The organism is Orrella sp. 11846 (assembly GCF_048820935.1).
GTDB lineage: Bacteria > Pseudomonadota > Gammaproteobacteria > Burkholderiales > Burkholderiaceae_B > Algicoccus.
Genome location: NZ_JBMERD010000009.1, coordinates 1 through 57,671, shown reverse-complemented (window position 1 = coordinate 57,671; position 57,671 = coordinate 1). Strand labels below are relative to the sequence as shown.

Annotated in this window: 48 protein-coding genes, 1 tRNA gene and 1 pseudogene (1 of these 50 running past the window's edge); 30 read left to right on the top strand and 20 right to left on the bottom strand. The window is 48.7% G+C overall.

Annotation, left to right across the window (positions count from 1 at the left end):
* Positions 1 to 1,588: the 3' portion of an ATP-dependent Clp protease ATP-binding subunit ClpA gene (clpA, locus tag ACOI06_RS09085; protein WP_420662239.1), read on the top strand. 743 nt of this gene lie to the left of the window's left edge; only the last 1,588 of its 2,331 coding nucleotides appear in the window; the start codon falls outside the window, past its left edge; its stop codon occupies positions 1,586 to 1,588.
* Between the two features lie 91 nt (positions 1,589 to 1,679).
* Here the strand turns inward: clpA and dut are convergent, their stop codons facing one another.
* The 6 genes from dut to ACOI06_RS09055 all read right to left on the bottom strand — a co-directional run bounded on the left by dut (position 1,680) and on the right by ACOI06_RS09055 (position 8,560).
* A complete protein-coding gene (gene dut / locus ACOI06_RS09080; RefSeq protein WP_420662237.1) occupies positions 1,680 to 2,138 on the bottom strand; it encodes a dUTP diphosphatase in 459 nt (152 codons plus the stop codon).
* Positions 2,139 to 2,278: 140 nt separating this feature from the next.
* Complete coding sequence (locus tag ACOI06_RS09075; RefSeq protein ID WP_420662234.1) at positions 2,279 to 2,890, bottom strand: DedA family protein; 612 nt, start codon at positions 2,888 to 2,890, stop codon at positions 2,279 to 2,281.
* Between the two features lie 86 nt (positions 2,891 to 2,976).
* A complete protein-coding gene (gene coaBC / locus ACOI06_RS09070) occupies positions 2,977 to 4,194 on the bottom strand; it encodes a bifunctional phosphopantothenoylcysteine decarboxylase/phosphopantothenate--cysteine ligase CoaBC (RefSeq protein WP_420662233.1) in 1,218 nt (405 codons plus the stop codon).
* Positions 4,195 to 4,271: 77 nt separating this feature from the next.
* Positions 4,272 to 4,757: a signal peptidase II gene (gene lspA / locus ACOI06_RS09065; protein WP_420662231.1), complete on the bottom strand. Its 486-nt coding sequence runs from the start codon at positions 4,755 to 4,757 to the stop codon at positions 4,272 to 4,274.
* Positions 4,750 to 7,608 (bottom strand): isoleucine--tRNA ligase, encoded by a 2,859-nt coding sequence (gene ileS / locus ACOI06_RS09060; RefSeq protein ID WP_420662230.1) that lies wholly within the window; start codon positions 7,606 to 7,608, stop codon positions 4,750 to 4,752. The genes lspA and ileS overlap by 8 nt, the downstream gene beginning before the upstream one ends.
* A complete protein-coding gene (locus ACOI06_RS09055; protein WP_420662229.1) occupies positions 7,598 to 8,560 on the bottom strand; it encodes a bifunctional riboflavin kinase/FAD synthetase in 963 nt (320 codons plus the stop codon). The genes ileS and ACOI06_RS09055 overlap by 11 nt, the downstream gene beginning before the upstream one ends.
* Before the next feature lie 52 nt (positions 8,561 to 8,612).
* Between ACOI06_RS09055 and purN the strand changes: the two genes are divergently transcribed.
* The 4 genes from purN (at position 8,613) to ACOI06_RS09035 (ending at position 14,356) form a co-directional block, all read left to right on the top strand.
* Positions 8,613 to 9,308, top strand: coding sequence for a phosphoribosylglycinamide formyltransferase (gene purN, locus ACOI06_RS09050; protein ID WP_420662228.1), 696 nt, complete (start codon positions 8,613 to 8,615; stop codon positions 9,306 to 9,308).
* Positions 9,309 to 9,404: 96 nt separating this feature from the next.
* A complete protein-coding gene (locus tag ACOI06_RS09045) occupies positions 9,405 to 10,763 on the top strand; it encodes an RsmB/NOP family class I SAM-dependent RNA methyltransferase (protein ID WP_420662227.1) in 1,359 nt (452 codons plus the stop codon).
* Positions 10,764 to 10,922: 159 nt separating this feature from the next.
* A complete protein-coding gene (locus ACOI06_RS09040; protein ID WP_420662321.1) occupies positions 10,923 to 12,128 on the top strand; it encodes a DesA family fatty acid desaturase in 1,206 nt (401 codons plus the stop codon).
* Positions 12,125 to 14,356, top strand: coding sequence for a UvrD-helicase domain-containing protein (locus tag ACOI06_RS09035; RefSeq protein WP_420662226.1), 2,232 nt, complete (start codon positions 12,125 to 12,127; stop codon positions 14,354 to 14,356). The genes ACOI06_RS09040 and ACOI06_RS09035 overlap by 4 nt, the downstream gene beginning before the upstream one ends.
* 97 nt (positions 14,357 to 14,453) lie before the next feature.
* Here ACOI06_RS09035 and ACOI06_RS09030 read toward each other — a convergent pair whose 3' ends face one another.
* The 5 genes from ACOI06_RS09030 to dapC all read right to left on the bottom strand — a co-directional run bounded on the left by ACOI06_RS09030 (position 14,454) and on the right by dapC (position 20,810).
* A complete protein-coding gene (locus ACOI06_RS09030) occupies positions 14,454 to 16,382 on the bottom strand; it encodes an ABC-F family ATP-binding cassette domain-containing protein (RefSeq protein WP_420662225.1) in 1,929 nt (642 codons plus the stop codon).
* 1 nt (position 16,383) lies between these two features.
* Positions 16,384 to 17,316: a 50S ribosomal protein L3 N(5)-glutamine methyltransferase gene (gene prmB / locus ACOI06_RS09025; protein WP_420662320.1), complete on the bottom strand. Its 933-nt coding sequence runs from the start codon at positions 17,314 to 17,316 to the stop codon at positions 16,384 to 16,386.
* Between the two features lie 2 nt (positions 17,317 to 17,318).
* Positions 17,319 to 18,476: a succinyl-diaminopimelate desuccinylase gene (dapE, locus tag ACOI06_RS09020; RefSeq protein ID WP_420662224.1), complete on the bottom strand. Its 1,158-nt coding sequence runs from the start codon at positions 18,474 to 18,476 to the stop codon at positions 17,319 to 17,321.
* 45 nt (positions 18,477 to 18,521) lie between these two features.
* Entirely contained in the window at positions 18,522 to 19,343 is an 822-nt protein-coding gene (gene dapD, locus ACOI06_RS09015) for a 2,3,4,5-tetrahydropyridine-2,6-dicarboxylate N-succinyltransferase (RefSeq protein WP_420662223.1), read from the bottom strand.
* A gap of 261 nt (positions 19,344 to 19,604) precedes the next feature.
* Positions 19,605 to 20,810, bottom strand: coding sequence for a succinyldiaminopimelate transaminase (dapC, locus tag ACOI06_RS09010; RefSeq protein ID WP_420662222.1), 1,206 nt, complete (start codon positions 20,808 to 20,810; stop codon positions 19,605 to 19,607).
* Positions 20,811 to 21,177: 367 nt separating this feature from the next.
* Between dapC and ACOI06_RS09005 the strand changes: the two genes are divergently transcribed.
* The 6 genes from ACOI06_RS09005 to ACOI06_RS08980 all read left to right on the top strand — a co-directional run bounded on the left by ACOI06_RS09005 (position 21,178) and on the right by ACOI06_RS08980 (position 27,812).
* Positions 21,178 to 21,264: transfer RNA gene (locus ACOI06_RS09005), tRNA-Leu, on the top strand.
* A 70-nt stretch (positions 21,265 to 21,334) separates the two neighbouring features.
* Positions 21,335 to 22,690 (top strand): trigger factor, encoded by a 1,356-nt coding sequence (gene tig, locus ACOI06_RS09000; RefSeq protein WP_420662221.1) that lies wholly within the window; start codon positions 21,335 to 21,337, stop codon positions 22,688 to 22,690.
* A 120-nt stretch (positions 22,691 to 22,810) separates the two neighbouring features.
* Entirely contained in the window at positions 22,811 to 23,473 is a 663-nt protein-coding gene (clpP, locus tag ACOI06_RS08995) for an ATP-dependent Clp endopeptidase proteolytic subunit ClpP (RefSeq protein WP_420662220.1), read from the top strand.
* Between the two features lie 25 nt (positions 23,474 to 23,498).
* Complete coding sequence (gene clpX / locus ACOI06_RS08990) at positions 23,499 to 24,803, top strand: ATP-dependent Clp protease ATP-binding subunit ClpX (protein WP_420662219.1); 1,305 nt, start codon at positions 23,499 to 23,501, stop codon at positions 24,801 to 24,803.
* Between the two features lie 130 nt (positions 24,804 to 24,933).
* Positions 24,934 to 27,396: an endopeptidase La gene (lon, locus tag ACOI06_RS08985; RefSeq protein WP_420662218.1), complete on the top strand. Its 2,463-nt coding sequence runs from the start codon at positions 24,934 to 24,936 to the stop codon at positions 27,394 to 27,396.
* 20 nt (positions 27,397 to 27,416) lie between these two features.
* Entirely contained in the window at positions 27,417 to 27,812 is a 396-nt protein-coding gene (locus ACOI06_RS08980) for an RNA-binding S4 domain-containing protein (RefSeq protein ID WP_420662216.1), read from the top strand.
* A gap of 54 nt (positions 27,813 to 27,866) precedes the next feature.
* Here ACOI06_RS08980 and lexA read toward each other — a convergent pair whose 3' ends face one another.
* Together lexA and ACOI06_RS08970 are read right to left on the bottom strand one after the other, a co-directional pair.
* Entirely contained in the window at positions 27,867 to 28,532 is a 666-nt protein-coding gene (gene lexA / locus ACOI06_RS08975; protein ID WP_420662215.1) for a transcriptional repressor LexA, read from the bottom strand.
* A gap of 142 nt (positions 28,533 to 28,674) precedes the next feature.
* Positions 28,675 to 29,883, bottom strand: coding sequence for an aromatic amino acid transaminase (locus ACOI06_RS08970; protein ID WP_420662214.1), 1,209 nt, complete (start codon positions 29,881 to 29,883; stop codon positions 28,675 to 28,677).
* A gap of 204 nt (positions 29,884 to 30,087) precedes the next feature.
* Here ACOI06_RS08970 and uvrB point away from each other — a divergent pair, with 204 nt between their 5' ends.
* The 11 genes from uvrB to ACOI06_RS08915 all read left to right on the top strand — a co-directional run bounded on the left by uvrB (position 30,088) and on the right by ACOI06_RS08915 (position 40,294).
* Positions 30,088 to 32,103 (top strand): excinuclease ABC subunit UvrB, encoded by a 2,016-nt coding sequence (gene uvrB / locus ACOI06_RS08965; protein WP_420662212.1) that lies wholly within the window; start codon positions 30,088 to 30,090, stop codon positions 32,101 to 32,103.
* A gap of 219 nt (positions 32,104 to 32,322) precedes the next feature.
* Positions 32,323 to 32,814: a low molecular weight protein-tyrosine-phosphatase gene (locus ACOI06_RS08960; RefSeq protein WP_420662210.1), complete on the top strand. Its 492-nt coding sequence runs from the start codon at positions 32,323 to 32,325 to the stop codon at positions 32,812 to 32,814.
* A 358-nt stretch (positions 32,815 to 33,172) separates the two neighbouring features.
* Positions 33,173 to 33,700, top strand: coding sequence for a Fe-S cluster assembly transcription factor (locus tag ACOI06_RS08955; protein WP_420662209.1), 528 nt, complete (start codon positions 33,173 to 33,175; stop codon positions 33,698 to 33,700).
* A gap of 39 nt (positions 33,701 to 33,739) precedes the next feature.
* The gene (locus ACOI06_RS08950) at positions 33,740 to 34,954 is read left to right on the top strand and encodes an IscS subfamily cysteine desulfurase (protein ID WP_420662208.1); all 1,215 of its coding nucleotides are present in this window, start codon (positions 33,740 to 33,742) and stop codon (positions 34,952 to 34,954) included.
* 31 nt (positions 34,955 to 34,985) lie between these two features.
* A complete protein-coding gene (iscU, locus tag ACOI06_RS08945; RefSeq protein ID WP_420662207.1) occupies positions 34,986 to 35,375 on the top strand; it encodes a Fe-S cluster assembly scaffold IscU in 390 nt (129 codons plus the stop codon).
* Positions 35,376 to 35,398: 23 nt separating this feature from the next.
* Positions 35,399 to 35,722 carry an iron-sulfur cluster assembly protein IscA gene (gene iscA / locus ACOI06_RS08940; protein WP_420662206.1) on the top strand — a complete coding sequence of 108 codons (324 nt, stop codon included), beginning with the start codon at positions 35,399 to 35,401 and terminating at the stop codon, positions 35,720 to 35,722.
* Positions 35,700 to 36,344, top strand: coding sequence for a Fe-S protein assembly co-chaperone HscB (hscB, locus tag ACOI06_RS08935; RefSeq protein WP_420662205.1), 645 nt, complete (start codon positions 35,700 to 35,702; stop codon positions 36,342 to 36,344). The genes iscA and hscB overlap by 23 nt, the downstream gene beginning before the upstream one ends.
* Positions 36,345 to 36,361: 17 nt before the next feature.
* The gene (gene hscA / locus ACOI06_RS08930; RefSeq protein WP_420662204.1) at positions 36,362 to 38,221 is read left to right on the top strand and encodes a Fe-S protein assembly chaperone HscA; all 1,860 of its coding nucleotides are present in this window, start codon (positions 36,362 to 36,364) and stop codon (positions 38,219 to 38,221) included.
* A gap of 10 nt (positions 38,222 to 38,231) precedes the next feature.
* Positions 38,232 to 38,570 carry an ISC system 2Fe-2S type ferredoxin gene (gene fdx, locus ACOI06_RS08925; protein WP_420662203.1) on the top strand — a complete coding sequence of 113 codons (339 nt, stop codon included), beginning with the start codon at positions 38,232 to 38,234 and terminating at the stop codon, positions 38,568 to 38,570.
* Positions 38,571 to 38,635: 65 nt separating this feature from the next.
* Positions 38,636 to 39,430 carry an HpcH/HpaI aldolase family protein gene (locus tag ACOI06_RS08920; protein WP_420662202.1) on the top strand — a complete coding sequence of 265 codons (795 nt, stop codon included), beginning with the start codon at positions 38,636 to 38,638 and terminating at the stop codon, positions 39,428 to 39,430.
* 63 nt (positions 39,431 to 39,493) lie between these two features.
* Positions 39,494 to 40,294, top strand: a complete 801-nt coding sequence (locus ACOI06_RS08915; RefSeq protein ID WP_420662201.1) for a hydroxypyruvate isomerase family protein — start codon at positions 39,494 to 39,496, stop codon at positions 40,292 to 40,294.
* A gap of 101 nt (positions 40,295 to 40,395) precedes the next feature.
* Here ACOI06_RS08915 and lysS read toward each other — a convergent pair whose 3' ends face one another.
* The 5 genes from lysS to ACOI06_RS08890 form a co-directional block, all read right to left on the bottom strand.
* Positions 40,396 to 41,907, bottom strand: coding sequence for a lysine--tRNA ligase (gene lysS / locus ACOI06_RS08910; RefSeq protein WP_420662200.1), 1,512 nt, complete (start codon positions 41,905 to 41,907; stop codon positions 40,396 to 40,398).
* 5 nt (positions 41,908 to 41,912) lie between these two features.
* Positions 41,913 to 42,665: an SDR family NAD(P)-dependent oxidoreductase gene (locus tag ACOI06_RS08905; protein WP_420662199.1), complete on the bottom strand. Its 753-nt coding sequence runs from the start codon at positions 42,663 to 42,665 to the stop codon at positions 41,913 to 41,915.
* Positions 42,666 to 42,675: 10 nt separating this feature from the next.
* Positions 42,676 to 43,780 (bottom strand): peptide chain release factor 2 gene (gene prfB, locus ACOI06_RS08900; protein WP_420662198.1). Its coding sequence is split into 2 segments (ribosomal slippage): positions 42,676 to 43,698 and positions 43,700 to 43,780, totalling 1,104 coding nucleotides; the frame shifts between segments, so codons are not numbered across the junction.
* 40 nt (positions 43,781 to 43,820) lie between these two features.
* Positions 43,821 to 45,545 (bottom strand): single-stranded-DNA-specific exonuclease RecJ, encoded by a 1,725-nt coding sequence (gene recJ, locus ACOI06_RS08895; RefSeq protein WP_420662319.1) that lies wholly within the window; start codon positions 45,543 to 45,545, stop codon positions 43,821 to 43,823.
* Positions 45,527 to 46,570: a hypothetical protein gene (locus tag ACOI06_RS08890; RefSeq protein WP_420662197.1), complete on the bottom strand. Its 1,044-nt coding sequence runs from the start codon at positions 46,568 to 46,570 to the stop codon at positions 45,527 to 45,529. The genes recJ and ACOI06_RS08890 overlap by 19 nt, the downstream gene beginning before the upstream one ends.
* A 214-nt stretch (positions 46,571 to 46,784) precedes the next feature.
* On the opposite strand from ACOI06_RS08890, the gene ACOI06_RS08885 reads away from it, so the two are divergent.
* The 8 genes and pseudogenes from ACOI06_RS08885 (at position 46,785) to dusA (ending at position 56,109) form a co-directional block, all read left to right on the top strand.
* A complete protein-coding gene (locus ACOI06_RS08885) occupies positions 46,785 to 48,062 on the top strand; it encodes a lipoprotein-releasing ABC transporter permease subunit (protein WP_420662196.1) in 1,278 nt (425 codons plus the stop codon).
* 16 nt (positions 48,063 to 48,078) lie between these two features.
* A complete protein-coding gene (locus ACOI06_RS08880) occupies positions 48,079 to 48,867 on the top strand; it encodes an ABC transporter ATP-binding protein (RefSeq protein WP_420662195.1) in 789 nt (262 codons plus the stop codon).
* Positions 48,842 to 49,666, top strand: coding sequence for a TatD family hydrolase (locus ACOI06_RS08875; RefSeq protein WP_420662194.1), 825 nt, complete (start codon positions 48,842 to 48,844; stop codon positions 49,664 to 49,666). Before ACOI06_RS08880 ends, ACOI06_RS08875 begins: the two co-directional genes overlap by 26 nt.
* Before the next feature lie 112 nt (positions 49,667 to 49,778).
* Positions 49,779 to 52,613, top strand: coding sequence for a ComEC/Rec2 family competence protein (locus ACOI06_RS08870; protein ID WP_420662193.1), 2,835 nt, complete (start codon positions 49,779 to 49,781; stop codon positions 52,611 to 52,613).
* Between the two features lie 39 nt (positions 52,614 to 52,652).
* The gene (locus ACOI06_RS08865) at positions 52,653 to 53,579 is read left to right on the top strand and encodes an alpha/beta fold hydrolase (RefSeq protein ID WP_420662192.1); all 927 of its coding nucleotides are present in this window, start codon (positions 52,653 to 52,655) and stop codon (positions 53,577 to 53,579) included.
* A 20-nt stretch (positions 53,580 to 53,599) separates the two neighbouring features.
* Positions 53,600 to 54,478, top strand: a complete 879-nt coding sequence (locus ACOI06_RS08860; RefSeq protein WP_420662191.1) for a PHP domain-containing protein — start codon at positions 53,600 to 53,602, stop codon at positions 54,476 to 54,478.
* A 60-nt stretch (positions 54,479 to 54,538) separates the two neighbouring features.
* Positions 54,539 to 55,012, top strand: a pseudogene (gene greB, locus ACOI06_RS08855) (transcription elongation factor GreB); the annotation flags it as partial.
* Between the two features lie 116 nt (positions 55,013 to 55,128).
* Positions 55,129 to 56,109: a tRNA dihydrouridine(20/20a) synthase DusA gene (gene dusA, locus ACOI06_RS08850; RefSeq protein WP_420662190.1), complete on the top strand. Its 981-nt coding sequence runs from the start codon at positions 55,129 to 55,131 to the stop codon at positions 56,107 to 56,109.
* Positions 56,110 to 56,267: 158 nt separating this feature from the next.
* Here dusA and ACOI06_RS08845 read toward each other — a convergent pair whose 3' ends face one another.
* Together ACOI06_RS08845 and ACOI06_RS08840 are read right to left on the bottom strand one after the other, a co-directional pair.
* Positions 56,268 to 56,966 (bottom strand): DUF4276 family protein, encoded by a 699-nt coding sequence (locus tag ACOI06_RS08845; RefSeq protein ID WP_420662187.1) that lies wholly within the window; start codon positions 56,964 to 56,966, stop codon positions 56,268 to 56,270.
* Positions 56,927 to 57,671: AAA family ATPase (locus ACOI06_RS08840; RefSeq protein WP_420662185.1), on the bottom strand; the 745-nt coding region annotated here is incomplete at its 5' end. The genes ACOI06_RS08840 and ACOI06_RS08845, both read right to left, overlap by 40 nt.

Here is a 57,671-nt window from a genome sequence, read left to right as displayed (position 1 = left end):
GCTACAAAAAGCGCAAGTCTATGCACTGGATATGGGCGCTTTGCTAGCAGGGACCAAATATCGTGGTGACTTTGAGCAACGGCTAAAAGCGATTTTGAAGCAAATCAAAGAGCACGATGATGCCATCCTCTTCATTGACGAGATTCATACGTTGATTGGTGCGGGCTCTGCTTCTGGCGGCACACTAGATGCATCGAACTTGCTCAAACCGGCATTGTCCTCCGGCCAGTTACGCTGTATCGGTGCGACGACCTATACCGAGTTTCGCGGAATTTTTGAGAAAGATTCTGCGCTCTCACGTCGCTTTCAGAAGGTTGATATTTCAGAACCCACCGTTGAGCAGACGATTCAGATTTTGCGTGGTCTGAAAACGCGATTTGAAGAGCATCATGGCGTGCGTTATTCAGCTGCAGCACTCACAGCCGCCGCTGAGTTGTCAGCACGGCATATTACGGATCGCCATTTGCCCGATAAGGCTATTGACGTGATTGATGAAGCAGGGGCTGCACAGCGCTTGTTACCTAAATCGCGTCAGAAAAAGCTCATTGGTAAACCTGATATTGAAACCATTGTGAGTAAGATTGCGCGTATTCCGCCACAAACGGTTTCAAGTGATGACAGAAGTCGTTTGGCCACACTTGAACGTGACCTTAAAACCACGGTCTTTGGGCAAGATCCCGCTATCGAGGCGCTTACAGCGGCCATTAAAATGGCACGCTCAGGCTTAGGCAAACCGGATAAACCAATTGGCGCTTTCTTGTTTGCCGGCCCCACTGGCGTGGGTAAAACGGAAGTGGCGCGTCAGTTGGCGTTTACGTTAGGTGTCGAGCTTTTGCGGTTTGATATGTCTGAATATATGGAGCGTCATACGGTTTCTAGACTGATTGGTGCGCCACCCGGGTATGTGGGTTTTGATCAGGGTGGTTTGCTGACAGAAGCCGTGAATAAACAACCGCACTGTGTACTTCTGCTCGATGAGATTGAGAAAGCGCACTCGGATGTCTTCAATATTCTGCTGCAAGTCATGGACCATGGCACGCTGACGGATAACAATGGCCGCAAGGCAGATTTCCGCAATGTCATCCTGATCATGACCACCAACGCAGGTGCGCAGGCACTGAGCAAACCAGCAATTGGCTTTTCCAGCTCGTCTGGTTCACACAGTGAAATGGAGGAAATTCGTAAAGTCTTTTCACCAGAATTCCGCAACCGACTTGATGCCATTGTGCAGTTTGAACCTCTGGATCGAGAGATTATTCTCAGAGTGGTCGATAAGTTCTTAATGGAACTTGAAGATCAGTTGCATGAGAAGCGGGTTGACGCAACCTTTACGACGCGTCTGCGAGACTATCTGGCCCAGAAAGGCTTTGACCCATTAATGGGTGCACGTCCGATGCATCGTTTGATTCAAGACTTGTTAAGACGCGCCTTAGCCGATGAGCTTCTCTTTGGAAACCTGATCAATGGGGGTGCAGTCACTCTCGATCTGGATGACAACGATGAAGTCGTACTGCAGTTTGACGGCAAAGATGATGAGCCAGAAAAACCGGCTGGTCAGCCTCCACTTGAAGAGTTAGTGCACGACTAATTGCCAATGACACTGATGTGAGAACTCCCCACTGTGCCGCTTAGGCGCAGCGGGGAGAGACAGGCTCTGGCTAGGGAGAATGTTTAATGCCTTAGGCTTGTCCTGTGCTCCCAAAACCACCTTCAGCCCGCTCTGTGACTTCCTCAAAATCTTCAACCACAGTAAAACTAGCCTGCACCACTGGCACGATGACGAGTTGTGCTAAACGTTCCATCGGTTCGATCGTGTAGGGTGTCTGACTGCGATTCCAAGCGGAAACCATGAGTGGTCCTTGGTAGTCCGCATCAATCAAACCAACCAGATTGCCCAGCACAATGCCGTGGCGATGACCCAGTCCTGAGCGCGGCAAAATCATGCCAGCGTAATTGGGGTTCTGAATGTGGATGGCAATCCCGGTTGCAATCAGTTCACCTTGACCGGGTTGTAATGTTAAAGGTTCATCCAGACACGCTCTTAGATCCAGACCTGCGGAGCTGGGCGTTGCGTAGGCAGGCAATTGCTGCTTCATTCGATGATCAAGAATCTTTAATGCAATGGGTTGCGTCGCCATAAAAAGTCCTGTGTAAAGCGATTGATAATGAATAATTTAAAGCGAATGAATTCACAAGGAGTGGTGAATGGATTAGTGTGCGGCTTTAAGGTTTATGTTGGTTAGCTTTGTGAGTTTTTGGTTGAGTGTTGGTTTGTGTATTAGGTTTTTTTGTGCATAAAAATGTAGATCAGCAGCAATCCCACGATCACAGAGAAACCACCCACCCAGTAAATTGCAGATTCACCTAAATGAGAAGCTAAATCAAGGCTGCGAGCCGCTAAGTAACCGGGTAATAGTAAAACTGGCATCCATGCAATGGCTGACAAGATGTTAGCCACCTGAAATCGTCCGTGCGTCATGCCCATGACACCGGCTACTGTGGGGATCGTGCTGCGTATGGGCCCTAGAAATCGCCCAAAAAAGACAGCCAATAAGCCGTATCGATAAAAGAAGAGTCTTGCTCGAGCCACTGTACGTCGTTGTTTTTTGAGTAAACCCCAACGAAGCACCGATGGGCCAACCCAAACACCAATCCAGTAGGAAAGGGCGTCTCCTAAAACAGCCCCTACAAACCCCCATAAAACAATAGGTGTGGGATCCAATGTGCCGCTACCAATCAATCCACCAGTGAGTAGTAAAAGGGTGGTTGCCGGGATGAGCATGCCTAAAATCAGCATAGACTCCCCAAAGGTCAGTAAGCCAATAATAGGCCCTGCCCAGAACTGGTTAGTCTCAATAAATAAAGTCGCTTGATCGATGTACGCTTGCATGCAATATTTAGGTGTTTATAGGTGTGACAAAAAACTTTACAAATGAGCGTTAAAAATGAACGTTACACCTGAGTATTAAACCCGATTTAGTCGTGTGTCGTCGAACCACGTTGTGCCGTGTATCGTTTGGCCACTTCATCGATGATCAGGTGAGCTGTTTGCGTTTTGTGACCAAAGGGCAAACTGATTTGGCCTTGATCATCAAAGAGCTCGACTTGCGTTTCATTTTTGTCCATGACATTTTGTGCCAGATTGCCAATTAGTAAAGGCACGCCTTTGCGCAGACGTTTTTCTTGTGCTTGCTGTGGATCCAAGGTGGTTTCAGCTGCAAAACCGACGCACCAAGGTGCGTTTGGTAAAGCGGCGACACTGGCCAGAATGTCGGGGTTTTGTTCAAACTCGAGCGCAGGAGTCTCGTTTGTACTGGTTTTTTTCAACTTCTGGTTACTTGCGTTGCGTACACGCCAGTCGGCCACTGCTGCGACGGCAATAAAGATATCGTGATCCACAACATCTTGCATCACAGCTGTGTACATTTCTTGAGCAGTTTGCACATTAATTCGTTTGATACCATAAGGGCAAGGCAGTGCAGTTGGCCCAGAGACCAGTGTGACTTGTGCACCCGCATCGTGGGCGGCCTGTGCAATTGCATAACCTGTTTTTCCAGATGATCGATTCGTAATCATACGTACTGGATCGATGGGCTCGCAAGTTGGACCTGCAGTGATAAGTAATCGCAAACCATCAAGTTTTTTAGGTGTGAAATGCGCACGGATACAAGCCAGAATTTCATGAGGCTCGAGCATGCGTCCGTCACCAATTTCACCACAGGCTTGCTCACCTGCTGCAGGTCCTAGAATGTGGACACCATCATCACGCAATTGTTGGACGTTGCGCTGTGTGGCAGGTGCCAACCACATCTCACGGTTCATGGCGGGCGCAACCAGTAAGTCGCGTGGGCTTGCAATACAAAGCGTGCTGAGTAAATCGTCAGCCAGGCCATGCGCGAGTTTGGCCATAAAGTCGGTGGATGCTGGTGCGATGACCACGAGGTCTGCTTGACGTGTCAAGTCAATATGTGCCATGTTGTTGTCAGCACGAGGATCCCAGAGATCTGTATAGACGGGATTGCCGCTTAACGCTTGAAATGTCACCGGGGTGATGAAACGACACGCTGCTTGTGTCATGACGACATGGACAGAGCAGCCGTGTTCGGTGAGTCGTCGTACGAGTTCTGCTGCTTTATAGCAAGCAATACCACCCGTGAGTCCAAGGACAATCCGTTTACCCTGTAGTTGCATCATGCGTTTTTCTCCAAATTCGGCAGGATTCAGACTGATGACATCACTGCAATGGACACTGTTTGTTATGAATCAGTGGGTTAACTTTGTGATGGTGATTTGGTTTTACTTTGGCGCCAACGCCGCCATTCATCCCAGATCAAAAGAATCGCGCCCAGTGTAATGGCACTGTCGGCGATATTGAAAGCGGGGTAGTACCACCCATCCCAATGTAGCAAGATAAAGTCAACGACGTGGCCTAAGAATATGCGGTCAATGACATTGCCAATGGCGCCCCCTAGGATTAAGGACAAGGCTAGTAAGAAACGTGTTTGGCCAGCGTGTCGTCGCATCAAGACCAGAATGACCGCAATGGCAATAAATGCCACAGCGATAAAAAATAGCCGCTGCCAGCCTGAGCTTTCAGCTAAAAAGCTAAAGGCAGCCCCTTTGTTGTAGAGGAGCGTTAAATCAAAAAATGGCAACAAAGGGATTCGTTGAGCAAATGTCAGATTGGCGACAATCACCCATTTAGAAAGCTGGTCTAGCACTATCACCAGACCAGCTAGTCTGAGCCATTTAGCCACCGGCTGCCTCTTGAAGATTACTCACACAACGTGCGCAGATTTCTGGATGTTCAGAATCACTGCCGACATCGCCCACGTAGTGCCAGCAACGCGCGCACTTTTTGTGTTCGCTGCTACGAACTTCAATTTTGATGTCATCGCAGGTGCTGTCTTCGACCACTTCAGCGCTAGATACGATGAGGACAAAGCGCAGTTGATCACCCAAGCTTTGTAAGACCTCAAGGTCTTGACCATGTCCGCTTAAACGCACTTCAGCTTGTAGTGATGAGCCGATTTTGCCTTGTTCACGCAAAACTTCAAGTTCACGCAAGACAGCTGCACGTATTTCACGAACCCTAGACCATTTCTCGCTTAAAGCTTCTGAATTGGCGATTTCAGGCTGATCCTGAAAAGTTTTTGCAAACACAGTGAGCTGTGCGGGACCTGTTTCCGTATTCAGAGTGTCTTGTTCATGCAGCACAGCCCAGACTTCTTCACTGGTAAATGACAGAATAGGGGCCATCAGTTTGACTAATGTTTGCACGATATGGGCAAGCACGGTTTGTGCACTGCGTCTGGCCAAGCTCTTCGGTGCCGACGTATACAGTCGATCTTTCAGAATATCCAGATAGAACGCACCCAAGTCTTCTGAGCAGAAAGTCTGTAGTCTAGCCACGGCAGGGTGGAACTCATAACGGTCGTAATAAGCCAGAATTTCTGTTTGTAACTGGCTCGTCATGTAAACGCCATAATGATCGATTTCAAGCAGATCTTTAAAAGCAACCGCATCTTCGTCCAGATTGAAGTCAGATAGGTTCGCCAGTAAAAAACGCAATGTGTTGCGAATACGGCGATAGCTTTCTACCACACGCTGCAAAATTTCTTTGGAGATTGAAAGTTCACCGGCATAGTCTGTGCTGGCGACCCAAAGGCGCAAGATTTCTGCACCCAAAGAATCCGATACTTCTTGGGGTGCCATCACGTTACCGACAGATTTACTCATTTTTCTGCCTTTGCCATCAACGACAAAGCCATGTGTGAGTAGACCTTTGTAGGGGGCTCGTCCGTAGAGCATACAACCAGTCAGTAAGGATGAGTGGAACCAGCCACGGTGTTGATCTGAGCCTTCTAGGTACAGATCGGCTGGCCATTGCAACTCGGTTCCGTGTGAACCGTGTGCTTCGTTGCCAGGACCCCCTAAGACTGTGGCGTGAGTGGTGCCGGAATCGAACCAGACATCCAGAGTGTCACGGTTTTTTTCGTAATCAGCCGCATCTGCGCCGAGTAAATCACTCACTTGGACATTTTGCCAAGCTTCAATGCCGTGTTGTTCAACCAGTTTGGCAACTTCTTCGAGAAGTCGTGGTGTGTCCGGATGAAGTGCGCCCGTTTGCTTATGCACAAAAAAGGCCATGGGTACACCCCATTGGCGCTGTCTAGATAGCGTCCAGTCGGGACGATTGGCAATCATGTTGTGCAAGCGAGCACGTCCCCATGAAGGATAGAACGCAGTGGCTTCAATAGCTTTCAGAGCACTCTGGCGCAACGTTTCATCTGAGTCATTGGGCTCCACGTCCATTCCAGCAAACCATTGGTTGGTTGCGCGGTAAATGACGGGGGTTTTATGTCGCCAGCAGTGCATATAGCTGTGCTGATGGGGTTTATTGGAGATCAAAGTACCCACGCTTTCAAGTGTTTGCACAATTTCTGGGTTGGCTTTCCAGATCATTTGACCGCCAAAGAGGGGCAAATCATCTGTAAAGACCCCATTGCCCAACACAGGCTTCAGAATGTCATCGTCATCTAGGCCATATTCTTTGCAGGAGACAAAGTCTTCAATCCCGTACGCGGGCGCAGAGTGCACGACACCGGTTCCGGTTTCAGTGGTGACGTAATCACCTAGATGAACAGGGGAGAGACGATCATAGCCGGGATGGGATTTTGCAAGTGGGTGATGGAAAGTAATACCATCGAGGGCTTGACCTTCACATTGCGCCACGACTTGGCCCGTCAATCCCCAATCTTGCAAGCAAGCCTCGACACGCTCTTTTGCGATCAGCAGATAAGCGCCGGTGGCTCGGGGTGTATCGAGTTTCACCAATGCGTAGACTACTTCGGGGTGTAGGTTTAACGCCTGGTTAGAAGGAATGGTCCAGGGTGTGGTAGTCCAGATCACAATGGCGCCATCATCGATAGAGTCCACACCAAAGGCTTTTGCCAGTGCGACTTTGTCTGCAAATGGAAACGCTACATCGACTGCAGGATCAGTGCGATCTGCATATTCCACTTCGGCTTCAGCCAGAGCGGAGCCACAATCAAAACACCAGTTCACGGGTTTGAGACCGCGAAAGACATACCCTTTTTCCAGGATTTTGGCGAGTGCGCGAATTTCATTGGCTTCGGTTTTGAAGTTCATGGTCAGATAGGGATCATCCCACTGGCCCAGAACGCCCAAGCGCTTGAAATCTTTCATTTGGCTACTGATTTGTTCAGCGGCGTAGGCACGAGCCCGCGACTGAACTTCAGCAACTGGCAACGATTTGCCGTATTTTTTCTCAATCTGAATTTCGATGGGCATGCCATGGCAGTCCCAGCCGGGAACATACTGTGCATCAAAGCCTTGCATGTTGCGGCTTTTGACAATGATGTCTTTAAGCACTTTGTTAACAGCGTGTCCAATATGAATGGAACCGTTGGCATAGGGTGGGCCATCATGAAGAATGAATTTCTCACGACCGGCACTGGCTTGCCGTATGGCTTGGTAAACCCCTTTTTCTTCCCATTGTTGGACCCATTGCGGTTCGCGCTTGGGCAAATTGCCGCGCATGGGAAACGGTGTGTCGGTCAGATTCAGCGTAGTTTTATAGTCCATGATGCACAAAGTAATCGACAGCGGCCTGATAATCGTCTTTCATGGCAGCTGTCAGGGTAGGAAGATCGGGAAATTTGACCTCATCGCGTACGTGTTGCAAGAGATCGATGGCCACTAGTTTACCGTAGGCGTCAACTTTCGTATCGAGCAGGTGAGTTTCTAAAAGGATATCGGTGTTGTCACCGACTGTCGGGCGTAATCCTAGGCTAGCGATGCCGGCGATGGGTTCTGAACCTAGGCCGTGCGCTTTGACAACGTAAATGCCATGACGAATAGCGCTGGCGTTAGGCACACGTACGTTCATGGTCGGGAACCCTAAGGTGCGTCCGAGCTTACGTCCATGCTGAACATGTCCGGTGATGCGATAAGGACGTCCAATTAATGCGGCTGCTTCAACCATATCGCCACTGCTTAATGCATCTCGCAGACGGGTGCTAGAAATACGTTCGCCCGCTTGATTATGGACGTCATCTAGAATTTTGAGTTCGAAATCGTACTGCCGACTGGCCTGATAGAGTGTGTCCACGTCACCACTGCGGCGGTGACCATAACGAAAATCAGCGCCGACAATTAACCACTTTGTTTGCAGCGCCTCGATCAGGAGTTTTTCAACAAACGTTTGCGCAGGCATTTGTGCAAGCGCTTCGTTAAAACGCAAAAGTGCAATTTGTTCGATGCCACAGCTTGCAATCCCACTGAGACGGTCGCGCAAATTGTTGATGCGCTGCGGAATAATCTCAGGGCGTTGTAGTTTTTGCGCAAAATAAGCTCTGGGGTGCGGCGTGAAAGTCATGACGGTTGGGCATAACGCACGCGCATGAGCTGCCTGAACCACTTGTTCAAGCATGGTTTGGTGGCCAATATGCACGCCATCAAAATTGCCAATTGTGAGGGCACAAGGCATTTTGGTGAGACGCGATGGCAGGTGTCGGAGGATTTGAATCGATTTCATGTCGAGCGACAGTTTACAATCATGCGCAGTTAAAAAGTTAGTTGGAACACTTGTGGCTCAGAATGAATCTCAAACGCCTGTTCAGGGGCGTCGTTTTGTTGTATTAATTTCCGGTCGCGGCAGTAATTTGCGTGCGATTGTGCAAAAAGTGCGGGCACAGGTTAGCCATGCGAAGTTTGTTGCTGTGATTTCGAATGAGCCAGATGCGCTAGGACTGGTCTGGGCACAAAATGAAGGTCTTGAAACCGATGTGATAGCACACCGTGATTTCGCAGATCGTGCCTCGTTTGACCGTGCCTTGGCACAACGTATTGATGCATACCAGCCGGATTATGTCATTTTGGCGGGGTTTATGCGGATTTTGACCGAAGAGTTTGTACTGCACTACGCCGGACGTCTAATCAATATTCATCCCTCGTTGCTGCCATCGTTTCCGGGTTTACATACCCACCAACGTGCCTTGGAAACTGGGGTGGGTTGGCATGGTTGCACAGTGCATTTCGTGACACCCGAAGTGGATCATGGCCCGATCATTGCACAGGCTGCACTGGATGTACGTGAGGATGATACGCCTGAGACATTGGCACAGCGTGTTCAGGTGCTAGAGCATGAAATCTACCCGCAGGTTGTGATGTGGTTGGCGCAATCCAAGGTTAATTTGGATTCTCAGGGTAAAGTGACTGTGAGCGGTGTTCAGGATCGGCATCTCAGGTTGGTGTCTGAAGTCACCGATGTTGTGTCTTATTAAGGGTGTATTTTGAGTCGAAATAAAAAACGCGATTCACAAGATCGCAATTTCAAGTCGTCAAATCGACAAAGCCAGTCAGGCCCTATAGGTAAAAACTTGGGTAAAAACGTGGGCAAACAAAGTGTGCGTTCCAAGGGACGTGGCCAGAGCGCACGCGCTGTAGCGACCCCTAGTCGTCCAGCACAGGTTGCTGCGATTTTGGATGAAGTACTGACTTGGCAGTCTGCTGCTGATCAAAGCGTATCTCGCTATTTCCGAGCCAACAAACAAATGGGGAGCCGAGATCGCGCTGAGATTGCTGCCGCCGTCTTTGATGTCTTGCGTCACTTGCGCCACTATCGTAATTTGGCTCAAAGTGGCCCGGGCCAGCTGACGTTGTGTTTGGCCTGGCTAGGCTTATATGCCACGCTTGAAAAGCCGCGCGAACAGCTGCCAACCGAAGCTTCGATGCATGACTGGGTGGCTCACTGCCAACGAATTTCACCAGACACCTTATCTTTTGCGGTGCGCTACAGCTTGCCTGATTGGCTACAAGTTGAAATTGAGCGCTTGCCGCAACCGGAATCTTTTGCAAAAGCCTTGTTGCAAAGTGCACCTCTGGATTTACGGGTCAACACGTTTAAAAGCTCACGCGCTAATGTGCTGGAACAAATTGAGGTTTTACGCAGTTCTCAAGCTCATTGGCAGGCTATTCCAACGCCATTTTCAGAAACAGGGATTCGCATCAATGCCAACCCGCCGCTTGAGCAATGGGATTTGTTTAAACAAGGGTTGATCGAAGTGCAAGATGAAGGCTCACAACTCCTTGCCCGATTGTTGGATCCAAAACGCCATGAAATGGTGATTGATTATTGTGCAGGTGCGGGTGGTAAAACACTGGCACTTGGCGCAATGATGAACTCAAGTGGTCGTTTGTATGCGTTCGATGTCTCCGCATCAAGACTCTCTAAAGCCAAACCCCGATTCGCCCGTAGTGGGTTAAGTAATATTCACCCAGTCGTTATTCGCCCGCATGGTGATGATCGAATTCGACGCTTGGCAGGCAAAGCACATCGTGTTTTAGTGGATGCGCCTTGTACAGGGCTGGGAACTTTACGTCGAAACCCTGATCTTAAGTGGCGTCAGACACCCGAAGTTTTAGAGAACTTGTGTCGTCAGCAGCAGGCCATCTTGCAGCAAGCGAGTCAGTGTGTACGTCCTGGTGGACGCTTGGTGTATGCCACTTGCAGCTGGTTGACTTCAGAAAATGAAGATCAGGTTGACGCATTTTTGAAAGCCAATCCGGATTTCCGTTTGATCGATGCGCGAGAATTGTTGCCTGAAACGCTGCTTGAAACTGAAAAAACGTCACAGGTGCCTGTTGTCGATTCGGCTGGCATGATACGCTTGCGACCTGATTTGCATGGCACAGATGCGTTTTTTGCAGCTGTGATGGTACGCGATGCATCGACGTAGTTTGGCAGAGGGATTTTTATTACCTCTATAAAAAACAGGTGAATTCGTGCAATTCCTTGACAGTACGCAATAATTTTATAAAATTTCATATCCCAATCCGGTCTGAATGGGCTACACTCGGTCTGGTTTTGACTGTAAGGCAGGACATATAAAACAATGATGGATTCATTTCTTTCTTTCGCAGCGGGTGGTTTGACACAGGCGACTTGGTGGCAGGTTGTCATTTTCACACTCGTCGTGACACACATCACAATTGCTGGTGTCACCCTCTATTTGCACCGTTCCCAGGCGCATCGTGGTTTGGATTTACATCCGATCGTGGCGCATTTTTTCCGTTTCTGGTTGTGGTTAACTACCGGAATGGTGACGCGTGAGTGGGTTGCTATTCATCGTAAGCACCATGCCCGTTGTGAGCGTGAAGGAGATCCCCATTCACCCATGGTGTTTGGCATTCAGCGCGTTCTGTTTAGAGGTGCTGAACTGTATCGTATCGAAGCAGCCAACGCTGAAACAATTAAACGGTTTAGCCATGGCACACCGAATGACTGGATCGAAAACAAACTGTACTCGCGTCACTCGGCGTTGGGTATTTTGATCATGCTCGTGATTGATCTGCTGCTCTTTGGCGCGATTGGTCTGACTGTCTGGGCTGTGCAAATGGCTTGGATTCCATTCTGGGCCGCTGGTGTGGTCAACGGAATTGGACACTTCTGGGGATATCGCAACTTTGCATCACCCGATACCAGTACGAACGTTTTCCCAATCGGTTTGATTATCGGTGGTGAAGAGTTGCACAACAACCACCACGCCCATGGTACATCCGCGAAATTCTCAAGCCGTTGGTTCGAGATTGATATTGGTTGGACCTATATTCTGATTCTTCGCTCACTGGGTTTGGCTAAAGTCAGAAAGGTTGCGCCTAAACTTAAGCTGGCAGCACAAGTGGGTGATACCGAAGTGGATCTCAACACATTGCAAGGTGTGATTGCGCATCGCTACGAAGTGTTGGGTCGCTACACAGGCATGCTCAAAGACGCTTGCCGTCAAGAGCTGATGACGTTGAAACAAAAAGGTGGTTCGATGATCAACGTCGAAGCCCTGAAGTCAGCCACACACTGGTTGGGTCGTGGTGATGAAACGCTCGCACCCGAAGAGCGCGAACGCATCCATGAGGCATTGTCACAAACAGAATCTTTGTCTTTACTGTTGCAAATGCGTCAGGAGCTTGTGAAGCTTTGGGAAAGTTCTAGCGCCAGCAGTGAACAGTTACTGCATGATTTGCAGGAATGGTGTCATCGCGCTCAACAGAGCGGTATTGAAGGATTGCAAGAGTTCGCACTGAGACTGCGTCGCTATGCAGCATGATTGAGCAACTCAATCAGGAACAGCGCCAGGCGGTTATTCACGAAGGTGGACACGTTCTGGTGCTGGCAGGTGCAGGGAGTGGTAAAACGCGGGTGCTCACCACCCGCATTGCTTGGCTGATTCAACAACAGCTCGTTAGTCCACACGCCATTCTGGCGGTCACATTTACCAATAAAGCTGCAAAAGAAATGCAAGCGCGCATTGGCGCGATTCTACCGATTCAGATCGGTGGCATGTGGATAGGCACGTTTCACGGGCTTTGTCATCGATTGTTGCGAACCCATTATCGTGACGCCGGTCTGCCGCAAACATTTCAGATTCTAGATAATACCGATCAGCTGGCTTTGATTAAACGCATACTCAAAGCCGGTGATTATGATGATTCGCGCTTTACGCCCAGAGATGTGCAACGCTTTATTGCCAGTTGCAAAGAAGAGGGTCGTCGCGCGGATTTTGTGACCGCTCAAAATCCGTTTGAGCGCACACTGGCTGAAATTTACAGTTTGTACGAGCAGCAATGTCAGCGTGAAGGTGTAGTAGATTTTGCGGAACTGTTATTGCGTGGTGTCGAACTACTCGATAAGCATCCAGAAATCCGTGCACATTATCAGCAGCGTTTTGAGCATATTTTGGTTGATGAGTTTCAAGACACCAATCCATTGCAATATCGCTGGTTAACCCAGTTGTGCGGTGAGCGTTCAACGCTCTTTGCTGTGGGTGATGATGATCAGTCTATCTACGCATTTCGAGGCGCTCGCGTGGGCAATATGTCTGATTTTGAGCGTGATTATGCGCAAGGTCACGTCATTCGTCTGGAGCAAAACTATCGCTCTTATGGGCATATTCTGGATGCATCCAACGCATTAATCACCAACAATACGCAACGTCTGGGTAAACGTCTCTGGACGGATCAAGGTCATGGTGAACTGATTCGTGTCGTGGAGCTAGGCACCGATCACGAAGAAATGCAGTGGGTGGTCGATGAGATTCGTGCACTGATTAATCAGGGCGTACCACGCCATGAGATTGCCGTCCTTTATCGCAGCAATGCACAATCTCGAGTGATTGAGCACGGGCTGTTTACCGCAAGTATTCCATATCGTGTTTACGGAGGTTTGCGGTTTTTTGAGCGATTGGAAATTAAACATGCGTTGGCTTATTTGCGCTTGATCGCCAGTTTGCGAGACGACAATGCGTTTTTACGTGTAGCGAATTTCCCAGCACGTGGTATTGGTGCCAGAACCATTGAAAAGCTCACTCTGGATGCTGAACAGGCGCAAGTGAGCTTGTCTGAAGTTTGTCATCAGATGGGTGGTCGAGCAGGTAGTGCGTTGATGCAGTTCTGCGCATTGATTCAGGAAATGTCGCAATTAGGTCAACAACTATCTTTGTCTGAACTGGTTGATGACATGATTGAGCGCAGCGGTTTACGTGCGCACTATCAAGGTCAGCGTGAAGGTGCAGAACGCCTCGAGAACCTCGAAGAATTGGTCACCGCCGCCAAAGCCTTTGAAATTGAGCGTGAACTCACAGGTGTGCCAGCCACGGTTTTACGAGATACCGAACCGGGTCAACCGCCTTTGACACCGCTTTTGGCATTTCTTGCACATGCATCTCTTGAGTCTGGGGAAGGGCAGGCTGATGAAGGCACCGACGCTGTGGCGCTGATGACAGTGCATTCAGCGAAAGGCTTAGAGTTTGATGCTGTTTTTGTGACGGGTTTGGAAGATGGTTTGTTCCCACATGAGCAAAGTCTCAATAGCCCAGATGGTTTACAGGAAGAACGTCGCTTGATGTACGTGGCCATGACACGGGCACGGGAACGCTTGTATCTGACGCTGGCGCAGAGCCGGATGTTGCATGGCAAGGTTCGCTATAACCGTCTCTCTCGGTTTATGGAAGAGATTCCAGAAGAGAATGTACGCTGGTTGTCAGCACGAGCAACACAAAGCAACTGGTTTGATGCACCTTCGGCCAGTGGCCCAAAAACCGCTTATCAGGTCAATCGCAAAACCACTAAAAAATCTAATCTTGAGCTAAGCCAAGGTGTGGATGTTGGTGGTGTGATGTATCGGGCGGGTTTGCGTGTCGCTCATGCGCGTTTTGGGGAAGGGACGGTTCTGGCCGTTTCTGGAACGGGCTTAGATGCGCAGGCCATGATTCAGTTCGAAAGCGCTGGAACCAAGACGTTGGCACTGGGCATTGCCAAGCTAACCGTTTTAAGCTGATTGATCTTTTAGTCTCGAAAATGGCTGGATGCAGACACTGATTTGCATCCAGCCATTTACACATTAGATGGCGCGTTTTCTCTCGGTCCGCGCTTGTCTAAATCTCTGGTGTCATCGTTTGTTCGAGTGTTTCGATTTCTTGCATGAGGTCCAGCCATTTTGCTTCAAGTTCTGAGGCTTGTGCGCTTAGCTGACCATGTTCTTTCAGAGTGCTTTCACGTTCGTCTGAACGAGTCGCTTCATCATAAAACGCAGGATCTTGCATCTGAGTTTCAATGCTTTGTACGCGAGTCTGGATTTTCTCCAAATCTGATTCGATGACCTTTAAGGCTTTTTCTAGCGGTCGTCGTTGCTGTGCAAGCGCTTGGCGTTGTTGTGCTTGTTGTCGACGAATGGTTTTACGGTCTGTGCTGTCAGTATCCCCATTTGTTTCGTTCTTGGGTGTGCGATTCGATTTTTGCAGGATGAACTGACGATAATCGTCCAGATCTCCCTCAAAATCTTGCACAGTGCCGTTGGCCACTAACCAGAATTGATCGACGGTGGTGCGTAATAAGTGTCGATCGTGAGAAACCAAAAGCAAAGCCGCTTCACTCTGTGCCAGACCGACCGTCAGTGCATGACGTGTCTCAATGTCCAAGTGGTTTGTGGGTTCATCCAACACTAAAAGGTTAGGGCGGTGCCACAGCACGATTGCGAGGGCTAGACGAGATTTCTCTCCACCAGAAAATGGTCCCACAGGCTCAAGTGTTTTGTCGCCAACAAAGCCGTATTGCGCCAAATAACTGCGCAGATCCTGTTCACGCGCTTCTGGAGCAAGTCGTAATAGATGTTGCAGGGGAGTAGCCTGTGCATCTAGTTGGGACATTTGTTGTTGCGCAAAGTAACCAATCTTTAAACCTTGCCCGCGTTCGACTTCACCGGCGAGTGCAGACAGCTCACCCGCCAATGTTTTTAACAAGGTAGATTTCCCGGCGCCGTTCACACCAAGCACACCGATTCGATCCTGTGCTTCGATCCGAATTTGAATGTCTTCCAAAATGGGATGTGGTTGATCGCTTGAATCTCGGTAACCTGCTTGAACGTCTTTCAAACGCATCAGAATATGCGGACTGTGATCGGGTTCAGGGATACGGATTTCGATCGAAGATTCACTTTCGGGTGGGGCAACAGCCTGAATGCGGGCTAAAGCCTTGACACGACTTTGTGCTTGCCGTGCTTTGGTCGCTTTGGCTCGGAAGCGATCAATAAAGCCTTGTAGTCTGGCTGCTTCACGAGTTTGACGCTCATAAATCTGATGGGCTTGTCGTGATCGCTCCGCATGTTGGCGAATAAAAGCCTGATAGTTGCCGCGATAACGTTCAACTTTTTGATGCTCAATATGCAAAATGACATTGCACACCGAATCAAGAAACTCCACATCGTGTGAAATCAGAACGACCGTACCTTGATATGAGGTTAGCCAGCGTTCAAGCCAAAGTGTTGCATCTAAATCCAGATGGTTGGTGGGTTCGTCTAGTAAAAGTAGGTCTGAAGTCGCCATCAGCGCTTGCGCTAGATTGAGGCGCATTTGCCAGCCACCCGAGAACGTACCAACCGGATTGAGCCACTCATCAGGCGCAAATCCTAGGCCTGATAGTAAGGTTTCTGCGCGAGAGTTCGCTTGCCAAGCACCGGCTTGTTCAAGTTCTATTTCAAGTCGGGCGATTTCATTGGGATCGGTTGCTTGCGCGCGTTCTGCTTGCAAAACACGTAAGCGTCGATCACCATCAATAACGTGTTCGCGGGCGGGTTTGTCTAGGCTCTGTATGTTTTGTTCGACCCAAGATAAACGCCAGTCAGCTGCGATTTCTAGGCGGCCTTGATCGATGTCTAACTGTCCATATAAGGCAGTGATGAGTGAGGTTTTGCCACAACCATTGCGACCAACTAAACCGACTCGTTCACCGTCATGAACCACAAAGCTCGCATCTTGCAATAAACAACGACTACCGCGATACAACGTTAAATCAGAAGCTTTAATCACATCAAACAGTCCTGTTCGGTGTGATCGCAGTCACATCCTGAAGTTGCTTTGCACTAAGCAGCATGATTTGATTATCGGCATTTGCAGTTTGCAGCCAAATGGGATTTAGTTTGGGGAACATGGCTTCAAAATAGGCTTGCTCATTGCCAATTTCCAGCAAAAGCCAGCCATCGGACTTGAGACGTGTGCTTACCTGCTCTAGAAGTGGAATGACCAAGTCCATGCCTTCGGTGCCACCAGCTAACGCCAGATCGGGTTCGTGCAAAAACTCTTTGGGTAGTGCACGCATGGACTGTGTATTGACATAGGGTGGGTTGCAAATAATTAAGTCAAACACGGGATCTGGGGCGATGTCTTGCAGTAAATCAGTTTTTACCAACGAAATCCGGTCTTGGAGTTCGTAGTCCGCGACGTTTAGAGTTGCAACCTCTAGCGCTTTAGGTGAAATATCAGTGGCCACAACGTTTGCTTCTTCAAAAGTCAGCGCTGCAAGAATGGCTAAACAGCCACTGCCAGTGCAGGCTTCAAGAATCTGTGTGGGTGAAATTTCAAGCCAAGGTTCTAGACCTTGTGCAATCAACTCCGAAATGGGGGAGCGTGGAATCAGTACATCGGGACTGACGCGGAATGATAAACCTTGAAGCCAAGTTTGACCTAGAATGTATGCGGTGGGTTCGCGTTCAATACAGCGGCGTCGAAAAGCTTCAAAAAGTTGCTCACGTTCGGTCTGTAATAGCCTTGCGTCCAGATAGGGGTCGAGCTCATCGAGTGGTAACGACAATGTACCTAGAACTAGAAAAATGCTGTCATCTTGTGCATTGTCAGTGCCTTGACCAAAGTGAGCCTGACTTTGATTGAGCCAGCTCACACCAAAACGAATCCAATCTCGGATCGTGAGAAGATGTTCGATGGCTTGTTGCGAATTGTGTTGCATCATTACGCAGAAGTTTCCAGTAAGAGTTCTAAGGTTCGACGATAAATGTTTTTAAGGCTATCCAGATCCTTGACTACGACATGTTCATTGATTTGATGAATTGTGGCGTTGAGAGGACCGAATTCGATAACTTGCGGACAGATTTGGGCAATAAACCGACCATCCGATGTGCCACCACTGGTGGAGAGTTGTGTCTGAATTCCGGTTTCTGCTTGGATGGCCTGAGTCAGTGCGTCGCTGAGTGTGCCTTGTCGTGTTAAAAAAGGCAAACCGCCGATGGTCCATTCCAGTGTGTAATCCAGTTTTAAAGTATCTAAAATTTGGTGGACGCGGGATTGCAGCGTTTCAGGCGTGTTTTCTGTTGAGAAACGAAAATTGAAATCAATCTCGACATGACCTGGAATGACATTGCCTGCACCCGTACCTGCATGAATATTTGAGACTTGAAAGCTGGTTGCTGGAAAATAATCATTGCCTTGATCCCAAACCTCTTGGGTGAGTGCTTGTAGAGCCGGCACCATCTCATGAATTGGGTTGCGCGCCAAATGAGGATAGGCAATGTGTCCTTGAATGCCACGAATTATGAGCTTGCCTGACAAAGAGCCTCGTCGGCCATTTTTGATGGTGTCGCCCAGTTGTGATACAGAACTGGGTTCACCCACAATGCAATAGTCGATGGTTTCATCACGAGCTTTAAGCGCATCGCAAACCATGACAGTGCCATCGATTGCAGGGCCTTCTTCGTCAGAAGTAATCAGAAATGCGATTGAACCCGCATGATTGGGATGTTGTTCAACGAACTCTTGAACAGCCACCACAAACGCGGCAATCGAGGATTTCATATCCGCTGCACCCCGTCCGTAAAGCTTGCCATCCTCAATAACCGGATCAAATGGGTCGTGTCGCCACTGTTCAACAGGTCCGGTTGGCACAACATCGGTATGACCTGCAAAAACAAGGACAGGGCTTTGAGTGCCTTTACGCGCCCAAAGGTTAGTCACACCTCCACGGCTCAAGGTTTCAGCGGAAAAGCCAAGTGGACTTAGATGTTTCATTAAAAGAGACTGGCAGCCAGCGTCATCGGGTGTGACCGAGGGGCAGGCGATCAGCGCTTTGGAAAGCATCAAAGTGGAGGACTCTGAGAAAGGTGAAGTGGACATGGTTAACCTTTAGTGTGGATTTTTGTATTTGTAGAGTGGGGTGCGCTATGCCCTGAGTAAGTCGTTAATGCTTGTTTTCTGACGTGTTTGTGCATCGACTCGTTTGACGATGACAGCGCAAGCCAAACTGTGAGAACCATCTGCAGCCGGCATCGAGCCAGGGACAACGACTGCGCCTGACGGAATGCGTCCATAGGTTACTTCGCCAGTTTCTCGGTTGTAAATCCGAGTGCTTTGAGACAGATAAACGCCCATCGCCAAAACAGCGTTTTCTTCCACAATGACGCCTTCGACGATTTCTGATCGAGCACCAATAAAGCAATTGTCCTCAATGATAGTCGGGTTCGCTTGTAAGGGTTCAAGAACCCCACCAATTCCAACTCCACCTGACAGGTGAACATGTTTGCCAATTTGTGCGCAGCTTCCCACGGTGGCCCAAGTGTCGATCATGCTGCCTTCACCGACCCAGGCGCCGATGTTGACATACGAAGGCATTAAAACCGCATTGCGACCGATGTAGGCACCTCTACGTACAACCGCAGGTGGTACCACTCGGTAGCCAGCCGCATTGAAATCTTTTTGATCAAAGTTCTCAAATTTTAGAGGGACCTTATCAAAATATTGCAAAGGTGCTTGACCCATCACTTGATTGTCTTGAATACGAAATGACAGTAAGACGGCTTTCTTGAGCCATTGGTGGACGATCCACTCTTGGTTGATTTTTTCTGCGACACGAAGGGTGCCACTGTCGAGTGCTTGAATCGTGTGTTCAATGGCGTCGCGCGTTTGGGCGCTTACTGTGTTTGAGTGAAGTGCTTGGCACTCATTCCAAGCGGTTTCGATGATGTTTTGAAGATCTTGCGTCATGCGGATCAAGCCAAAAAGTAAATAAAAGAAAAAAGAAAAAAGCACATCGATCCTGACTCGTTTGTCAGAAGCGTTGCGTTGGTTTTACAGATCTGTATTGGTAGCTGATCGTTAAATTAATAGAACACTGCGAAATGCTTGATGATTTTAACGGCAAAGTGTTTGTTTCATGTGGGTTTTTTAAAGGTAAACCAGACTTTTTGAACAGTGTGATGACCGTGAGTTTTGTCTGATTTGCCTGCCATTTTTCTGAGGAGATGGTTATGAGCGTCGATTGCGGGCGAATTGCACTATTCTTTTTGCGCCTTCGATGCATTCATCCAAAGGCGCCACAAGCGCGATGCGCACAAAGCCAGTTCCGGGATTTAAGCCATCGATTTCACGGCTCACGTAGCTACCAGCCAAAATTCGAACAGCTTGCTGATCCAGTAGATCATGGACAAACTTCGTATCGTCTTCACCGACATTCATCCAGAGATAAAACGAAGCATCTGGTTGCTGAACATCAAAGGCTTCTTGGAGAATGGGAACGACCGCCGCAAACTTTTCGTGATAAGCCTGCCGATTGGCTAGTACGTGTGTTTCGTCTTGCCAAGCAGCAAGACTTGCGGCGCTCACAATGGGAGACATGGCACTGCCGTGATAAGTACGGTAGAGCAAGAATTGTTCAATCAAACGCGCATCACCGGCCACAAACCCGGATCGCAAGCCAGGTAAATTTGAGCGTTTGGATAGGCTAGAGAAAGCCAATAGATTCGTGAAGTCTGCGCGTCCGAGCTGGTGCGCGGCCTGGAGTCCGCCTAGGGGTGGATTGTTTTCATCAAAATAGATTTCGCTATAGCACTCATCCGATGCGATCACAAAACCATACTTATCAGATAGCTCAAATAGATCACGCCATTGTGAGAGTGGCATGACGCTGCCCGCAGGGTTGCCTGGGCTGCAGGTGTAGACCAGCTGCGTGTTTTTCCAGACATCTTCAGGCACGCTTCGCCAATCACAAAGCTGATGGTTTTCTGGAAGACTCGCAATGTAGTAAGGCTGAGCGCCAGCTAGTAAGGTTGCGCCTTCATAGATCTGATAAAAAGGGTTAGGGCAGACGACTGTCGCCTTTTCTTGCGTGTTGTCGATGACAACTTGTGCGATGGCAAACAGCGCTTCGCGCGAACCTAAAATCGGCAACACCATGGTGTTGGCATCGGGTGCAGGTATCTGATAACGAGTATGCAGCCACTGACTTATTGCTTCACGTAATGACTTGTCACCCTGAGTCGGCGGATAGGTGGATAAACCATCCAGCGCATCGACCATGGCGCGTCTGACAGCTTCCGGCGCAGGATGTTTGGGCTCACCGACGGATAAATCAACAAGGGGTAAGCCAGTGTCTTGCGGACGGGTGCTTATGAGCAGTTTGCGTAATTTTTCAAATGGATACGCCTGGAGCAAGTTCATACGGGGGTTGGTCATAGCAAATTGTCATCAAAAGCGATTTAAAAGAATGGGCTGAGATCTGCGAAAGAATGATCGCAGTACAGAAAAATAACATCGATTTATGCGGTTCGGAATGTCATGCTGATATTTGTCAGAAGGTCAATCATTATGGCCTTGAATCAGGTTAATCATTTGATTTGTATTGACTGTTGCTTAGGAAGCTCTGAATGTTTTAAGCTTTTTTAGTGAATTTGAAGGCAATGTAAGGGTTCTCGTTTATATGTTGGTTCAATTTTTGTTATGATGGCAGATTCGCTGCAAAATAAGTTTTTATATTCAGCGTTTTTAGGTGGTACGAAACAGAAGGAATCTGTGCGTTACAATTCTGTTTCTGATGATTTAAGCGAAGGTGGCGAAATTGGTAGACGCACCAGGTTTAGGTCCTGACGCCTTCACGGGCGTGCGGGTTCGAGTCCCGCCCTTCGCACCAAATTCTTCCAATAACAGCGCGGGACAATTTAGACGCGAGTCCCGTCACAATCCAATCGGTGGTTATCTTTATGCAACCTGAGGTTGAAACATTGACAGGCCTTGAGCGCCGAATCGAAGTAACCGTTCAGATGGCGGACGTTGAGAAGCAAGTCAGCCAGGAACTCAAACAAGTCGCTCGTACGGCTAAAGCACCTGGATTCCGTCCTGGTAAGGTGCCGATGTCAATGCTTGAGCGCAGCCATGGGCCTGGTATTCGTTACGATGTCATCAATCAACTGGTGGGCGAGGCCATCGGCGACGCACTCGACAAGACGGGTTTGCGGATTGCAGGTGCTCCCAGCGTGGAACCTAAAACAGAAGACGTCGCAGATGACGTGCTGTCGTTCCTTGCGACCTTCGAAATCTATCCGGACGTTGAAGTGCCCGAGTTGGGTGAGCTGGAAATCACACAAACAACGTGTGAAGTCGGTGATGAAGCCATCGAAAAAACCATTGATATTTTGCGTGAACAACGCACCGAATACGTCGAAGAAGAAGGTCGTGCAACTCAGGATGGCGATCAAGTCAAAGTTGACTTTGTTGGCAAACTGGATGATGTGGCTTTTGACGGCGGTACCGCTGACGATTTCGTGTTCCAGGTCGGTAAAGGCCGCATGCTCGCCGAGTTTGAAGAAGCCGTTCAGGGTTTGAAAGCAGGTGAAAGCAAAACTTTCCCATTGACTTTCCCTGAGGACTATCAAGCTGAACATCTGGCTGGTAAAACCGCTGAGTTTACTGTGACTGTGAAAGCTGTGATGCGCCCTGAATTGCCTGAAGTGGATGCCGATTTTGCACGTGCATTAGGTCAGGCTGAAGGCGATGTTGAAAAACTGATGGAAGAAATTCGTCAGAACATCGAACGCGAAGTCAGTGCACGTACAAGCGCTCGCTCAAAAGACAGCGTGATGAATGCATTGCTGCAAGCCGTGACTTTTGATGTGCCTAAAGCACTGGTTCAACAAGAAGTGGCTGGTCGTGTGCAAGCTGCTCGTGAAGAGCTGCGTTCACGCGGTATGCCCGATGTGGACAAAATGCCAATTCCTGAAGAATTGTTTGAGGAAGAAGCAACCCGTCGTGTGAAGCTGGGTCTCTTGCTGGCTGCTTTGGTTGAAAAAGCTGAGTTGCAAGCCAAGCCTGAGCAAGTTCGTGCCAAAATCGAAGCGTTTGCACAGAACTACGAAGATCCTGCCGAAGTGGTTGGCTACTATCTGTCCGATGCTGAGCGTCGTGCTGAAATCGAAGCCGTGGTGCTTGAGGACAATGTGGTCGAACACATTATGGCGCAAGCCAAAGTTACACCGAAAGCTGTCTCATTTGATGAAATCATGGGCACAGCACAACCTGAGCCAGAAACGTCTGAACAGGACGAATCAGAGCAGGCTTAATTCCTCTGGTGTAATATCCATGGATCGAAGAGGTGCTGCCATTTCGCAGCGCCTTCTTGTCTGTTATTTGAGTTGAATCGGGATCGGAGCCGCACCAAGAATATGAGCAATCACATCTCTATGAATCATTTTGCTGATTTTTACGCCAATCTGCACGGTGGCTCTTCATTAACACCGACAGGTCTGGGTTACATTCCCATGGTTGTTGAGCAGTCCGGTCGTGGTGAGCGTGCATTTGATATTTATTCACGTCTCCTGAAGGAGCGTGTCATTTTTCTGGTCGGTCCAGTGACGGATCAGAGCGCCAATCTCGTGGTTGCTCAATTGCTATTTTTAGAATCAGAAAATCCCGATAAAGATATTTCACTCTATATCAATTCTCCAGGTGGTTCGGTATACGCTGGTATGGCGATGTACGATACGATGCGTTTCGTGAAGCCTGACATCTCCACGCTTTGCACAGGCTTAGCAGCCAGTATGGGTGCTTTCCTGCTTGCCGCGGGTACGAAAGGCAAACGTTATTGCCTACCAAACTCTCGGATTATGATTCATCAGCCTTCTGGTGGTGCGCAAGGTCAGGCATCAGATATTCAGATTCAAGCACGCGAAATTCTGGATTTGCGTGTCCGACTCAATGAAATTTTGGCTGAGAATACCGGTCAACCCGTGAGTCGTATTGAACTGGATACGGAACGCGATAACTTCATGTCAGCGCAGGCTGCTGTGGAGTATGGCATTATTGATAAGATGTTGACCAGTCGTGCGGATGCGGATGCTGGCTGAATTAGAAAATTGAGTACACGAGATAATGACTGAAAAGAAAACTGGAAAGTCCACAAAGAAGTTGCACTGCTCTTTTTGTGAAAAAAGTCAGGAAGAGGTGCGTAAGCTGATTGCCGGTCATTCCGGTTTTATTTGTGACGAGTGTGTTGAGCTTTGTCAGAATATTCTTCTGGAAGAGTTGATTGCAGAGCCTTCTGACCGTGCTGAGCTTCCCACACCGATTCAGATCAAAGAGTTTTTAGATCAATATGTAATTGGTCAGGATTTGCCAAAACGCATTTTGTCGGTGGCGGTCTATAACCATTACAAACGACTTTCGCACGGTGTTGAACCGGCTGCAGACGAAGTCGAATTAAGTAAAAGTAACGTCCTGATGATTGGACCCACAGGCTCCGGGAAGACCCTGTTGGTACAAACACTGGCTCGTCAGCTTAACGTGCCGTTTGTCATGGCCGATGCCACGACATTGACCGAAGCTGGGTATGTCGGTGAAGACGTTGAAAATATTATTCAAAAGCTTCTGCAAAACTGCAACTACGATGTTGCTCGTGCAGAACGTGCCATTATTTACATCGATGAGATTGATAAGATTTCACGTAAATCAGACAATCCATCGATTACACGAGACGTGTCAGGTGAGGGTGTCCAGCAAGCGTTGCTGAAACTCATCGAAGGAACCGTAGCTTCGGTGCCACCTCAAGGCGGTCGTAAACATCCGAACCAGGACTTTGTGCAAGTCGACACCACCAATATTCTGTTTATCGTCGGTGGCGCTTTTGATGGCCTGGAAAAGGTCATCATGAACCGCACTGAGCGTTCAGGAATTGGGTTTGGTGCCTCAGTCGCTGCCAAGAGTGAGAAAGCAGCTGGTGAAGCCTTTGAGTCGGTTGAACCTGAGGATCTGATTAAGTTTGGATTGATTCCTGAGCTTGTCGGGCGTTTGCCTGTGATTGCGACCTTGCAAGAGTTGTCAGAAGACACCTTGGTGAGAGTCTTAACTGAGCCCAAGAATTCGCTGATTCGACAGTTCACAAAGCTGTTTGACATGGAAGATGTTGAACTGGAAATCACATCCGAAGCCTTACACGCGATTGCTCGCAAGGCAATTTTAAGAAAAACAGGTGCTCGTGGTTTGAGATCAATTCTTGAAAACGCGTTATTAGACACCATGTTTGAAATTCCCTCCTACGGGAATGTCTCCAAAGTGATTTTGGATGAAAACGTGATTACAGCCAATGCCAAACCAACATTGCTGTACAAAGATGACACAGTCAAGAAGGGTGACAAAAAGGCAGAAAAAGATCAGACCAATGATCATGCCGCAGCCTGAATGTACTGAATGTGCTGGCCTTTTACAGGTCAGCACTTGATATTCAGGAAATTGTCCCAATATCACTAACCATAGTTAGCGAAAGTCCCGATGCAGTGTGTTTCAGGGACGACAATGAAGAGGACAAATTATGTCAAGTCATTCCGTTTTACCGGCTGAGCGTATTACATTACCATTGCTCCCTTTGCGTGACGTGGTGGTGTTTCCGCACATGGTGATTCCATTGTTTGTGGGTCGGCCGCGCTCGATTCGTGCTCTCGAATCTGCCATGGCTGACAATAAAAATGTGATGCTAGCCGCTCAGAAGTCAGCCTCCAAAGATGATCCAGCGCCAGAAGATGTTTATGAGCTGGGAAGTTTAGCCACGATTCTCCAAATGCTGAAACTGCCTGATGGGACCGTTAAAGTCCTAGTGGAGGGCGTGCAGCGTGCCAAAATTCTGAGTATCTCGGATACCGATGAACATTTTTCTGCCGATGTGATGCCCTTAGAGCCTGTCGATGAGCAGGGTGCTGAGGTTGAGGCATTGCGACGTACGGTGGTGAATCAGTTTGAAACCTACGTCAAACTCAATAAGAAGATTCCACCCGAGGTACTAGGCTCATTGTCCAGTATCGAAAGTGCGTCACGATTGGCTGATTCGATTGCAGCGCATTTGCCTTTAAAGCTTGAGCAAAAGCAGAATCTGCTTGAGATCACCGATACCGTTAAGCGCCTAGAAGCTTTGTTGGGTCAGATTGAATCTGAAGTCGATATTCTTCAGGTCGAAAAGCGCATTCGTGGTCGCGTCAAAAAGCAGATGGAAAAAAGCCAGCGTGATTACTATCTGAATGAGCAAGTGAAAGCCATTCAGAAAGAACTCGGTGATGCTGAAGATGGGGCGGATATCGAAGAGCTTGAGCAGCGCATCGCAAAAGCTGGTTTATCAAAAGAAGCCCATAAAAAAGTCGATGCTGAAGTTAAAAAGCTCAAGATGATGTCGCCGATGTCGGCTGAAGCAACCGTGGTTCGCAATTACATCGATACCGTGGTGGATTTACCGTGGCGTAAAAAGAGCAAGATCAATCATTCGATTCAAACGGCAGAAACCGTCTTGGATGATGATCACTACGGCTTAGAGAAGGTCAAAGAACGCATTGTTGAGTACTTGGCTGTGCAGCAACGTGTTGATAAGGTGAAAGCGCCCATTCTTTGTTTGGTGGGACCACCTGGTGTGGGTAAAACCTCACTTGGTCAAAGTATTGCGCGGGCGACCAATCGTAAGTTTGTTCGCATGGCTTTAGGTGGCGTGCGTGATGAGGCTGAGATTCGCGGTCATCGTCGCACTTACATTGGTTCTATGCCAGGCAAGATTTTGCAGAACATGACTAAAGTGGGTGTAAGAAATCCGCTCTTCTTACTCGATGAAATCGATAAGTTAGGTATGGACTTCCGAGGTGATCCGGCTTCTGCTTTGTTGGAAGTGCTGGATCCCGAACAAAACCATACATTCCAAGACCACTACGTGGAAGTGGATTTCGATTTGTCAGATGTGATGTTTGTGGCAACGAGCAATACGCTGAATATCCCACCCGCTTTGCTGGATCGGATGGAAGTGATTCGTTTGGCTGGCTACACTGAAGACGAAAAGATTCACATTGCCAAAGAACATCTGCTGCCCAAGCTCATGAAAAACAATGGGCTTCGCGATGGTGAAATGACGATCAGTGATGATGCCTTGCGCGACATTATTCGTTATTACACGCAAGAAGCGGGTGTGCGAGGTCTAGAGCGTGAGATTAGCAAAGTCTGCCGTAAAGTGGTGAAGTCTTTGGTGAGCCTGGAACCTGAAAAAACGACTAAATCAAAATCACGCAAAGCAGCTGACAAAGTTGAGCACTGTGTTGAAGTGAATTCTGAAAACTTGGCTGACTTTTTAGGTGTGCGCCGTTATAGCTACGGTATGGCCGAAAAAGACAATCAGGTCGGACAGGTCACTGGTTTGGCATGGACTGAGGTTGGCGGTGATTTGCTGACCATTGAAGTCGCGGATATGCCAGGTAAAGGACAGATTCTCAGAACGGGTTCACTCGGTGATGTGATGAAGGAATCGGTGGAAGCTGCTCGTAGTGTCGTGCGTTCACGTGCAAACCGTCTTGGTATCTCCAATACTGTGTTTGAAAAACGTGATCTACACGTTCACGTTCCGGAAGGCGCAACACCCAAAGATGGGCCGTCTGCTGGTGGCGCAATCACGACAGCGATTGTTTCTGCGTTGACGGGCATCCCTGTCAAGGCTGATGTCGCAATGACTGGTGAGATCACGCTACGTGGTGAAGTACTGGCGATTGGTGGTTTGAAAGAAAAACTACTGGCTGCGCGTCGTGGCGGTATTAAGACCGTCCTGATTCCGCAGGAAAACGTCAAAGATTTGGCAGAGATTCCTGACAACATCAAGAACCATCTGGATATTGTGCCTGTAAAGTGGATTGATCAGGTTCTGGAAGTGGCTCTGGAGCGTATGCCAGAAGCCATTGAGGCTGAAGAGGCCACTCAACCCGCTGTGGTTGGTGGAAAATCAGACACAAGTCCAGCACCGCTGACAAAACATTAATCGGCAGGTGTTAAGAGCCCATGATTCAAAACATGGATTCGGTTCGGTTGGATAAATGGCTTTGGGCGGCGCGGTTTTTTAAATCGCGCTCCCTAGCCACAGAAGCCATTACGTTAGGACGAGTTCACGTCAACGACAGTCGTGTTAAGCCTGCGCACCCTGTTAAGCTGGGAGAGCGTGTTCGTGTTCAGCGAGGCCATGAACGACTCGAAGTACTTGTGCGAATGTTAAGTGATGTCAGGCGATCTGCACCTTTGGCGCAGTTGCTTTATGAGGAAACGCCGGAGAGTGTGACCTTGCGTCAAGAGGTTAGTGAAGCCCGTCGTCTTTACACGGAGCCAGCGCGTGCTATTCGGGGTGGTCGTCCGACTAAGCGAGAACGACGTCAGATTGAGCGTTTTACACGCGACGAATAAAACTTTTGAAAATACTCGCCACGTTTTCTTCAATCATTCAGAAAGTTTGTTGCTTTAATGAAGTGCTGTATTGCGGATTAGTCCGACCGCGATGCCTTCGAGCGCAAAGTCCTCATCTCCATGAGCTTCAATGGGTTCAAAATCTTCATTTTCAGGAAGCAGGATGATTTTATTTTTTGCTTTCTGTAGTCTTTTTACAGTGACCTCTTCACCGATTCTGGCAACGACAATACTGCCGTTTAGTGCGTCTTGTGTCTTACGGACAGCCAGTAAATCACCATCCATAATGCCAATGTTGCGCATACTCATCCCTTTAACAGTGAGCAAATAATCTGGCTTGCTCTTAAAGAGACTATGGGGCACCTGATATTCGTCGATGACGTTTTCTGTTGCGAGAATAGGGGAGCCAGCTGCGACACGACCTACTAGTGGTAGCTGAAAGCTATCTTCATTTGAAGATGTAGCTGTGGAAAGAGATACTTCGCTGGAGGCGGGTTCACGGTTTGACTGTAAGATTCGAATGCCACGCGATGCGCCTGTCTTGAGTTCAATGTAGCCTTTTTTAGCTAAAGCACGCAGATGGTCTTCGGCAGCATTGATTGAACGGAATCCAAGAATTTTGGCGAGTTCAGCGCGTGTGGGAGGAAAACCGTTTTTTTCAATCAAATCTTCAATGAGATTTAGAATTTCTGCTTGACGAGGAGTCAACGCGGTCGCCATAAGATCGCCTTTTTATCTGTATATATTTACAGTTAAAGATTATGCGGCAATTTATATGAAATGGCAAGTGTTAGGTGTCTGCGTGTTAGTTGTCTGCAAATGCCATTGTGACACTCGCAGACAGAATCAAAGTCTGTACGACTTATTGTGCTTTCAGAACTTGTGCAATTGCGTCTGAGACGATATCGATGTTGCGGCTATTTAAAGCAGCAACACAAATCCGACCCGTTGAGAGTGCGTAAATTGCATGTTCTTCGCGAAGTTGATCGACTTGATCGGCAGTTAAACCTGAGAATGAAAACATGCCATTCTGACGTAGTACAAAACTAAAGTCTTGATCGATGCCGTTTTCTGCTAGTTTTTCAACAAGGCTAGAGCGCATGAGTTTGATGCGTTCGCGCATTTGACCTAGCTCTTCGTCCCACATGGCGAATAGTTCGGGTGAGTTGAGCACTTCACCGACCACGGCAGCACCAAAAGTGGGTGGGTTGGAATAGTTCGTGCGAATCACGCGTTTCACTTGACTCAGGACGCGTTTGGCTTCCTGCTCGCTTTCGGTCAGGATGGTAAGGGCGCCGATACGCTCACCGTAGAGTGAGAAGGATTTTGAAAAAGAAGTGCTGACAAAGCAGTTCAGACCTTTTTCAACAAATAAGCGCACCGCATGAGCATCTTCTTGTAGACCTGTACCAAAACCTTGGTAGGCAATGTCCATAAAGGGGATTAGCTGCTTTTCTTTGCAAATGTCTGCAATCAGGGCCCACTGATCGGTGGTTGGGTCAACACCAGTCGGATTGTGGCAGCATGCATGCAAAATCACAATGGATTGATCAGGCAGTTCTCGCAATGCCTTCAACATGCCTTCAATGTCTAAACCTCGCGTGTTGGGATCGTAATAAGGATACTCAACGACCTCAAAACCTGCAGCTTCGAATAGGGCACGATGGTTCTCCCAGCTGGGATTACTGATCGCAACTTTCGCACCGGGCTTAAGTGTGGCCAGAAAATCTGCACCAATTTTTAGTGCGCCTGTTCCACCAATGGACTGGACGGTCACTGCGCATGATTGTGCCAATGCGGGGTGATCTGCGCCCAGCAAAAGCTTTTGAACGCCTTGATTCAGACTCGCTAAACCTTCGATGGGCAGATAGCCGTGGGCAAGTTGTGCTTGTACACGCGCCATTTCTACTTGATGCACGCAACGCAGCAACGGGATGCGTCCTTCGTCATCATAATAAACACCGACGCCCAGATTGATCTTGTTGGGGCGGGTGTCGGTATTGAATTGTTCTGTCAGACCCAAGATGGGGTCGCGGGGCGCAAGCGCCACTTGCGCAAATAAATTGCTCATGAAACTACCTTTGGCACCATTTGGTGCAGCTTTGGTTGGACTGTACGAATAGGTCAACCCCTCAGCATAAATGCTCGCGTAGGTCATTTGTTCAGAAAGAAGATTTTTTACACATTTTCTGTTCAAACTGGACGTTGCGCGTGTGTCTCGTCATAATGGAGAGTTGTTTACGCAAATGGGAATTTACCCAAGTGAAAGTCTAACATGGCGCAAGGTCACTTCGTAGAGTTTGCAGATAGTCCGTTTTCCTTGTTTCAACCGTATCCACCAGCGGGTGATCAACCCGAGGCGATTGAACGATTGTCAGAAGGTATTGAGGATGGTTTGATGTTTCAGACCTTGCTCGGTGTAACGGGGTCTGGAAAGACATATACCATGGCAAACGTCATTGCGAGAACAGGGCGTCCTGCCTTGGTGCTTGCACCCAATAAAACATTGGCAGCCCAGTTGTATGCTGAGATGCGCGAGTTTTTTCCACGCAATGCGGTCGAGTACTTCGTTTCGTACTATGACTACTATCAGCCAGAAGCGTATGTGCCTTCACGAGATCTTTTTATTGAAAAAGATTCTTCAGTCAATGAGCACATCGAGCAGATGCGATTGTCTGCAACGAAAAGCCTATTAGAGCGTCGCGACACGATTATCGTGGGCACCGTGTCCTGTATTTACGGGATTGGAAACCCATCTGATTACCATGCGATGGTACTAATCTTTCGGGTCGGTGATCGCATTCAGCGTAGTGAGATTCTGGCTCGGCTCGTGGCAATGCAGTACCAGCGTGATGACATTGAGTTCACGCGCGGTGTGTTTCGTGTACGGGGTGATGTGATCGATATCTTCCCGGCTGAAAGTGCAGAGCTTGCAGTCCGAGTGACGATGTTCGATGATGAGATCGAAACCCTGTCCTTGTTTGATCCATTGACCGGGCAGGTACGACAAAACGTGCCGCGGTTTACGGTTTATCCAGGTTCCCATTACGTGACGCCTAGGGCTACTGTGCTGCGTGCGATTGATACGATTAAAGAGGAGTTGAGTGAGCGATTGGATCAGCTCTACTCGAATAATGAAATTGCGTATGCGCAGCGTCTGGAGCAACGCACTCGCTTTGATCTGGAAATGTTGTCTGAATTGGGTTTTTGTAAAGGCATTGAAAACTATTCACGACACTTGTCTGGTGCGCAGCCTGGTGAGCCGCCACCGACGCTTATTGATTATTTGCCGCGCGATGCGCTGATGTTTATTGATGAAAGCCACGTCACTATGGGGCAGTTAGGTGGGATGTATCGTGGTGACCGTGCACGCAAAGAAACACTGGTGCAATACGGGTTTCGATTGCCATCAGCATTGGATAACCGACCTTTAAAGCTCGAAGAGTTTGAGCAACGCATGCGTCAGACCGTGTTTGTGTCGGCGACACCTGCGGCTTATGAGGAAACGCACTCTGATCAGGTTGTTGAGCAGGTTGTGCGTCCCACTGGTTTGGTGGATCCGATTGTCGAGGTGTTACCAGCTGTTACACAAGTTGATGACTTACTGGAGAAAGCCAAGCACTGCATCGCTCAGGGTCAGCGTGTTCTTGTCACAACACTGACCAAACGCATGTCTGAAGAGCTGACAGATTTTTTGATTGAGCAAGGCTTAAAGGTTCGTTATTTACACTCGGATATTGATACGGTAGAGCGTGTTGAAATTTTGCGGGACTTACGCTTAGGTGTTTTTGATGTTTTGGTTGGGATTAACTTGCTGCGAGAAGGGCTTGATATTCCTGAAGTGGCATTGGTTGCGATTCTGGATGCTGACAAAGAAGGTTTTTTGCGCTCAGAGCGCAGTTTGATTCAAACTATAGGGCGGGCTGCTAGAAACGTACAGGGTAGGGCCATTCTTTACGCAGATCGAATCACGGACTCCATGCGACGTGCAATGGAGGAGACTGATCGCAGACGTACAAAACAGATTGCTTTTAACGTCGAGCACGGTATTGAAGCGCGCAGTGTTCAGAAGGCCGTGAAAGAACTGATTGACGGCGTGGTCATGACAGTCGATACTGCAACTGATGAGACATGGATGCCTGAATATAAAGTTGAGGATCCAAAATCGGTCGCTAGGGCAATTAAACAGCTTGAGAAGCGAATGTTCGATCATGCCAAAAATCTGGAGTTTGAGCAGGCAGCTCAAACGCGTGATGCATTAGAGGCATTGCGAGAAAAAGTTTTGCGGTAAAGGTTTTATCTGTCTTTGGTTTTGTTAAAAATGTTGTGATGCACCATTTCTTAATCGATAAACTGATTGTTCTTTGTGTAAGTTGCAATGGGAAGTGGTGTTGAGATTTTGACTGGAAGTGCGAAAAACACAAAAATTTCGTTTTTCGTAAAAGATTTGTAAGTGCAATTTACAAAAAAACAGTAGACATTTTACGGGTTTTCCCTCAAAATACACGCCATGATGACAAAAGTACTCTTCGTTTGCATGGGAAATATCTGCCGCTCCCCGAGTGCGGAGGGCGTATTTCGCCATATGATTCATGAGGCCGGCCTGAGTGACGCGGTGAGCGTGGACTCCGCCGGTACGCATAACTATCACCTCGGTGACGCCCCAGATGCGAGAGCAATTGCTGCTGCGCGCAAACGTGGCTATGAGATCGCTGAGCGTCCTGCTCGACAGGTGACTGCACAAGATTTCAGAGATTTTGACTTGATTCTTGCCATGGACTGGGAGAATCTTTCAGCCATGCAGCAGCAATGCCCTGTGATGCACCGGCATAAGCTCATGCTCTTAATGCGTTACGCCAACGAATTTGAAGAAGCGACAGTGCCTGATCCTTATTACGGTAGTCTGGATGGCTTTGGTAAGGTTCTGGATTACATCGAAGACGCATGTCAGGGCGTATTGGATGTTGTTCGTAAGCGTGTTACGCAATATCAAGCGGCTTAAATCACCGTTTAATGTTCGCTTTTAGGTTTTTTATCTTCTTCTTAGATTAATGCGTCATTTTTAAATTGATTTTTAATGCTCGCGTGTTGATTTCATGTCATTTTTGAATGCCTGATTTGATCTAGATCAGGTATTCAGTCTTCCTTTTTTATCGGGTGTTTACCCTGATGAATCTCGGCTAAACATACCTTATCGCGGTTGTGTAAAGATATATCCGACATGTTGATATGTATTATCCGAGTAAATTGCTCGGTTATTTGCTATACTAGACCTGTTTAGTCAACTATGTGCTATGACAAATCAGTCTTATAAAGCAATTAAGTCAGATTTGTCAGGTACTTATTCAGAGGACAATGACATGCGACTTACAACAAAGGGACGTTTTGCGGTAACGGCGATGATTGATCTGGCCCTACGTCAACACGGTGGTCCAGTGACTTTGTCCGCCATCAGCCAGCGACAAAGTATTTCTCTGTCGTATCTTGAGCAACTGTTCGGTAAGCTTCGACGCCATGAGCTCGTCGATAGTATCCGGGGACCTGGTGGCGGCTATACCTTGGCCAAACTCGCTCGGAATATTACGGTTGCCGATATTATTTTTGCGGTGGATGAGCCCATCGATGCAACAAATTGCGGTGGCAAATCCAATTGTTCAACCGATGAGCATGGTCGACCAACAGTCTGTATGACCCACGATTTGTGGTCTGCTTTAAATCGCACCATGGTCGATTTCTTGGATTCGGTTTCACTGCAAAATCTGGTTGATCAGCAAAGAATGCGTCAACTGAAAGAGGGGACTGCGCATCGCTCGGAAACCCCAGTCAAGATTTCTCCCACCGCAGCCGATCCGTTTGCACGTCGTGCAGGCGAGACCGTCTTTGTGTGATTCAGAATAAATTCATGCCTGTTTCAGGAGTAGTACAACATGTCAGATAAGCCAGCTATTTATCTTGATTACTCAGCGACCACACCGGTTGATCCGCGAGTTGCCGACAAAATGGTGCCGTGGCTCTACGAAAAGTTTGGTAACCCCGCGTCACGCAGTCACGTGTTTGGATGGGTTGCGGAGGAGGCCGTTGAAAAAGCCCGTGCACAGGTCGCAGAGCTTGTGAATGCGGATCCCCGTGAAATCATTTGGACATCGGGTGCAACCGAGTCAAACAACCTCGCCATTAAGGGCGCAGCACAGTTTTATTCTGAGCGTGGCAAACACGTTTTGACTGTGAAGACTGAGCATAAAGCTGTGCTGGATCCCTGTCGTGAACTCGAGCGCCAAGGATTTGAGGTGACGTATTTGGATGTCCAAGAAAACGGTCTGATTGATCTGGAAACTTTTGAGAAGGCATTGCGCCCTGACACCATTCTTGTTTCAGTCATGCTGGTGAACAATGAAATCGGTGTGATTCAGGATATTGCGGCCATTGGTGAGATCTGTCGCGATCGTAAGATTATCTTCCACGTAGACGCAGCGCAGGCAACTGGTAAAGTTGCGATTGATTTGCAGCAGCTCAAAGTGGATTTGATGTCTTTTAGTGCGCATAAAACGTACGGCCCGAAAGGAATTGGCGCTTTGTATGTCGGTCGTCGACCCAGAATTCGTCTGGAAGCACAGATTCACGGGGGCGGCCATGAACGCGGTTTCCGTTCAGGTACACTCGCACCGCATCAGATTGTCGGGATGGGCGAAGCTTTTCACTTGGCGGCTCAGGAAATGGCCGCAGAAAACGAACGCATCCGGATGTTGCGTGATCGTTTGTGGGCCGGTGTAAGCCAGATGGAAGAGGTTTATCTGAATGGGGACTTGGAACATCGCGTGCCCCATAACCTGAACATCAGTTTTAACTACGTCGAAGGCGAATCATTGATTATGGCCGTGAGCGAATTGGCTGTATCGAGTGGTTCCGCATGTACGTCTGCGAGCTTAGAGCCCTCGTATGTGCTGCGCGCCTTAGGTCGTGATGATGAACTAGCACATAGTTCAATCCGGTTCTCATTTGGTCGATTTACGACCCAGGAAGATATCGATTTTGCGATCGAGTTGCTGAACACGCGGGTACAAAAACTGCGCGATATGTCCCCACTTTGGGAAATGGCACAGCAAGGAATCGATCTCAGTACAGTTCAGTGGGCAGCACATTAATTCTGTCCATTTATGATCAGGAGTCAAAGTTATGGCATACAGCGATAAAGTGATGGATCACTACGAGAATCCACGAAATGTAGGTTCATTTGATCAAGCAGAAGATAAAGTTGGCACAGGAATGGTCGGTGCGCCTGCCTGTGGTGACGTGATGAAACTACAAATCCGAGTCAGTGATGAGGGTGTCATTGAAGATGCACGTTTTAAAACGTATGGTTGCGGTTCTGCCATTGCATCAAGTTCACTCGTCACCGAATGGGTGAAAGGTAAAACACTTGACCAGGCTTTGGAAATTCGTAATACAGAAATTGCGAAAGAGTTGGCATTGCCACCTGTCAAAATCCACTGTTCGATTTTGGCTGAAGATGCCATTAAAGCAGCTGTTCAGGATTACAAAACTAAGTTTGGTGGTGAAGAGTAATTCACATCAGAGGGAGTTCAGAAATGAGCGTTACATTGACATCCAGTGCCGCTGATCACATTCATAAATATATGGAAAAACGCGGTAAAGGTCTGGGTTTGCGTTTAGGTGTGCGTACGACGGGTTGTTCCGGTATGGCTTATAAGCTTGAGTATGTGGATGAGCCGGATCAAGACGATCAGATGTTTGAAAGCGAAGGGATCAAAATCTTCATCGATCCTAAGAGTCTGGTGTATCTGCAAGGCACTCAGCTGGATTACGCTCGCGAAGGCCTGAATGAAGGTTTCCGTTTTACGAACCCCAATGAAAAGGCGACCTGTGGTTGTGGCGAATCATTCACCGTCTGATCAAGATCGTGCCATCAGCGGTGAACCCGTTAATGACGGTTTGACCGAGTCCACAGCACCAAAATCTGCGGGCTCGGGTGCTGTACCGGATTTCTTCACGTTGCTTGGGTTCGAAGAATCCATGAGAATTGATGAAGAGAATTTGGCACAGCGCTGGAAAGCACGGGTTGCTCAAGTGCATCCAGATCGTTTTGCGGCTGCCAGTGCCGCTGAAAAACGAGTAGCGATGCAATGGAGTGCACAACTCAATGAAGCCTATCAGACCTTGCGTGATCCACTTAAACGGGCGCGCTATTTGTGTTCACTGCATGGTTTTGTCATCGGTGAAGGCACTGGCAATGCGCTAGATATGACGTTTCTTGAGCAGCAAATGCAATGGCGCGAATCGTTGGAAACTTGGCGTCAGTCATATCGTGATCAGGCGATAGATTCAGAGCATGCCGCTCGGGATATTGAATTGCTGAGTCAGAACGTTGCGTTGGCGCGCCATAATTGCATGGAGCGCACGGAACAGATGATTGACGCAAAGTGCTGGCCTCAGGCAGTGGCTGCGATTCAGCAGTGGCTATTTATCGACAAGTTTATCCAGGAGATTGCACGCGCTAGAAACGCAATCGCCTGATCGGATTCAACAATTTTATGGCTTTACTTCAAATTTCTGAGCCTGGGCTATCGCCTGCGCCTCATGAGCGGCGCGTGGCGATTGGGATTGATCTTGGGACAACACATTCACTGGTGGCTGCCGTGCGCCACAGTGTTGCGCAGGTATTACAGGACGAGCATGAACAGGCATTGTTGCCGTCAGCTGTTTATTATGAGTCGCCAACAGACATCCTGATCGGTCAGGAGGCGCTTGCTTTGCAACGCCAGCACCCCCTCGATACGCTGGTCTCGACCAAACGACTTATGGGTAAATCACTGGCAGATGCACAACAAGCCCAGGTGCCGTATCGTTTATCGCAACTCGGTAATAGTGTGGCGATTGATACAACCCATGCGACCGTTACACCTGTTGAAGTTGCTGCGCAAGTGCTTATGGCATTACGTCAACGGGCACAAGCTGCACTTGGTGATGATTTAGTCGGTGCAGTGATCACAGTGCCTGCCTATTTTGATGATGCGCAGCGTCAGGCAACGCGAGATGCCGCACGCATCGCAGGTTTGACTGTTTTACGTTTGCTCAACGAACCCACAGCTGCGGCACTGGCCTACGGACTTGATAATGGTTCGCAAGGCGTTTACGCCGTTTACGATTTGGGCGGTGGCACGTTTGATTTCTCTTTGTTGCGATTGACACAAGGGGTGTTTGAAGTCATTGCAACCGGTGGCGATACTGCGCTGGGTGGCGATGACTTTGATCGTGCGATTGTGACTGATGCCTTGCAAAAACAAGCGCCTGATACAACGTTAGATGCTGCCTCTGAACGGCTATTGTTACGTGCTGCACGTCAAGTGCGTGAACAACTCACGACGGTTGATGAAGCGACTCAAGACACAGGCTTGGAAGGTGCTTTATCGAGCTTGACCTTGACGCGTGCAGACTTGGATCGTTTATCTGATGTGTTGATCGAGCGTTCTTTAGACTGCGTGAAGCAAGCTTTACTAGATGCCGAGGTTCAAGTATCAGAGATTCATGGCGTTGTCATGGTTGGGGGTGCTACGCGCATGCCTGTGGTGCAACGTAAAGTTGGTGAGTTTTTTAAGACTGACCCGCTCGTGAATTTGAACCCAGACGAGGTTGTGGCGATTGGCGCCGCAAAACAGGCCAATCTACTGGCTGGTAACCGTAGTGCAGATGAAGACTGGTTGCTGCTGGATGTGACGCCTTTGTCATTGGGTCTGGAAACAATGGGCGGCTTGGTAGAAACCATCATTACCCGAAACAGTACGATCCCCGTTGCGCGCGCACAAGAGTTCACAACCTATCAGGATGGCCAAACGGCCATGAGTTTGCACGTTGTGCAGGGTGAACGCGATCTAGTGAGTGAGTGCCGCTCTTTGGCACGATTTGAATTGCGTGGTATTCCTGCGATGGTGGCTGGTGCTGCGCGTATCCGCGTGACCTTCCAGATTGATGCTGACGGACTATTAAATGTCACTGCCCGTGAAATGTTAAGCGGTGTGGAGTCTTCGATTACGGTGAAACCTTCGCATGGTTTGTCCGACGAAGAAATTGCTCGCATGCTGCAAGATGGGGTTAATAGTGCGGAATCTGATGCGCAAGATCGGATGCTGCGTGAGCAGCAAGTTCAGGCTCAGCAATTGCTTGAGTCTGTTCAGGCTGCATTGGATCAAGATGCGGATTTGCTCGAAGACAATGAACGTAACCGAATTGATGAGCAAATGCAGCGCGTGAAAATCAGTCTAGAGTCTCACGATACCGATATGATCCATGAGGCCTGTGAGGCGCTCTCACGTGAGACAGACGATTTTGCGGCCAAACGTATGGATCGAAGCATTCGTGCGGTACTGACCGGACGAACTTTAGACGAACTCTGAGTGAATTGATATGCCTAAATTAACAGTTTTGCCACATCCCGATATTTGCCCAGAAGGTGCCGTGATTGAGAATGCCCCCAAAGGGGAGTCAATCTGTCGTGTGTTGTTGGCCAATGATATTGATATTGAACATGCCTGTGAAATGGTGTGTGCTTGCACAACCTGTCACGTCATTGTGCGCGAAGGCTTTGATTCGCTTGAAGAAGCAACCGACAACGAAGAAGATATGTTGGATCGCGCTTGGGGGTTAAGCACTTTGTCTCGTCTATCATGTCAGGCCATTATTGAGGATGATGACTTGACGGTAGAGATCCCACGGTACAGTATCAACCATGCGAAAGAAAATTAATTCCGAGATTTGATCGATAGATCAGTCTCGGTGTTGAGACAAACACAGACGAGAAAGGATCTATCGTGAGAAAAAATACCGTCAAAGCAACTCTGCAAGCTGGTGGCACAGTGGCCAATGGTTGGGTGGGAATTCCGTCTTCGTATTCAGCCGAATTGATTGGACATGCTGGATTCGATTCTGTAACGGTTGATTTGCAGCATGGTTTGATCGGATTCGACCAAGCACTGCCGATGTTACAAGCCTTATCTTCCACTCCCGCCATTCCGTTGGTTCGTGTACCAGGTAATGATGGTCCGGAAATTATGCACTTACTGGATGCAGGTGCGTACGGTGTGATTTGTCCGATGATTTCGACACCAGAGCAAGCGGCAAGTTTTGTGTCTGCTTGCCGTTACCCACCTGAAGGCGATCGTTCATTCGGTCCAGCACGTGGCTTTCTCTATGGTGGAAAGGATTACTACACCCACGCCAATGAAGAAATTCTCACCATTGGCATGATTGAAACGCAAGAAGCCTTGGATAACCTTGATGCCATTTTGGCAGTCGATGGTTTGGATGGCGTCTATATCGGGCCTAATGATCTGAGTTTGAATTTGGGTCATGCACCCAGCTCAGAGCCGACTGCAGAGCCAGTGGTCAAAGCGATTGCCCACATTCTGGCGCGCACACTCGCACACGGTAAAATTCCTGGCATTTTCTGCTCCAATGGCGTGGCTGCACGGGCTCGATTGGAACAGGGCTTCCGAATGGTGACGCCAGGTAATGAAGCGGGCATATTGTCAGCTGCGGCCGCGCAAGCTGTTGCCCAAATTCGTAGCGAATCAACCGAATCGTCTACTCAAACATCTGGCTATTAAATCGAGTTTGAGGCTCATCTGGGCTTCAACATTGGTTTTGTAGTGTTAACAGGTGAGAGGACTATGCATCACAAACAACAATCGACTTGGCGACTTTCTGCAAATCTTGGATTTCTGTGGCATGACTTGCCACTTTTAGATCGTTTGCAATGCGCACATGACGCTGGGTTTCAGGGTGTTGAGATGCATTGGCCTTATGATGTGTCACCCACACAGGTTGCCAAGGTGTGTCGAGATCTGAATCTGACGCTCTTGAGTGTCAACACACCTCAAGGCAATCAGGCTACGGGTGATTTGGGGTTGGCTGCGCAAGTGGGTCGTCAGGCTGAATTTAGACAAAGCTTTCAAAAGACGCTGGATTGGGCACGCCAAGCCAATGCAAGCATGATTCATGTACTGCCTGGGCGATCAGGTGAAGCCGAACAATCTCACGATTGTTTTGTGGAGAACCTGTGCTGGGCGAGTGACCTTATCCAAGGCGAAGAAATGACTTTGCTTTTGGAAGCCATGAATCCCTATGATCGTCCAGATTATTTCTATCACACACAAGAAGCTGCGTATTCCATGATTGAAGCCTGTGGACGTGACAACATCCGTCTGATGTTTGATGTCTACCATGTGGGTATGGGGCAGGGCAACGTATTGAATCGTTTGCGTGCTTTGATGCCGCAGATTGGCCATATTCAGATTGCGAGTGTACCTGAGCGTCAAGCACCCGATCGGGGCGAGATACGCTATGAAGCGGTGTTTGAAGCATTGACTTTGTTAGAGTATCGCGGCTGGGTTGGTTGTGAATACTGTGCGCAAGAAAATGTGCAACAGGAAGTGCAGCGCTGGACACAAGCTCTGGATGTGTCACTTTGACAATGATTGTGTAAAGCCATGGTGAGGCGATGAACGTAAAAAACGGTGCAGACTCTGGAATGAGTTTTGCACCGTTTTTTATGACTATTGCTGATAAGTGATCAGTTGCTTTGGCGTCTCATGTGAGGAAACAAAATCACATCTCGAATGCTGGCACTGTCAGTCAATAACATTACGAGTCGGTCGATCCCAATACCGCAACCGCCTGTTGGAGGCATGCCGTATTCAAGTGCTTGGATGTAGTCCTCGTCGTAATACATCGCTTCTTCGTCACCAGCATCTTTAGCCAACACTTGTGCAGAAAATCGTTCTGCTTGATCTTCTGGGTCGTTTAACTCAGAAAAACCGTTGGCGAGTTCGCGGCCTGCAATGAACAACTCGAATCGTTCTGTAATGCCAGGCGTTGTGTCAGATGCACGAGCAAGTGGAGAGACTTCGACGGGGTAGTCGATAATAAAGGTCGGCTCCCACAATTTGGCTTCAGCGACTTCTTCAAAGAGCACGAGTTGCCAAGTGCCCAGAGCGGCGTTGGTGTATTCTGGTGCTTGAACATTGATGCCAAGCTTTTGCAATTCTGCTTTAAGGAACTCAGTGTCTTGCAGTTGTGCATCTGTGTATTGCGGTGCATGGGCCTGAATGGCTTGCACAATCGTTAAACGTTTAAACGGTTGCGCAAAATCCAGTATTTTTTCTTGATAGCTGAGGGTGGCACTACCTGTCGTGCGAATGGCAACTTCACGAATGAGTGCTTCTGTGAAATCCATCAGCCAGTGATATTCTGTATAGGCTGCATAAAATTCCATCATTGTAAATTCAGGATTGTGTCGTGGACTCACCCCTTCATTACGGAAGTTACGGTTGATTTCAAAGACTCGCTCAAAGCCGCCCACAATTAAACGCTTGAGGTAGAGCTCAGGTGCAATGCGCAAGTACATGGGCATATCAAGCGCATTGTGATGGGTCACAAACGGTTTAGCCGCCGCACCACCTGGAATCACTTGCAGCATGGGTGTTTCGACTTCGAGGAATTGATGCGCTTCCATGATTTGTCGCACGGCCCCAATGGCTTTGCTACGCTGTAAAAATGTCTGACGTGTCTGTTCTGTGGTGATCAAATCCACATAACGTTGACGGTAGCGCAGTTCTTGATCGGCTAGTCCGTGAAATTTATCCGGTAAAGGCCGTAGCGATTTGCTCAACAAACGCACGCTAGTGGCGTGAATGGAGAGCTCACCTTTATTAGTTTTAAAGATTGTGCCATTGACGCCCAGAATGTCACCCAGATCCCAATGCTTAAAAGACTCATAGAGTTCTTCACCAAGCGTCTTGCGATCAAGATAAATCTGGATGCGTCCACTGCCATCTTGTAAAGTCGCAAAGCTGGCTTTACCCATGACGCGTTTAAGCATCATTCGACCAGCGACACAGGCTGTTTGTTCTTGTGACTCGAGCGTTGGTTTGTCGAGTTCGCCGTACTTTGTGTGTAAGTCCTGTGCGTGATCCGTCGGCTTGAAATCATTCGGATAGGCAATCCCATCTTGACGAAGCTGCTGAAGTTTTTGACGACGTTCAGCAATGAGATGGTTTTCTTCTTGAGGTGTTTGATCGTTCATGTTTTTTAAGTGTATTGGCGTACGTCATCAAGGACTGTGCTGCCGTAGTCGTCTCGGTTGAGAAGGTTTAAAAGTTTGTCAGCTGTTTCAGTCGCGGATGCCAGTTGACCTTGGCTGTAGAAATTCTGAAACTTCTCACGATTTGGAAATAAGCTTTCATCAGTGCCACGGATTGTTTCCTGCATGGGTGTGTCGACAATCCCTGGAGCAACTGCACTAATACGCACATTGGGGTGCTCTTCAATGTGAACTGCTTCAGAAAAGCGGTCCACAGCGGCTTTAGTCGCACAATAAACGCTCCAGCTTTTGGAGGCGTTTCGGCCTGCACCTGAAGAAATAATCATGATGCGACGGTCCGCTGCTTGTTGTGTACCTTGTAAGAAGCAGCCTGTCAGATAAATTGGTGCCACGATGTTGATATCAAAGGCGGCTGCAATTTCATCAAGATTTGTCAGATGGTCGGCCGGGACAATCGGCATGACAATACCCGCATTTAAAATAATGCGCGCATTTTTGACGTCTTTCAGCATGGCTTTAAGGGCTTGGCCAGCTTCATCAGTCTGATTGCGATCGGATAAATCAACTAGCAATTCATTCCAATCAGTTTGGTTGGCTTTGGCAATTTCCTGGAGTTCTGGCACGCTATTACGGCTTAGCGCAATCACGCGTTGTCCAGAACGGGCCAGTTGCTCAGCCATTGCACGTCCGATGCCTCGTGAGACACCTGACAAAATAGTCGTGATTTCGGATGTTGCCATGAATGTCTCCTTACAGACCGTGCTTTAGACTGGCTTGGATAAAGGGATCCAGATCGCCATCGAGCACTTTTTGTGTGTTTGAAATTTCGACTGATGTGCGTAAATCTTTAATACGGCTCTGATCCAACACATAAGAACGAATCTGGTGACCCCAACCCACATCGGTTTTTGAGTCTTCCATCTTTTGTTGTTCGGCCATGCGATTGCGAATTTCTAATTCATACAGGCGTGAGCGCAACATATCCATGGCTTCAGCCCGGTTGCGGTGCTGAGAACGATCGTTCTGACACTGCACCACAATGCCCGATGGCATGTGCGTAATACGAACGGCCGAGTCGGTTTTGTTCACGTGCTGACCACCGGCGCCACTAGCGCGGTAAGTATCGATGCGCAAATCGGCTGGATTGATGTCCACTTCGATTGAATCATCAACCTGAGGATAGACAAACACACTAGAAAACGAGGTGTGTCGACCACCTGAAGAGTCAAATGGACTTTTTCTGACTAGGCGATGTACGCCAGTTTCGGTTCGCAAATGCCCGTAAGCGTATTCGCCTTCGACTTTAATGGTCGCCGATTTAATACCCGCCACATCACCTTCGGACTCTTCAAGGACTTCGGTTTTGAAATCTTTGTGTTCGCAATATCGCAAGTACTGACGCAAGAGCATTGACGCCCAGTCTTGCGCTTCGGTTCCACCTGCACCGGCTTGAATGTCAATAAAGCAATTCAGTGGGTCGGCAGGGTTGGAGAACATGCGACGGAATTCCAAGTTTTCTAAGACTTCTTGGAATTGATCGGCATCGGCTTCAATGGCCAGCAGCGTTTCGTCGTCGGACTCCATTTGTGCAAGCTCAAACAGATCGAGTGCGTCCTGAATAGACTGTCCGAGTTCGTTGAGTGTCAAAACGACATTTTCAAGGTTTTTCTTTTCTCGTCCAAGCGCTTGGGCATGCTCGGGATTTTCCCAGATGGAAGGATCTTCCATCTCGGCATTGACGACTTCTAAGCGGTGTGCTTTTTCATCGTAGTCAAAGATACCTCCGAGCGGAGAGTTCTCTTTCCTGATAGTCCGATAGACGAGCGGACAGGGCGTTTTGGCGTTCTGCTTCCATGATTTTTACTTTCCTGCTTGAATAATTCTGTCGTAACCTCCTATTCTAGCCCACTCGACCAAGCTGTTTCGACAATGAGTTGTAGTGAGATACGTGATTGCCAGATATTGGGAGCAATTCGGTAGACGACTTCAACGTCTGCGTCTAACGGCAGCTCACGATTAAACCAAATCCCATCAAAACGCTGTTGATCCCGTTGTAAGACGAGCTTCATGTGTTTTTCACCAACCAGTCGCTGCGAAACGACGCGAAACCGATCCTGAAATACGGGGGGTAAAAATCCCGCTCCCCAGACTTGGTTGGCAAGCATGGTGGCTGATTGCACATTGGCCCATGCCGAAGGCAGTGAGCCGTCGGTTTCAATCACAGGCTCAAACGTGGTTTGGCCAGTCATATCGACAATGGCGTCTGATAAAGCTTCTTCGAAGAGATCTAAGCCATCAGGGTCCAAAGTTAAACCTGCGGCCATGGCGTGGCCACCAAATTTGAGAATTAGGCCAGGATGGCGTTTAGAGACCAGATCCAAAACGTCACGCAAGTGCACGTCGGGAATAGATCGACCAGAGCCTCGTAAATCGCCGTCATCCGCAGGGGCAAAGGCAATGACAGGGCGGTAGTAGGTTTCTTTTAAGCGTGATGCCACAAGACCCACAACCCCTTGATGCCAGTCTGGATGAAAGACGCACAATGCGGGGGCACCTTGTTCAATGACATCCATGTCTTCGAGTGCTTCAATGGCTTGCGCTTTCATTGTGGTTTCTATTTCACGACGTGCTCGGTTGATGTCGTCAAGCTCACGTGCCAGCCTGAGCGCTTCGGTCGGATCATCAGTGATCAGACACTCAATACCGATGCCCATGTCATCCAATCGTCCGGCTGCGTTGATGCGTGGTCCCACGGTAAAGCCCAGATCAAACGAATTGGCATTGGCTGGATCACGTCCACTGACAGCAAAAAGGGCACGAATCCCTTCTTGCATTTGTCCTTGACGAATTCGCTCTAGGCCACGTGCAACCAACAACCGATTGTTGGCATCGAGTCGCACCACATCAGCCACGGTGCCAAGTGCAACTAAATCGATTAAGGCATCTAGGCGTGGTTCGGGTCGAGTTTTCCAGTGCCCGCGATCGCGCATTTCACGGCGCAATGCCATCAAGACATAAAAGATGACACCCACACCTGCCAAGTTTTTAGATTCAAAGCCACAGTTTGGTTGGTTGGGATTCACAATGGCCAATGCTTGCGGTAGCGTATCGCCAGGCAAGTGATGGTCTGTCACAATTACTTCCAGGCCATGCGCATGTGCGGCTTCAACACCTTCGACACTGGCAATGCCGTTATCGACTGTGATGAGAAGATCTGGGCGTCCGGCTCGATGATTTAAAGCCAGTTGCACCACATCAGGTGATAAGCCATATCCTGTCTCAAATCGATTAGGCACAAAATAATCGACTTGCGCTCCCATGGCTCTTAAACCACGGATGGCCACTGCACAAGCGGTTGCACCATCGCAATCGTAGTCGGCCACGATTAGTAACCGTTTTTGTTGTTCGATGGCATCGGCCAGCTCGCGTGCTGCAAGATCAACCTGTGTGAGCGATGCGGGGTTGATGAGATGCTGCCACTGAGTCGAAGTCTGTGAAATGTCTGTGACGCCCCGAGCGGCCATGAGACGGGCTAGCAACGGGTTCATGCCTTGAGACGTTAAATGTTGTGCAACGGTTTCAGGGACCGTGCGAACACGAGTTACAACGGGTTCCACCAGTTTCTCCATTCAGGGGTTTGCGCAGCACCAGCGCGCGAATTGGTTGGTGTTGAGCGAGAAAAGAGTTTTTGAATCTTTGCGCCCAATGATAGTTTTTTGACGGACGGTTTGCCTGGTGTGAGACGAATAATGCGATCTTCACCGGTGAAGGTCACAGTTGGCTGAGGCTGTTTGATCTCAAAGATGTGTGTATGCCACTGCGTGACCAATGTTTGCCAGTCCTTGAGCCATTCAGACCAAAGCCCATGGCTTGCATGTTGCTGGAAGGTCTCAAACCATTGTGCATCTGCGTTGGGTTGTGGCGTCCAGCCTCGAGCGCCTCCCGAGAGCCATAACGTGTTAATGACTGGAAGGCCTTCAGCTTGCCTTTTTTGATTGACGGGGTGTGTGTGCCAGTGCATTTGAATTTCATTGACGCACTGTCGCCAGATTCGCCAGATTTCGGCCGTTGGCCAAGCATCGCTGGCTTCTTGGTCTTGCACGCTTTGTAGAGTAGGTAACCAAGCATCTTTTGAATCGCGTTCAGACGGAATCTGTCCACTGACTTGCCAAAAACCAGGCTTAAAGGATTGCAGCTCAATCCCGTAGGTGTTGCTAAGATCGAGTTCCGTCAGACTATCGGCTAAGGCCTGTAATTCCTGTGATGATGCCTGCAGGCGAGCCTGTTCGACTAAGAGAGTGCCTTGGAACGATACAATCGCGCTACAGGCTTGCGCAACCCAGATTGCTTGAGACTGGTCAGTCTGTTGTGCTTCTAAGGCAGCATGTGCACTGCCGATCGGTAAGGTCGCTTCGCTTGGGCTTAATGCTTGTGTCAGTCCTAGGTTTTCTAGGCGAACGCGCTGCGCGGGTGTGCAGCCAAAATCACTACAGGCACTGTCTAAAATCTCCACACGGTATCGGGACAGAATGGCATCGAGTTGTTGTGCCAGCGACGTGTGTGTGGATTGCAAAGCCTGACTCAGTGAGTTGGCTAGATGATTGGGGGGCAGGGCGTCGGGAACAATCCAGTTGGAAGCGGGCATGATTTAGTGTTAGTTACAAATTGGTATCCGAGATGATTTCGGAAAATAAGAGATCAATTGTACGGTTCTACCGTACTGTGAATTGCTGCAAAGTGCCATAATGACCCATGATGCTGAGAAAACACTCAGAATAAAGAGGTTGGTTGTGGGTATTCGGGCGCTTGTCTAAAAAAGAATGTCTGAGCCTCAGTCAAGGATGCTATGGAAAAAAACAATGAAGCTTGCATTTGAACTCTGGCTTGGAACACGTTATGCCGGTCTGGGCGGCAAGCGCGCTGCGGCCAGTGGTCGGGATCGGTTTGTCTCGTTTGTGGCCCTGATGTCCATGGTGGGGATTGCGCTTGGCGTGGCTGCCCTGATTGTGGTCTTGTCGGTCATGAATGGTTTTCAGCGAGACGTGCGCGATCGCATGTTGTCTGTTTTGCCGCATATTGAGTTGTTTGTACCTGGACAAACACCTCAGGCAACTTTGGATCTTTTTGAGACGCTGTCAGAAGAGGCTAAAGCACATCCTGATGTGGTGAGTGCTGCGCCTTTTGTGTCGGCACCGGCCATTGTCATGCGAGGGCAGGTTCTACGGGGCGTGCAGTTGCGCGGCGTGGAGCCTAGCGAGGAAGCGCAGGTTTCAGAACTGGCTGATCAAATGATTGAAGGCTCATTGTCAGATCTGAAGCCTGATGGATTTGGTCTCGTCATTGGCAGTACGCTGGCCTCAATTTTAAATGTTGATGTGGGCGATAACGTCATGATTCTGGCGCCACAAGGCAGTGTGACGCCGGCTGGATTTGCTCCCCGGATGCGTCAATTCACGGTGGTCGGACTATATCGATCTGGGCATTATGAATATGACAGTTCGTTGATCTTTGCCCAAGCACAAGATGCGGCACGCCTGTTCCGTGACACGGGCTCAGCGGGTGTTCGACTTAAAGTCAACGATATGTATGATGTGCAGCGTATTGCGCAAGAGCTGCAAATGATGTTGCGTGGACAGATTTTTGTCGCGGACTGGACAAGAAACAACCGCAACTGGTTTGCTGCCGTTCAAACAGAAAAACGCATGATGTTTATTATTCTGGCGCTTATTGTGGCGGTTGCTGCATTTAATTTGCTGTCCTCACAGGTCATGGCTGTCAAAGACAAGCAAGCCGACATTGCAATTTTGCGAAGCTTTGGAGCAACGCCCGCCCGGATTGCACGGATTTTTCTGATTCAAGGTGCATTAATTGGCTTACTCGGAACCTTGGTTGGGGTCTTGGGCGGCTGCTTGATTGCATTTAATGTGGATGTGATTGTGCCTGCGCTAGAAGGACTTTTAGGGGTGCAGTTCTTGCCACAAGAGATTTACTTTATTTCCGCATTGCCATCGGATCCACGGTCATCTGACATTGTGACAATCGGGGTAACTTCCATGGTGTTGTCACTATTGGCCACCCTGTACCCAAGCTGGCGTGCATCGCGTGTTGAACCTGCCCAAGTGTTGCGTTATGACTGAGAGTGAACAATTTGCTATGAGAAATTCATCCGATGTCGTACTGGAAGCGATTGATCTGAATCGCTACTTTCGGGAAGGCGGGCAACAAATTCATGTGCTGCGTCAGGTCAGTTTGCGGGTGCATGCCGGTGAAATGGTGTCTATTGTTGGGGCTTCTGGCTCAGGTAAAAGCACTTTGCTGCATTGTCTGGGTCTGTTAGATAGACCCGATGAAGGTGAGGTGCAAGTCGGTGGGCAATCCACAGCCCGCATGCGCGAGACGCAACGCAGTGCGATTCGCAATGCACAACTCGGGTTTGTGTACCAATTTCACCATTTGTTGGGTGAATTTAACGCGTTGGATAATGTGGCGATGCCGCTTGTTATTCGCAATATGAGCCGCGAAAAAGCTCGTCAAAAAGCTCGGGTTCTTTTAGAGGATATGGGGCTAGGTGAACGGGTGACGCACTTTCCAGGTCAATTGTCTGGGGGTGAACGTCAGCGGGTTGCCCTGGCCAGAGCGCTTGTGAGTGAACCTCGATGTGTGCTTGCGGATGAGCCTACAGGTAATCTGGACCGACAGACCGCACAAAACATGTTTGCGCTTTTACGTAAAGTTCAACGTGAGCGGGGTTTGGCCATTGTGATTGTGACGCATGATCTGGCATTGGCCGCCCGTACCGATCGGGTGCTCAGCATGGTTGATGGTCAGTTAAAGGAAGTCGATCGGCATACGCTGGAGAACTTGCAAACGCCTCTTACAGGTGATTCTGGAGAGTCGGGTAAGTCGGGTGATTCTGATGAAAACAGCGCCACCACTCATTGATACCCACTGTCATTTGGATGCGCGTGAGTTTGATCACGATCGTCAGGGTGTCATTGAGCGTGCTTATTCGAAAGGTGTCACTGGGATCTTGATTCCAGCGGTGGAAGTTTCGAATTTCACGACGGTACGAGACTTGGCTGTACAGGTTCAGGGTGGTGCTTACGCAATTGGTATTCATCCCATGTTCGTTCGTTATGCACAGGCTGATGATCTGGTGCGTATGCGTGAGTTTTTAGAGACACATCGTGATGATCCGAATTTAGTCGCAATTGGTGAAATTGGTTTGGATTTTTTTGTGCCTGAAATCTCACAAGGCGCTGAACGAGACAAACAGCTGGTGTTTTATCAAGAACAGTTAAAGCTTGCAAAAGCATTTGATCTGCCCGTTTTATTGCATGTCAGAAAGTCGCAAGATGAACTCTTAAAGTGGTTGCGCCGGCTGGGATCACCCGGTGGGATTGCGCATGCCTTTAATGGCAGCTTTCAGCAAGCACAGCAATTTCTGGATTTAGGATTTGTGTTGGGTGCAGGTGGTGCCATGACGTTTGATCGTGCGTTACAAATTCGTCGCCTTGTGACCCAACTGCCATTGACTGCCTGGGTGTTGGAAACCGATGCGCCTGACATTTCCCCAGCCTGGTTAGGTTCGGGTGCCCGTAACGAACCCGCTGAAATTGCACAAATGGCACAAGTGCTGGCCCAATTGCGAGAGTGTGATGAAGCCACCATTTTGCGACAAACGACGACCAATGCTTGCCGTGTCCTACCCAAAGCTCGTGCGCTATGGTGTGCTAAGTAGTTAGTCACAAAATAGCGGTAATTCCGCATAGATATTGGTCCACATTCATCCACGTCTAAACAAAATCAAACGGCACACTGGCAGCTCTTAGGTTTTTTGGGTATGGCGGGAAATGCCACTTGCGGTGTTGGCGCTGGCTTGGCTGCTGGGTCTAGTTATTGCACAAGTACAGACAGAGTTGTTGCCCATGCCCTTATTACTTGGTATGGCGGTCTTTGCATTGGGCGTTTTGGGGTGGAGTGCACGAACCGGTTTAGCGCAAAAGACTGAAACGCTTGCAATTACAAGTGGCCTCTGGTGGCTGCGTTTGATATCGATTGCGGTGCTTGCCTGTGCATGGACGGGTTTGCAGGGTCATCGCGATTTGCTACGTCGCTTGCCTTTAGCGCTCGATAATCAGACAACGTCAGCGCAGTACGTCGTCATTGGTTTGCCAGTGCAATCGGGCCAAGGGTTCACGGCACAAGTCAAAGCACTTGTGCTCATCGAACAAGGCCCCAAAGTCATGGTGGATCGACAAGTCTGGGTGACATGGTTTGATGCATGTGTGCGAGATTGTGCGCAAGTGATCCGTGTGGGGCAACGTTGGTCATCTCGGTTGAACTGGCGTGCGCCACACGGGCATCTCAACTTTTATGGTGACGATGCGCAGCAGCAACTGTATGCCAAACAAATTTATGCGCAAGCAAGGGTGAGGGGAGCTGCCAAACTGCTTGCCATTGGGCTAACCCCCACACTGGGCAGTTGGCTGGAGGCTTTACGTGCCAAACTAATCGCATCGATGCAAACCGTGCTTGGGGGAAAAACGTATGCGGGTGTTCTGATTGCGCTGGTGTTTGGAGATCAGCAAGGGATAGACACTGGGCAATGGCAGTGGTTTGCAAACGCTGGGATTTCTCATTTGGTGGCCATCAGTGGAACCCATGTGTCGCTCGTGGCTTCTTTGGGTGGGTTGTTTGCAGGATTTCTGTTTGATCATCTGCGCTGGCATGGGCAAGCGATCACGCAGCGATTCTCTAGGCGATCAGTTTCGGTTTTAACAGGGCTTTTGTGTGCGCTGGTGTATTGCTTACTGGCGGGTTGGGGGTTGTCGGCGCGACGCACATTTTTAATGCTCGCAACAGTGAGTCTGTCTTTATTGGGTCGATTTCGTCTTCGAACCAGTGATGCATTAGGCATTGCTTTGTTTGCGATTACGGTGCTGGAGCCACATGCCATCTTGGCGCATGGATTGTGGCTGTCGTTTACGGCTGTCTTGGCACTGCTTGCGATGGGCTTGGCTTTTCAGGCCAATGTTAAAAAACGCAGACCTGAACTTCTATCTACCCAGCCAGCTCAACTAGATCAGCCCGGTCATTCGATCCAACAAACAAGCTTTGACCAAACTGTATGGTTCTGGTGCCGTCAAAAACGGACTGATTTGCTGGCGTGGTGGCGCACAAAACAAGTGAACCGTTCATTTTTATGCTTGTTGCGGTTTCAATGTGTTTTAACGCTGGCGACTTTACCGCTGCTGGCTTGGATATTTCCGCAAGTGAGTGTCATCAGCGTGCTGACCAATCTATGGGCGATTCCTTGGGTTGGAGCCGTGGTGACACCGGCTGCATTAGGATTGGCGTTCTTGAGTGCTGTGGTCGCAGGCTTTGGTTTGCCTTTGTCGAGCTTGGAGCCCTTGGGACAACTTGTGCATGCTTTGGCCGTAATTGGATTTGCACCTGTCCATTGGCTTGTTCAAACAATCCCTTCGACGATGGATGTCACACAAGCGCCGATCGGTTGGGTGCTGTTAAGTGTCCTAGGTGTTGGCTTGGCTTTGTGCCTGCCAGTGGGTTTGAGTCGGCATACCGCTTGGTTGTTATTGTTGCCGCAATTGTGTTGGCATCCAACACATCCTGAAACGGGTGGCTGGCGGCTAACGGCCTTCGATCTCGGGCAGGGTGAATCTGTATTGATTGAAACAGCGCAGCATCAGGTTCTGTACGATACGGGTTGGCAACATGGCGAGTCGGACGCCGTCCAAAATATTGTGTTGCCTCAGCTAAAAGCTATGGGAATCCGAAGCTTAGATGATGTGGTGATTTCTCATCCTGATCTAGATCACGTAGGCGGACTCGCCACCCTACAGAAAACCCGTGAAATTAAACAATTATGGGGTTCAGGACTGCATCCCATGGTTTATCGCGCTTGTCGGGCCGGTCAGTTTTGGGAATATGATGGTGTGCAGTTTCAAATGCTTGCACCACGCAGTGATTGCGCCAACCACACGCTTGAAGGTGCACAACGAAATCGCTGCAGCTGTGTGCTGCGGATCAGTGGTCGCTGGCATTCTGCGCTGCTTCCAGGTGATATTGATGCGCAAACAGAAAAACAATTAGTCCAAGAGGTTCAAACAACTCGAACAACTCAAAAAACACCCAAGCGTTCAAGACATCAAAAGAAAGGTAAAGGCCAACGTAAACAAACAGCGCAAACTCGAACTCAAAATCAACCTGCAGCTTGTGCAACACATCCGAAGCAGTCCGTTAGGCAAACCTCACAAAAGAGCAAAGATAAACGAGAGGGAATCCCTAAAGTGAAACTCAAAGGCAAACATCCAAAACCATTGCTTGAGCATACAAGCGATGCATGTGAAATAGGACAGCCCGTACCTAAAACCGATGTGGTACTCATGTCGCACCATGGTTCTATCAGCAGTTCAGCACTGCAATGGATACAGGCACTGAAGGCTCGGCATGCGATTGCGCAAGCTGGCCATCACAATCGATTCGGACACCCGCATCCCAAGGTAATTCAGCGCTGGAAAGAGCAGGGTGTACGGACGTGGGTGAGCGCCCAGGATGGGGCGATTGAAGTCAACTCAGATGCGTCTGGCTTAGTCGTACGCACAGCCCGACAAGTCAGAAAACGCTACTGGCATGATCAGAAGCCGGTCAATGCCCTAAAATGAACTGATCATATTTAGAAAACACACCCTGAAGGAGACATCATGAGTGCACCCCGAGTTGAATCAATTGCCTGCAGCAGCCCAACAGGTATCCATCAAATGGCTTATTACGACTGGGGTGATCCGGACAATCCCGATGTATTGCTGTGTGTGCACGGTTTGACTAGAAATGGACGGGATTTTGATGAGGTGGCCAAGCGACTGTCTAAGCGTTTCCGAGTGGTGTGTCCTGATGTCGTGGGTCGTGGTTTGTCCGATTGGTTGGTGAACCCAGCGGGTTATCAGGTGCCTCAGTATGCAGCTGATATGGTGAGTTTGATCGGTCGCTTGCAACCTAAAACGCTGAATTGGGTGGGAACCTCTATGGGTGGACTCATTGCCATGGTTTACAGTGCGTTGGTTGCCAAAGCACAAAGCGGCAAAGCACCTGTGCCACCAGCCCGTTTAACTGCCAGTATTCCAGATTCGGTGGTGCCCATTACTCGTCTAGTGCTTAATGACGTAGGGCCTCGTGTTGAACCCGAATCACTGGCACGAATTGGTGCCTATTTAGGTGACCTTACACAATACGACAGCTTTGAAGAAGGGCTGGCGTATATGCGACAAACAGCCCAATCGTTTGGTCTACAAACAGATGAACAATGGGAAATGTTTACACGACATTATTTTGTGCAAAAAGATGGCCACTGGATCAAGCATTACGATCCGAACATTGCGATGGGTTTTGCGGGGATGACGCCTGAAATGATGGCCAAAGGTGAAGAGTACCTCTGGCATGTCTATAGCAAAATCACCTCAGATATTCTGGTGTTGCATGGTGTTGAGTCTGATTTGTTAACCGCTGAATCGGTTGCGCGTATGCAAGCCAGTAATGCACGCACACAAGTTCGTAGTATTGAAGGGGTGGGTCATGCACCTAGCCTTCTTAAAGATCATGAGATTGATTTATTGGAATCATTCTTGGTTTAAAACTAATTTCGGAGTATTGATTGTCAAACGAGCGCTCACTTCAAAAACCCTATACCAAAGTCGATTTACACTGTCATTCGACAATTTCAGATGGCGTATTGTCGCCACCTGACGTCGCTCGACGCGCAGCCTCACAGGGCGTTGATCTCTGGGCTTTAACGGATCATGATGAGATTCGTGGAATTGCGCAAGCGCGCGAGACAGCGCATGATTTGGGTATGGATTTTTTGAGTGGCGTTGAGATTTCAGTCACTTGGGGTGGGCGCACGGTTCACATCGTGGGTTTGGGTGTGGATGAGACCCATTCCGTTTTAGTCGAAGGCTTGGCGCATAATCGTTCAGGTCGATTGCGTCGAGGGCAGTCCATTGCAGATCGACTGACAGAACTGGGTATTTCAGGAACATTTGAAGGCGCAAAGGCCTTGGCGAGTAACCCTGAAATGCTTAGTCGTACGCACTTTGCACGGTATTTGGTGGATCAAGGGTACGCCAGTTCCATTCAAAACGTATTTGATCAGTATCTAGGTGACGGGAAACCTGCCGCTGTGCCGATGAATTGGGCAACTTTGGGTGAGGCATTACACTGGATACATTCGGCCGGTGGTGTGGCTGTGATTGCACACCCGGGCCGTTATGAGTTTGAGCGCCTACGCCTAGATGCGTTTGTGAAAGAGTTTCAAGCATTAGGCGGTTGTGGGATTGAGATTTATACGGGTAGTCATCATCCCAATGAATATGAATTCTATGAACGCGTGGCTCGGCAATATGGCTTACATGGATCCTGTGGATCAGATTTTCATGGACCCAAAGAAGGGCGCTATGACTTGGGTTCGATGCCACTTTTACCCACCGATATCCCAGCCGTCTGGGATGTGGCAAAAATCGATTATGCGAAATAGTATCCATCTGGATATCTGAAGTTTGTTTGCGCTGAGGAATTGAAGATGTCATCACCGACCTCTAAAAACTATATGACGCGTGCAGGCTATGAACGTTTGCGTGCAGAGTTGGTTCACCTGATGAATGTGGAACGCCCTGAAGTGGTTCAAGTGGTGTCTTGGGCTGCGTCAAACGGCGATCGCTCTGAAAATGGTGACTATATCTACGGTAAAAAGAGATTGCGTGAAATTGATCGACGCATGCGTTTTTTAACAAAACGTCTGGACATTGCGGAGGTGGTTGATCTGCAACCCGGTCAGCATGGTGATCAGGTCTTTTTTGGGGCGACCGTTGAATATATGAGTGAAGATGAGACCTTCACCACGATTACGATTGTCGGTGTTGATGAGGCCGATCCTCTACAAAACCGCATTAGTTGGATTACGCCAGTGGCACGCGCGCTACTGAAAGCTCGCGAGGGCGATTCAGTCACGTTGCAAACTCCTTCAGGTCCGCAAACACTAGAAATTACCGAAGTCCGTTACGACGTTTGAGCGTTTGCGAGTGTCGTGCTCAGCCTAGTGTCCTACAATGCCACGTTCTCGTGCGTCGGATGAATCAACGGTTTAAATTGACTTATCCGATGCGAATCTTTCTTGAAGACTAAAACATGTTGTCATTACCTGCTGATAGCCACGCCTTGTGTGTGGCCCCGATGATTGATGTCACAGACCGTCATTGCCGGTTTTTTCATCGTCTGCTTGCACCTCGTGCTTGGTTGTATTCTGAAATGACCACCACAGGTGCGCTTAAATTCGGTGATCGTCAGCGTCACCTGCAATTTAATGAAGCTGAAAAACCCGTTGCTTTGCAGCTCGGTGGCTGTGAGCCCGAAGATCTGGCCTTGGGTGCCAAGTTGGGCGAACAGTGGGGCTACGATGAAATTAATCTGAATTGCGGCTGTCCGTCTTTAAAAGTCCAGAAAGGCGCGTTTGGCGCGTGTTTGATGCGGGATGCGGATCTTGTGGCCGACTGCGTGAAAGCCATGCAAGATGCGACCAGTGTGCCTGTGACCGTCAAACATCGCCTGGGTCTGGATGGAGAGACTGATTTTGCTTTTTTGCAGGATTTTGTGGGCAAACTGTACGAAACTGGCTGCCGCATTTTTATTGTGCACGCTAGACATGCTGTTCTGGGCGGATTGTCTCCCAAAGAAAACCGGGAAATCCCACCTTTGCAATACGATGAAGCCGCAAAACTAAAAGCGATCTTTCCAGAAGCACGTTTTATTCTGAATGGTGGTTTGACCGATGTAGAAACTTGTCTGGATGAGTTGAAACGTTTTGATGGGGTGATGCTGGGTCGAGCCGCTTGGCACAACCCGGCGATTCTGGCGCAATTGTCTGTTGCCATGGGTCATATCGATGCCATGCCGGATGAAGATAAGATTGTTGAGGCCATGGTCCAGTATGCATATGAGCAAATCACGTATGGCGTACCACTTCGCGTCGTCGTCAAACCGTTATTAGACTGGCCGCTTGGTCGTCGAGGTGCACGACAATGGCGTCGCACGCTTTCAGACAACAGCTTGTTAGATCTTAATGATGCAAATTTGTTAACCCAAGCGTGGGAGACCTTGAAGCAAGCTTGAAGTCTGTTTGACGCACATTTAAAATGTATTGCGTAGATCAAGGGTATGGTTGGCGTAATACAATTTCGCCATCTTTAAATTCCACAGCATTAGTTGAATCATCGTCGAGTAGTTTGATTTTTTTGAGAAAATAATCATTTTAGTGTTGAGTTTACACCTTATAACGCCTCGAGTTTAGTCAGCCAATTATTGAATAACGGGCAATTGTCTCGCATAGCATTAAGACCAATTTCCAAAGCTGCTAGGATTCCAAGTATTGGTTTTTGGTAATCAGGTATCAAGGCTTCGATGCGCTTGCTGGGTGCAGTTTTATAACTATTGTTAATGTGCTCTGGAGTTTCAAATTGATTTGCAATTTTACTCAGCTGTGGTTCCAACTCTTCCTTATCAATACCCCTAGCAAAAGCGTTAGGACTGCTGAAAAGCAACGCTTCGAAGTCATACATTTGTACAAAAGGAATGAAACGACGCATAGGGTCGACTCCTAGTTTTTTTGTTAATTCCTCGATCATTGCTTGTTGTACTGTTTCAGCTTTTTTTGCTATATCAGTGTAATTGGTGCCAGCGTGTTTGCCCGGAAATGACTGAGGTAGACCGTAGTAATCAAAAAATGTAGTGCAGAAACTAGTTTTATCGCCTAGTAGACGCTTTTCAATATCAACATAAAGGCGTCCAAATTTGAAATTACCTCCTTTATGTCCAGGCCTACCCACAAGAGCAGGTATTAATAAAACACCTTTTGGTGTAAGTGCGGGTTGCAGTAGTTCCTTGACGAACATTTCCTCGGTTTGCCCTTCACAAATCACATGTACTCTGATCATCGTGAAGGTCTCCCGCCCAGGATGTTCTTTTGCCACAACTCTCCAACGGAATAGTCTTCGAGCCATGTTGTGAAGTCGTTTTCATCCAGACGTCTAAATACCGAACCACCATCTTCCCTATCGACAATGATTAAATCATTTAGATCGAACTCATTAAGTAAACCGATAGACTGAGTGGACACGATAACCTGAGTTTGTGTAGCAGTCGAACGAATTAGTGCACCGAGCAAGGTGATCGCATAGGGGTGCAAACCCAGCTCAGGTTCATCGATAATGATGGTGGTTGGAGGATTTGGCTGTAGCAAAGCGGTGACTAAGCAAATAAAGCGCAGTGATCCGTCAGAGAGTTGACTAGGCCAAAGCGCATAATCATTGCCCAGTTGTTTCCACAGTAAGCGCACCTGTTGTTCTTCACTGGGCAAAATGGTAGGTTTCAGGACAAAATCATCAAAAAAAGGGATAGCTAACCGAACTGTTTTACGAATTTGGTTATAGGCTGCAGGTTCTTCGTTTTGTAGACGTAATAAAAATGCAGCTAGGTTGGAGGCATCCATTCGCAGATAACTGTTGTCATGTACTGAACTCTGACGCTTGATTCCAGCTGTGTCGCTGGTGTCATGAAAGTGATAAACCTTCCAGTTGGAGATCGCGTTGTAGCAGTGTGTTGCGACTTTCTTTGACGTACCTTGTTCTGTTTCTTTCTTTAAGTTGGATTCAGCGTGCCCAGCTCCAAGGTTCGGA

Coding starts and splice junctions, on each gene's coding strand:
- dut (WP_420662237.1), bottom strand. CDS start 2,138: ATGGCGACGCAACCCATTGCATTAAAGATTCTTGATCATCGAATGAAG.
- ACOI06_RS09075 (WP_420662234.1), bottom strand. CDS start 2,890: ATGCAAGCGTACATCGATCAAGCGACTTTATTTATTGAGACTAACCAG.
- coaBC (WP_420662233.1), bottom strand. CDS start 4,194: ATGATGCAACTACAGGGTAAACGGATTGTCCTTGGACTCACGGGTGGT.
- ileS (WP_420662230.1), bottom strand. CDS start 7,608: ATGGACTATAAAACTACGCTGAATCTGACCGACACACCGTTTCCCATG.
- ACOI06_RS09055 (WP_420662229.1), bottom strand. CDS start 8,560: ATGAAATCGATTCAAATCCTCCGACACCTGCCATCGCGTCTCACCAAA.
- ACOI06_RS09040 (WP_420662321.1), top strand. CDS start 10,923: ATGGATTCATTTCTTTCTTTCGCAGCGGGTGGTTTGACACAGGCGACT.
- ACOI06_RS09035 (WP_420662226.1), top strand. CDS start 12,125: ATGATTGAGCAACTCAATCAGGAACAGCGCCAGGCGGTTATTCACGAA.
- prmB (WP_420662320.1), bottom strand. CDS start 17,316: ATGCAACACAATTCGCAACAAGCCATCGAACATCTTCTCACGATCCGA.
- dapE (WP_420662224.1), bottom strand. CDS start 18,476: ATGTCCACTTCACCTTTCTCAGAGTCCTCCACTTTGATGCTTTCCAAA.
- dapD (WP_420662223.1), bottom strand. CDS start 19,343: ATGACGCAAGATCTTCAAAACATCATCGAAACCGCTTGGAATGAGTGC.
- dapC (WP_420662222.1), bottom strand. CDS start 20,810: ATGACCAACCCCCGTATGAACTTGCTCCAGGCGTATCCATTTGAAAAA.
- tig (WP_420662221.1), top strand. CDS start 21,335: ATGCAACCTGAGGTTGAAACATTGACAGGCCTTGAGCGCCGAATCGAA.
- clpP (WP_420662220.1), top strand. CDS start 22,811: ATGAATCATTTTGCTGATTTTTACGCCAATCTGCACGGTGGCTCTTCA.
- clpX (WP_420662219.1), top strand. CDS start 23,499: ATGACTGAAAAGAAAACTGGAAAGTCCACAAAGAAGTTGCACTGCTCT.
- lon (WP_420662218.1), top strand. CDS start 24,934: ATGTCAAGTCATTCCGTTTTACCGGCTGAGCGTATTACATTACCATTG.
- ACOI06_RS08980 (WP_420662216.1), top strand. CDS start 27,417: ATGATTCAAAACATGGATTCGGTTCGGTTGGATAAATGGCTTTGGGCG.
- lexA (WP_420662215.1), bottom strand. CDS start 28,532: ATGGCGACCGCGTTGACTCCTCGTCAAGCAGAAATTCTAAATCTCATT.
- ACOI06_RS08970 (WP_420662214.1), bottom strand. CDS start 29,883: ATGAGCAATTTATTTGCGCAAGTGGCGCTTGCGCCCCGCGACCCCATC.
- uvrB (WP_420662212.1), top strand. CDS start 30,088: ATGGCGCAAGGTCACTTCGTAGAGTTTGCAGATAGTCCGTTTTCCTTG.
- ACOI06_RS08960 (WP_420662210.1), top strand. CDS start 32,323: ATGATGACAAAAGTACTCTTCGTTTGCATGGGAAATATCTGCCGCTCC.
- ACOI06_RS08955 (WP_420662209.1), top strand. CDS start 33,173: ATGCGACTTACAACAAAGGGACGTTTTGCGGTAACGGCGATGATTGAT.
- ACOI06_RS08950 (WP_420662208.1), top strand. CDS start 33,740: ATGTCAGATAAGCCAGCTATTTATCTTGATTACTCAGCGACCACACCG.
- iscU (WP_420662207.1), top strand. CDS start 34,986: ATGGCATACAGCGATAAAGTGATGGATCACTACGAGAATCCACGAAAT.
- iscA (WP_420662206.1), top strand. CDS start 35,399: ATGAGCGTTACATTGACATCCAGTGCCGCTGATCACATTCATAAATAT.
- hscA (WP_420662204.1), top strand. CDS start 36,362: ATGGCTTTACTTCAAATTTCTGAGCCTGGGCTATCGCCTGCGCCTCAT.
- fdx (WP_420662203.1), top strand. CDS start 38,232: ATGCCTAAATTAACAGTTTTGCCACATCCCGATATTTGCCCAGAAGGT.
- ACOI06_RS08915 (WP_420662201.1), top strand. CDS start 39,494: ATGCATCACAAACAACAATCGACTTGGCGACTTTCTGCAAATCTTGGA.
- lysS (WP_420662200.1), bottom strand. CDS start 41,907: ATGAACGATCAAACACCTCAAGAAGAAAACCATCTCATTGCTGAACGT.
- ACOI06_RS08905 (WP_420662199.1), bottom strand. CDS start 42,665: ATGGCAACATCCGAAATCACGACTATTTTGTCAGGTGTCTCACGAGGC.
- ACOI06_RS08890 (WP_420662197.1), bottom strand. CDS start 46,570: ATGCCCGCTTCCAACTGGATTGTTCCCGACGCCCTGCCCCCCAATCAT.
- ACOI06_RS08885 (WP_420662196.1), top strand. CDS start 46,785: ATGAAGCTTGCATTTGAACTCTGGCTTGGAACACGTTATGCCGGTCTG.
- ACOI06_RS08880 (WP_420662195.1), top strand. CDS start 48,079: ATGAGAAATTCATCCGATGTCGTACTGGAAGCGATTGATCTGAATCGC.
- ACOI06_RS08875 (WP_420662194.1), top strand. CDS start 48,842: ATGAAAACAGCGCCACCACTCATTGATACCCACTGTCATTTGGATGCG.
- ACOI06_RS08870 (WP_420662193.1), top strand. CDS start 49,779: ATGCCACTTGCGGTGTTGGCGCTGGCTTGGCTGCTGGGTCTAGTTATT.
- ACOI06_RS08865 (WP_420662192.1), top strand. CDS start 52,653: ATGAGTGCACCCCGAGTTGAATCAATTGCCTGCAGCAGCCCAACAGGT.
- dusA (WP_420662190.1), top strand. CDS start 55,129: ATGTTGTCATTACCTGCTGATAGCCACGCCTTGTGTGTGGCCCCGATG.